This window comes from Pseudomonas sp. Y24-6, from assembly GCF_020295325.1.
GTDB lineage: Bacteria > Pseudomonadota > Gammaproteobacteria > Pseudomonadales > Pseudomonadaceae > Aquipseudomonas > Aquipseudomonas gregormendelii.
This window is the reverse complement of sequence record NZ_JACBXG010000012.1, coordinates 115,343-173,013: the sequence shown is the minus strand read 5'-3', so window position 1 is coordinate 173,013 and position 57,671 is coordinate 115,343. Positions and strand designations below refer to the sequence as shown.

Sequence of the window (57,671 nt, the reverse complement as noted above, 5' to 3'; positions counted from 1 at the left end):
GATCTTGCCAACGGTGGCGTGATCTTCGCGGGCAATGGCGTGGTAGAAATCCATCGCGGTTTTCGGGATGAAGTTGAACACCGCCGAGGAGTAGACCGGCACGCCCAGTGCCTTATAAGCAGCGGCGTACACTTCGGCGGTCGGCAAACCACCCAGGTAGCTGAAGCGATCGCCGAGGCGGCGACGGATCGACACCATCAACTCGATGTCGCCCAGGCCATCCTTGTAGCCGATCAGGTTCGGGCAGCGCTCGGCCAGGCGTTCCAGCAGCGGTGCGGTCAGGCGGCAGACGTTACGGTTGTAAACCACCACGCCGATGTTCACCGATTTGCACACGGCTTCAACATGGGCGGCAACGCCGTCCTGGCTGGCTTCGGTCAGGTAATGCGGCAGCAGCAGCAAGCCTTTGGCGCCCAGGCGCTCGGCTTCTTGAGCGTACTCGATGGCCTGACGGGTCGAACCGCCAACACCCGCCAGAATCGGCACGCTGGTTTCGCAGGTGTCGACGGCAGTCTTGATGATTTCCGAGTATTCGCTGGCCGCCAGGGAGAAGAACTCACCGGTGCCGCCTGCGGCGAACAAGGCCGAGGCGCCATAAGGTGCCAGCCACTCAAGGCGCTTGATGTAACCAGCGCGATTGAAATCGCCCTGGGCATTAAAATCGGTTACCGGAAAAGACAGCAGGCCGGAAGAGAGGATGGACTTCAGTTCTTGTGGATTCATTATTCGAACACCCTGGGTAGCGACGTATTGTTGTTGGAAAACCGTTCAGCCTTCGCCGAGTTGTAGGTCATCGTACAACTTAAAATTTAATCGTCAACTGCATTTCATCGTCAGGAGGGGAATAAGTGAGAAAACCTGCAGCTGGATGGGCGTTGGATAGCTACGGCTGAGAGGTAGGTTGTCCGAGGATGTTACTTCAGAGCCGACGCGGGATGATCGCTGGCCTCATCGCGGGCAGGCCCGGCTCCCACAGGGGTCGTCGACGGACATACAACCGGATTCATTCATGCCCGTTGCAGGAGTGAGGCTACTGGCGATCGCAGTGTTCCTGTCGCGTCGATAGTGGATGTGCCGCCGCCATCGCGGGCAAGCCCGGCTCCCACAGGGAGCGTCGATGGACACAGAACCGGGTTTCACTCATGCCTGTTGCAGGAGTGCGGCTGCTGGCGATCGCAGTGTCCTGTCGCGTCGATAGTGGAGGTGCCGCCGCCATCGCGAGCACGCCCTGCTCCCGTCAGGTTTAGCCCCGCTGCGCCTCTGCCTCTTCATGGGCGTGGCGCAGCCGCTCGCGGCTGTTGGTCAGGTGCAGGCGCATGGCGGCCCGTGCCGCATCGGAATCCTGGCGCGCGATGGCGTCGTAGATCTCTTCGTGCTCACGGCTCAGGCGGCTCATGTAATGCTGCTGGTCGTCGTGAGCCAACCGCGCCGAGTTGAGGCGGGTGCGCGGAATGATGCTGGTGCCCAGGTGCGTCATGATGTCGGTGAAGTAGCGGTTGCCGGTCGACAGGGCGATCTGCAGGTGAAACTGGAAGTCCGAGGCCACGGCGTCACTGGCATGGGCAGCGCTTTCGTTCAGGGCATCAAGCGCGGCGCGCATCAGGGCCAACTGCTCGGCGCTGCGGCGTTGCGCGGCAAGCCCGGCAGACTCTACTTCGAGGCTGATGCGCAACTCCAGGATGGCCAGCACGTCTCGCAGGGTGACCACGGTGGCGGGATCGATGCGAAAGCCACTCGGGCTTGGGGTATCGAGCACAAAAGTACCGATGCCATGGCGGGTTTCCACCTGCCCGGCAGCCTGCAACCGTGAAATGGCTTCGCGCACCACGGTGCGACTGACGCCATGGGCGTCCATGATCGCCGACTCGGTCGGCAACTTGTCACCGCGTTTGAGATGACCGTCGCGGATCTGCTCGGACAGCACCGTCACCAGTTCCTGAGCGAGGCTACGGCGCTTGCGAGGGAGACGTGGTGTGGCGATCGGGTTTTCCATGGTGAACATCGGTCTCGAAAAATTCGGTTGAAACCGCATCATAGCTCAACGCGGTTGTACGATCACCTCTACCCCTTGTAGGAGCGAGCTTGCTCGCGATGGTGGTCAACGATGACACGCGGCAACAGGCTTGCCGTCGCGTCCTCAAGACCATCGCGAGCAAGCTCGCTCCTACAGGGATATCTGCGTCTAGGCGGTGACTGGTTGCTCCACCAGGTGGCCATTGTCGATACGCACATGGCGCGGATGGAAGCGTTTGAGGCTGCTGCGGTGGCCGACGCTGACAATGCTCAAGCCCGGGATCTCGTCGATCAGCGCCTGATACAGCGAGGCTTCATCCTCTTCATCCATCGCCGACGTTGCCTCGTCCATGTACAGCCACTGAGGCGCATAAAGCAGCGCGCGGGCAAACGCCAGGCGTTGCTGTTCACCCGGTGACAACATGCGCTGCCAGTGATTGGGTTCGTCCAGGCGTCCCAACAGGTGCGGCAGGCGACACACTTCCAGCACGTGGGCGTAACGCTCTTGCGGATACGTCTCGGCGACCTGTGGATAACTCAGCGCTTCACGCAAGGTGCCAATCGGCAGGTAGGGTTTTTGCGGCAGGAACAGGTACCGCTCGGCCGGCAGGCGGATGCTGCCATGGCCCCGCGGCCACAAATGCCCCATCGCCCGCAGCAGCGTCGATTTGCCACTGCCGGAGCGGCCGCTGATCATCACTCGGTCACCCTCCTCCACCGTCATGTCGGCGTCGGCCAGCAGGTGGCGACCATCAGCAAGATCCAGCCCCAGGTTGTGTACTTTTAACGCCGAGCCCGAATTCTGCACGTCGATGGCCTGCGGCTTTTGCTCATTCTCGGTCATGGCCTGACGGAAACTGAGCAGGCGATCACAGGTGGCGCGCCAGGCCGCGAGGCTCTGGTACGCACTGATAAACCAGCTGAAACTCTCTTGCACGTTGCCGAACGCCGAGCTGATCTGCATCAGCTCCCCGAGCTCGATCTTGCCCGCGAAGTAGCGCGGTGCCGCGACCATGAAGGGAAAGATGATGGCTGCCTGGCCATAACCGGCCGTGAAGAACGTCAGGCGCTTGGACACCTTCATGATGTCCCAGAAATTGTGCCAGACCAGGCCGAAGCGACTGCTCAAACGACGATTTTCATTGGGCTCGCCGTTATACAGCGCAATGCTTTCGGCATTCTCGCGAATGCGCACCATGGAAAATCGCAGGTCGGCTTCGAAGCGTTGCTGGTTGTTGTTCAGGCCGATCAGGCGACGACCGATCAAATGCGTCAGCCAGCTGCCGATCACGGCATACACCAGTACGCACCAGAACATATAGCCGGGAATGGTAAACCCGTAGACCTCGATACTGCCCGACACACCCCAAAGGATGATCGAGAACGACACCAGGCTGACAATATTGCGCAGCAGGCCAATCCCCAGCTCGAGGGTGTTGGAGGTGAAGCTGTTGAGGTCCTCGGAGATGCGCTGGTCCGGGTTATCGGTGTAGCCGCCTTGCTCAAGGTGGTAGTAATTCTTGTGGCCCAGCCAGCGGGCGAAGTGTTTTTCGGTCAGCCAGGCCCGCCAGCGAATGGTCAGCATCTGCGTCAGGTACAGCCGATAAACCGCGCCGACAATCGCGACGGCCGCGATCGCGCAGAAATACAGGATCAACCGCCAGAATGCCGCCTCATCCTTCTGTTGCAGGGCGTTGTAAAAATCCTTGTACCAGGTGTTGAACCACACCGAAATGCCTACGCTGACCAGCGATAGAACGATCACGGCGATCAGCAGCGTCCAGGCCTTGCCCTTCTCTTCACTGCGCCAGTAAGGCGTGATCATCGCCCAGACTTTGCGAAAAAACTGCCCGCGCACAGCATCATTGACCGCGGAGTACTCAGCGTTCTGATTCATGGAAAAGGCTCATTGGAAAAAAGAACATCACACGAACCGATCATAGATGATCGGCTCGTGTTGCAACGCGGTGTGACAACAATTGTTCAGCACCGGTTCAGCGACGGACAGGGCGCTTCTGCAATTTGCGCTGCAGAGTACGCCGGTGCATGCCCAGGGCGCGGGCAGTGGCGGAGATGTTGCCTTCGTGTTCAGTCAGCACCCGCTGGATGTGTTCCCACTGCAAGCGGTCCACCGACATCGGGTTTTCCGGTACCAGGGTGTCGAGGTCGGCGTGCTCGGACAGCAGTGCGGCGAGGACGTCATCGGCATCGGCCGGTTTGCACAGGTAGTTGCAGGCACCGCGCTTGATCGCCTCGACGGCGGTGGCAATGCTCGAATAACCGGTGAGGATCACCACGCGCATTTCCGGGTCAAGCTCCAGCAGCTTGGGCAACAGCACCAGGCCGGAGTCACCGTCCATTTTCAGGTCCAGCGCGGCGTAATCCGGCAGGTCTGCCTGGGCGATGGTCAGGCCTTCCTCGGCGGACCCGGCGGTGCTGACGCGAAAGCCGCGACGGGCCATGGCGCGGGCCATCACGCGGGTAAAGGTTGCGTCGTCGTCTACCAGCAGCAAATGCGGGAGTTCTTCGCCTTCGCCTTCGACTTGGATATCGTCACTCATGTTCGTCTCCTCGGGCGACACGGGGCAGGCGCAGCTCGGTGAGCGTGCCGCCTTCCTCATGACTATAGAGTTTCACTGAGCCGCCGGCGCGTGTCACGCTGGCCTTGCTCAAAAACAGGCCCAGGCCGAAACCTTTGCCCTTGGTGGTAAAAAACGGTTTGCCAATCTGCTCGGCGATGGCCAGCGGCACACCGGCACCGTGGTCGCGGATGCTGATGGTCAGGTCCTCGGCATTCCAGTCCAGCGTCACCTGCAACCCTTCCGGGCAGGCGTCGGCGGCGTTGTTCAGCAGGTTCAGCAAGGCCTGGGTAAGGTCCGGCGGTGGCGCCATGCGGGGCACGGCGCCCTGGCCGAGCCGCTGGAAGCGATAACTGGCTTCGGGGCGCATCAGGTGCCAGCGATTCAGGGCCTCGTCGAGCCAGTCGGTGACGTCCTGCATCTCCACGGCCAAGCGACGATTGGCTTCGGCGGCGCGCACCAGTTGCTGCAAGGTTTCTTTGCAGAGTTTCACCTGATCCTGCAGCACCTTCAGATCATCCTGCAACATCGGGTCGGGATGATCCTGCTGCATCTCTTTTAGCAGCACGCTCATGGTGGCCAAAGGCGTGCCCAGTTCGTGGGCGGCGCCGGCGGCCTGGGTCGCAACGGCCAGCAGTTGCTGGTCGCGCAGGCCCTCTTCTCGCCGAATGGCGCGCAACTCTTCCTGGCGACGCAGCTCCTCGGCCATGCGCGCGGCGAAGAAGGTGATCACCGCCGCGGCCAGGGCGAAGCTCAGCCACATTCCGTAAACCTGCAGGTTTTCCCGGGCGATGGGGAACGTCTGCAGGGGATAGAACCGCGCCAGCAGCAAGGTGTACATGGTCAATGCGATGCCGGACAGGATCACCGAATAGCGCCAGGGCAACGTCACGGCGGCGATGGTCAGCGGCACCAGGTAATAGGACACGAAGGGGTTGGTCGAACCGCCGGAGAAATACAGCAGCGCACTGTGGATAAACAGGTCGCAGGCCAGCTGCACGGCGTATTCGAGCTCAGTGACCGGCCAGGAGGTGCGCAGGCGAATGGCCGTGAACGCGCACAACAGCATCGAGCAGCCGAGGGTCGCGGCCAGCTGAAACCAGGGCAGCGGCAGCAGGTCGAACCAGTAAGCCAGGCCCACGGAACCAGCTTGGGCGGCAAGTACCAAAGTACGAATGAACGTCAGCCGCCAGAGGTTCTGGCGAGTCGCGGAAGTGATTTGAACGGGGGCGAGCATGAGCTCTCCTGATGAGCGCTCCAGGCGGATCGCCATGAGTATAACCAAGCGCGGGGGCTGGCAGGCAAAAGTGCGGCAAACGGCCACATGGCAGAAAGAACGGTGGCGTCTATTAGACCGCTATCACGAGCAGGCTCGCTCCCACATTAAGATGCAATCTCTGTGGGAGCGAGCCTGCTCGCGATTGACCGCGCAGCGGTCGCCTTCGATCTGTATAGAAGTTGTAACTGTGCGAACCGGATCATTAAAGCTAGAGTCTGATGGTTTCACGCAGGCTCGGACCTTAACCCCTGCGCACCGTCCAAGGAGTTTTCATGCACACTTTCCGCCGCAGCGCCGCCCTTCTTGCCCTTAGTGTTGGCACCGTCGCCAGCCTGCCGGCCCTGGCCGCCGACGAGCTGCATTACAACCAGATCTCCCTGCGCGCCGAAGTCAGCCAGGAAGTGGCCCGCGACCTGATGATCGTGACTCTTTATACAGAAGAGCAGAACACCGACCCGGCCAAACTCGCCGCCGACATCAGCACTACCATGAACAAGTCGCTGGCCCAGGCCAAGCAGGTCAAGGACATCACTCTGCGCCAGGGCAGCCGTAACAGCTATCCGGTCTACGATACCAAGGGCCAGAAAATCACCGGCTGGCGTGAACGCGCCGAGCTGCGCCTGGAAAGTTCCGATTTCGCCGCCCTGTCGAAGCTCACCGGCGAACTGCTCACCGACCTGAAAATGGCCGGCATGGACTTCGCCATCGCCACGCCAACGCGCAAGGCCAGTGAAGACGCGCTGCTCAAGGACGCGGTCAGCGCCTTCAAGGCCCGCGCCCAGCTGGCAACTGACGCCCTGGGCGGAAAAAGCTACAAGATCGTTAACCTGAACCTCAACAGCAACGGTTATCCACAACCGTACATGCGCGGGCCGATGATGATGAAAGCCGCCAGCATGGACGCCGCTCCGGTGACCCCGGAAGTTGAGGCTGGCACCAGCCAGGTCAACATGACGGCAGATGGGTCGATTGAAGTGTTGATGCCTTAAACCGCATTGATTGCCCCTTGTAGGAGCTGCCGCAGGCTGCGATCTTTTGACTTTGCCTTAAAGATCAAAAGATCGCAGCCATCGGCAGCTCCTGCGCTGAATACGTCGATCAGGCCGCATACGTGGAATATGTCGATTACGCCGCGTGCGCGAAATATGCCGCATCCGTGGGATATGCCAGATGCGCCGATGGCGAGGGTATAAATAAGTAACACCGCGCGCCAACCGGGTGCACCTCAGCCTTCGATTGCTCCACGCGGGTGCGCGATATGCACCGAAAAAAACCTGCGCAAACGGTCAAATGCGCGTCAATTTACACATATGCGACATTAAGGTACGTTCGTGCCACTGTTTAATGCTTGTGGCCCCCCTGCATCTTGCATTGGGTATGGCCCCTGCATAAGTATCCGCAGGCACGACTCACGAGGTCGTCCTCTAATTCCAAAAATGACAACAAATCATGAGGCCACCATGCTCAAACACGCGGTCATTCCGTTTTTAGTCGGCGCCAGCTTGTTAGCTGCCGCACCTTTCGCCCAAGCGGCGACTAACCTGGTGTTTTGCTCCGAAGGGAGCCCGGCCGGTTTTGATCCTGGTCAGTACACCACCGGAACCGACTTCGACGCCTCTGCAGAAACCATTTTCAACCGCCTGACCCAGTTCGAGCGCGGCGGCACCGCCGTGATTCCTGGTCTGGCGACCAGCTGGGACATCGCTGACGATGGCCTGACGTACACCTTTCACCTGCGTGAAGGCGTGAAGTTCCACACCACCCCGTACTTCAAGCCCACTCGTGAGTTCAACGCCGACGACGTGCTGTTCACTTTTAATCGCATGATTAACAAGGACGACCCGTTCCGCAAAGCATACCCGACCGAATTCCCGTACTTCACCGACATGGGGATGGACACCAACATCACCAAGATCGATAAAGTCGACGATCACACCGTCAAATTCACCTTGAAAGAAGTCGACGCTGCGTTCATCCAGAACATGGCCATGAGCTTCGCCTCGCTGCAATCCGCCGAGTACGCTGCCCAGCTGCTCAAGGACGGCAAGCCTGCCGACATCAACCAGAAACCGGTCGGCACCGGCCCGTTCGTGTTCAAGAGCTACCAGAAAGACTCCAACATCCGCTACACCGGGAACAAGGACTACTGGAAGCCTGAAGACGTCAAGATCGACAACCTGATCTTCGCCATCACCACTGACCCGTCGGTACGTATCCAGAAGCTGAAGAAGAACGAGTGCCAGGTCACTCTGTTCCCGCGTCCGGCTGACCTCAAGGCGCTGAAGGAAGACAAGGCGCTGAAGATGCCTGACCAGGCTGGTTTCAACCTGGGCTACATCGCCTACAACGTGATGGACAAGGTCAAGGGCAGCAACGAGGCCAACCCGCTGGCTGACCTGCGCGTGCGCCAGGCGCTGGACATGGCGGTCAACAAGCCGCAGATCATCGACTCGGTTTACCAGGGCGCGGGTCAACTGGCCGTCAACGCCATGCCGCCGACCCAATGGTCCTACGACACCACCATCAAGGACGCCAAGTACGACCCTGAGAAAGCCAAGGAGCTGCTCAAGGAAGCCGGCGTCAAGGAAGGTACCGAAATCGTCCTGTGGGCCATGCCGGTACAGCGTCCGTATAACCCGAACGCCAAGCTGATGGCCGAAATGCTCCAGTCCGACTGGAAGAAAATCGGTCTGAACGTGAAGATCACCAGCTACGAGTGGGGCGAGTACATCAAGCGCTCCAAAGGTGGCGAGAACCAGGCGATGATCATTGGCTGGAGCGGTGACAATGGTGATCCGGACAACTGGCTCAACGTGTTGTTTGGTTGCGACTCGCTGAGCGGCAACAACTTCTCGAAATGGTGCGACAAGAAATTCGACGGCCTCGTGAAGGAAGCCAAGCGCACCACCGATCAAGGCAAGCGCACCGAACTGTACAAACAGGCACAACACGTCCTCAAGGACGCTGTTCCAATGACACCTATCGCTCACTCGACGGTGTATCAACCCATGCGCGCCAACGTGCAGGACTTCAAGATCAGCCCATTTGGCTTGAATTCCTTCTACGGCGTCAGCGTCAGCAAATAAGGTTCAACAACGGCGACGTCAATGACGTCGCCGTTGTTGTATCTACCGAGAGAGTAGGAAATAACCTACATCCATGTCCGACGCTGACTCCAGCGCCGGCGCAGGACGCGTCTACTTTTCCTACGAATGTTTAGGACTCTACGCATTTACTGCCGGCCCGATGGCTCATACCGTCGGAGTTCGACCAGCTCATGCGTGGGCTCTCGGTTTTGCTTCACGTAAATGGATTGCGCTCGATAAGACCCCACGTCCCCAGTCGGAACGAGGCTTGTCGAAAATACTCAGAGAACAGAGGGAGCGTCATGCGCCATACCTTGGTTTTATCCGCATTGCTGGGCACCGGCCTGTTGGCCGCCACGTCCATTAGCCAGGCTGCCAGTGACAGCCTGGTGTTCTGCTCCGAAGGCAGCCCCGCTGGCTTCGATACCGCGCAGTACACCACCGCGACCGACAACGACGCCGCCGAACCGCTCTACAACCGCCTGGCAGAGTTCGAAAAAGGCGCGACCAATGTCGTACCTGGCCTGGCCACCCGCTGGGATATTTCCGAAGACGGCCTGAAATACACCTTCCACCTGCGTGAAGGCGTGAAATTTCACACCACCAAGTACTTCACCCCGAGCCGTGATTTCAACGCCGATGACGTGCTGTTCACGTTCAACCGCATGCTCGATCCGCAGCAGCCATTCCGTCAGGCTTATCCAACCGAATTCCCGTATTTCAACGGGATGAGCCTGAACAAGAACATTGCCAAGGTCGAAAAGACCGGGCCTTTGACCGTGGTCATGACGCTTAACAGCGTCGACGCCGCGTTCATCCAGAACATCGCCATGAGCTTCGCCGCCATCCTGTCCGCCGAATACGCCGACCAGCTGCTGACATCCGGCAAACCAAGCGATATCAACCAGAAGCCGATCGGCACCGGGCCGTTCGTATTCAAGAGTTACCAGAAAGATTCCAACATTCGCTACACCGGCAACAAGCAGTACTGGGACCCGAGCCGGGTCAAACTCGACAACCTGATTTTCGCCATCAACACCGACGCCTCGGTGCGGGTCCAGAAGCTCAAGGCCAACGAATGCCAGATCACCCTGCACCCGCGCCCTGCCGACGTCACCGCGCTGAAAAACGACCCGAAACTCAAGCTCATCGAGAAGCCCGGTTTTAACCTCGGCTACATCGCCTACAACGTTCGACACAAGCCATTCGACCAGCTTGAAGTGCGCCAGGCGCTGGACATGGCAGTGAACAAGCAGGGCATTCTCAACGCCGTGTACCAGGGCGCCGGGCAACTGGCGGTCAACGCCATGCCGCCAACCCAGTGGTCCTACGACGAGACTATCAAGGACGCCGCCTACAACCCGGAAAAAGCCCGTGAGTTGCTCAAGGCCGCCGGCGTCAAGGAAGGCACCGAAATCACCCTGTGGGCGATGCCCGTGCAGCGCCCTTACAACCCCAACGCCAAGTTGATGGCCGAGATGCTCCAGGCCGACTGGGCAAAAATCGGCCTCAAGGTGAAGATCGTCAGCTACGAATGGGGCGAGTACATCAAGCGCACCAAGAATGGCGAGCACGACATCAGCCTGATCGGCTGGACCGGTGACAACGGGGACCCGGACAACTGGCTCGGCACGCTCTACAGCTGCGATGCCATCGGTGGCAACAACTACTCCATGTGGTGTGATCCGGCTTACGACAAGCTGATCAAGCAGGCCAAGATCGTCACCGATCGCGACCAGCGCACCGTGCTGTACAAGCAGGCGCAGCAATTGCTCAAGCAGCAAGTGCCGATCACGCCAGTCGCCCACTCGACGGTCAACCAGCCGTTGAGCGCCAAAATCGAAGGGTTCAAGGTCAGCCCTTTCGGTCGCAACGTGTTCTCGGGTGTCAGCATAGAAAAATAACCGATTAGCCGAAAAACGCGGGGGGCGGATTCCGCCCCCAAGCAAGCGTATTGCCGTTATTCGTCGATCTGGCGTAATGCAAACGTTTGCCAAGCGAAAAGAGTTCCAAACCAAATAGCCGGACCACAAAAAAAGGCCGGTATAAAAAAAGAGAAACCAAGGAGCTTTACCCATGAAACTGAGCAGCACCGCGTTGTTGGCCCTGGCCATCAGTAGCATCACCGCCACGGCTTACGCCGAGACTCAGAGCCAGGAATTCACCCCGGTAACGGTCAACACCAAAAGCGCTCAAGCTGAAGCCACAGGCTTCGTCGAAGGCCAGTCCATCAGTGGCACGACCCGTAACTGGTACGCCAATGAACAGCTCAAACGCGGTGGCAAGTTCGCCTACCGCAAAGACGGCGTTTCGACCGAGACTGATCGCCGGATCAACTGGGTGCAAGGCACCATCATCAAGTACAACTCTGGCTTCACCGAAGGCACCGTCGGCTTCAGCACTGAAGTCGCGGCCTACAACGCCATTGCCCTGGAACGTGATCGCGAGAACCTGGCATCCAACAACGGTGGCGCACCGGGTACTCGTCCAGGCGCGGGCAACAACCGCACCCTGACCCGCGAAGGCGGCGAAGCTGAGGGCCAGTGGAGCAAGCTGGGCCTGGCCAACGTCAAGGCGCGCGTCTCCAACACCACCCTGACCGCCGGGCGCATGAACTTCAGCAGCCCGCAGGTCGACGTCATCGGCAACCGTGCCCTGCCTTCGAGCTTCGAAGGGATCGCGATCCACAGCGAAGAACTGAACAACCTGTCCTTCGACCTGGCCACCTTCGATCGCAACTCTCCGCGTACCGAAGAAAGCCTGAGCAAGTTCCGCTCCGAATACGGCGACTCCAGTGCCGAAGCCGATCACGTCAACACCGCCGGCATCACCTACACACCATTCGCCAGCCTGACTACGAGCCTCTGGGGCACCCAGGCCGAAGACCTGTGGAACCAGTACTACTTCGGCGCCAGCCACGTGCTGGGCGACAGCTCGGTACTGAGCCTGACCACTGGTCTGAACTACTACAAGACCGTCGACGAAGGCAAAAAACTGCTGGGCGAAATCGACAACGACACCTACTCCCTGTCGCTCGGTCTGACCCACCAGGCCCACAGCCTGACCTTCTCCTACCAGGAAGTGAACGGTAACGAGTACTTCGATTACCTGCACGAAACCAACGGCATCTACCTGGCCAACTCCCTGCTGTCGGACTTCAACGGCCCGAACGAGAAATCCTTCCAGATCGCCTATGGCCTGAACATGGCTGAATACGGCGTGCCAGGCCTGAAGTTCAACATCTACCAGGCTCGCGGCTGGGGCATCGACGGCACTCACTACAAGGGTGGCGGCTACGACGGCGTGCAGTCCATGGACGGCGAACACCATTACGAGTACGGCATCGGTGCTGCTTACGCAGTACAAAGCGGCCCGCTCAAGGCCACCGCGATTCGCGCGACCTACACCGCGCACCGTGCCAGCGAAAACCAGGCTGATGGCAGCATCAACGAGTTCCGCCTCGTGACCACCATCCCGTTCAACATTCTGTAATGCACCTGCCCTGCGGCTGATTCAACGATGAATCGGCCGTTGGGCTTTTGTCTTTAAACCGATTGCAGAGGGTTCTCGATGAAAATGCTTCCCCTACGTGCGGCCATTGCGGCCGCGTTGCTGAGTGTCGCTGTTGGCGTCTCGGCCAAGCCCCTGGTGGTGTGTACCGAAAACAGTCCGGAAGGCTTCGACACGGCCCTGTACACGACTGCAGTCACCGCCGACGCCGCAGCCGAGACGCTCTTCAACCGGCTGGCGGACTTCAAGCCTGGCACCACCGAAGTGGTTCCGGCACTGGCCGAATCCTGGGACATCAGCGAAGACGGCCTGAGCTACACATTCCATCTGCGCAAAGGCGTCAAGTTTCACACCACCGACTATTTCAAGCCGACCCGCGAAATGAATGCCGACGACGTGCTTTGGAGCTTCCAGCGCCAGCTGGACCCGAATCATCCGTGGCACAAACAATCGAGCGTGGGCTTCCCGTACTTTGAAAGCATGGGCTTCAAGGAACTGCTCAAAAGCGTCGAGAAGATTGACGACAACACCGTCAAGTTCACCCTGACCCGTCGCGAAGCGCCATTCCTGGCCGACATCGCCATGGCGTTCGCCTCGATCTACTCCGCCGAGTACGCCGACCAGCTGCTCAAGGCAAACAAGCTGGGCGACCTCAACAACAAGCCGGTCGGCACCGGCCCGTTTGTGTTCCAGCGTTACAACAAGGACGCCCAGGTTCGCTTCAAGGCCAACCCGGACTATTTCCGCGGCAAGCCACCGGCTGATGCCCTGATCCTGGCCATCGCCACCGACAACAACGTGCGCCTGCAAAAGCTCAAGGCCAACGAGTGCCAGATCGCCCTGTATCCGAAACCGGACGACATCCCGAGCATCAGGAAAGACACCAACCTCAAGGTTGATGAGCTCAACGCGATGACCGTTTCGTACATTGCCATGAACACTTCGCACAAATACATGAGCGATGTGCGGGTGCGCAAAGCCATTGATATCGCTTTCGACAAGGAAGCGGCGGTCAACGCGCTGTTTGGCAAGGGCAATGCCACCGTGGCGGTCAACCCGTACCCGGACACCCTGCTGGGCTACAACCACAGCCTGAAGAACCCGCCGCGTGATCTCGACAAGGCGCGTGCCCTGATCAAGGAAGCAGGCGTGCCTGAAGGCACCGTGTTGACCTTGTTTACCCGCAACGGCGGCGGCGCGACCAACCCCAACCCGATGCTCGCCGCGCAGATGATGCAGGCCGACCTGGCCAAGATCGGCCTCAAGATCGACATCCGTGTCATGGAGTGGGGCGAAATGCTCAAGCGCGCCAAAAACGGCGAGCACGACATGGTGGCCGCCGGATGGGCGGGCGATAACGGCGACCCGGATAACTTCCTGACGCCTATGCTCAGTTGCGAGGCGGCCAAAAACGGCGAAAACTACGCGCGCTGGTGCAACGAGAAGTTTCAGGCCCTGCTCGACGAAGCCCGGGTCAAAGTGAACCCCGATGAACGTGCGGCGCTCTATGAGCAGGCGCAGGCGATCTTTAACCAGGATCAACCCTGGATCGCCCTCGCCCACACCCGTATGTTTACCGCAATGCGCAAGAACGTAGAGGGCTATCACATCAGCCCTCTCACCACTAATAACTTCGCCACTACCCAGGTGAAGTAGATAAGAAAACTCCCGGTGTCCCTGACTCCAGGGACACCAGGCACGCCTAACCGGCTGATGAGGTACACCACAAGATGTTTAGTTTTATTGCCCGCCGATTGGGGTTATTGATCCCCACGTTCTTCGGCATCACCTTGCTGACTTTCGCGTTGATTCGCATGATCCCTGGCGACCCCGTGGAAGTCATGATGGGCGAACGCAGAGTCGACCCGGAAATGCATGCTCAGGCAATGGAACGCCTAGGTCTGAACAAACCCCTGTATGCCCAATACCTGGATTACATTGGCAAACTGGCTCAAGGCGATCTCGGGGAATCGTTGCGCACCCGGGAAAGCGTCTGGACTGAATTCACTTCACTCTTCCCCGCGACCCTGGAACTGTCCATGGCCGCCCTGCTGTTCGCCGGCATCCTGGGCCTGCTGGCCGGGGTGATCGCGGCACTCAAGCGAGGATCCCTGTTCGACCATGGGGTGATGGGCATCTCCCTGGCGGGATATTCGATGCCGATCTTCTGGTGGGGCCTGATCCTGATCATGTTCTTCTCGGTGTCCCTGGGCTGGACCCCGGTGTCCGGACGGATCGACCTGCTCTATGACATCGAGCCGCGTACCGGCTTCATGCTGATCGACACGCTGCTGGCCGATGACGTCGGTGCGTTCCTCGATGCGCTGCACCACCTGATCCTGCCTGCCATCGTGCTCGGCACCATCCCACTGGCGGTCATTGCGCGGATGACCCGTTCCTCGATGCTCGAAGTGCTGCGCGAAGACTACATCCGCACCGCCCGCGCCAAAGGCCTGTCGCCATCGCGCGTGGTATTCGTGCACGGCCTGCGCAATGCACTGATTCCGGTACTGACGGTAGTCGGCCTGCAAGTCGGCACGCTGCTGGCCGGTGCGGTCCTGACCGAAACCATCTTCTCCTGGCCCGGCATCGGCAAATGGCTGATCGAAGCCATTGGCGCGCGGGACTATCCCGTGGTGCAGAACGGCATCCTGTTAATCGCCTGCCTGGTGATTCTGGTCAACTTCGTAGTGGATATCCTCTACGGCTTTGCCAACCCACGCATCCGTCACCAGCGCTGAGATCATGACCATGACCACTCCAGCTTCAACTCCAGCGGTAGCAGTCGATCAAAGCCTGCTGTACCCGTCCCCGTACAAAGAATTCTGGCATGCCTTCTCCAGGAACAAAGGCGCCGTCGCCGGCCTGATGTTCATGTTGCTGGTGATTTTCTGCGCACTGTTCGCCCCCTGGGTGGCACCGCACAACCCGAGCGAGCAGTACCGCGACTTCCTGCTGACCCCGCCAGCCTGGCTGGAAGGTGGGCAGATGCAGTTCCTGCTCGGTACCGATGAACTGGGCCGAGACCTGCTGTCACGGCTGATCCAGGGCTCGCGCCTGTCGCTGCTGATCGGCTTGTCGTCGGTAGTGATGTCGCTGATTCCAGGGATTCTCCTGGGACTGTTCGCCGGGTTTTTCCCGCGCTTGCTTGGCCCGACCATCATGCGCCTGATGGACATCATGCTGGCACTGCCGTCACTGCTGCTGGCCGTGGCGATTGTCGCCATCCTCGGCCCTGGCCTGATCAACACCGTGATCGCCATCGCTGTGGTGTCCCTGCCATCCTACGTGCGTCTGACCCGCGCTGCGGTGATGGGCGAACTGAACCGTGACTACGTGACCGCCGCGCGCCTGGCGGGTGCCGGTCTGCCACGCCTGATGTTCATCACCGTGCTGCCCAACTGCATGGCACCGCTGATCGTGCAGGCGACCTTGAGCTTCTCCTCGGCAATTCTCGATGCCGCGGCACTGGGCTTCCTGGGCCTTGGCGTACAACCGCCAACCCCAGAGTGGGGCACCATGCTGGCTTCGGCTCGCGACTACATCGAACGCGCCTGGTGGGTGGTGAGTCTGCCTGGTTTGACCATTTTGCTCAGCGTGCTGGCAATCAACTTGATGGGCGACGGCCTGCGCGATGCGCTGGACCCGAAACTCAAGAACGCCGCCTGAGGAGATTCAAATGTCATTGTTAGAAATCAAGAATCTCAATGTTCGCTTTGGCGACAAGAATGCCGTGCCAGTGGTCGATGGCCTCGACCTCAAGGTCGACAAGGGCGAAGTCCTGGCCATCGTTGGCGAGTCGGGTTCCGGCAAGTCCGTGACCATGATGGCGTTGATGGGGCTGATCGAGCACCCGGGCATCGTGACCGCCGACGCGCTGAACTTCGACGGCAAGAACATGCTCAAGCTCAGCAATCGTCAGCGTCGGCAAATCGTCGGCAAAGACCTGGCCATGGTGTTCCAGGACCCGATGACCGCGTTGAACCCGAGCTACACCGTCGGTTTCCAGATCGAAGAAGTGCTGCGCCTGCACCTGAAAATGTCCGGCAAGCAGGCGCGCAAACGCGCCATCGAACTGCTGGAAAAAGTTGAAATTCCGGGCGCCGCCAGTCGGATGGATGCCTACCCGCACCAGTTGTCCGGCGGTATGAGCCAGCGTGTCGCGATCGCCATGGCGATTGCCGGCGAGCCGAAGTTGCTGATCGCCGACGAACCGACCACAGCCCTCGACGTGACGATTCAGGCGCAGATCATGGAGTTGCTGCTGGCCCTGCAGAAAGAGCAGAACATGGGCCTGGTGCTGATCACCCACGACCTCGCCGTCGTTGCCGAAACCGCCCAGCGCGTGTGCGTGATGTACGCCGGCCAGGCAGTTGAAGTCGGCCAGGTACCGCAACTGTTCGACATCCCGGCGCACCCGTACAGCGAAGCGCTGCTCAAGGCCATTCCGGAACACAGCCTCGGCGCCTCGCGCCTGTCCACGCTGCCGGGCATCGTTCCCGGTCGTTACGACCGTCCGCAGGGTTGCCTGCTGTCGCCGCGCTGCCCCTATGTGCAAGAAAATTGCCGCACCCAGCGTCCGGCCCTCGACCCGAAAAGCAACAGCCTCGCCCGCTGCTTCTACCCGCTGAATCAGGAGGTGGCGTAATGGCCGTCGTACTTACCGCCCGCGACCTGACCCGTCACTACGAAGTGTCCCGTGGCCTGTTCAAGGGCCATGCGACCGTACGCGCCCTCAACGGCGTGTCGTTCGAACTGGAAGCCGGCAAAACCCTCGCTGTCGTGGGTGAATCGGGTTGCGGCAAATCCACCCTGGCCCGCGCATTGACCCTGATCGAAGAGCCGTCATCCGGCTCCTTGAAAATCGCCGGCCAGGAAGTCGCTGGCGCCGACAAGGCCCAGCGCAAGCAGCTGCGCAAAGACGTGCAGATGGTTTTCCAGAGCCCGTATGCGTCGTTGAACCCGCGGCAGAAAGTCGGCGACCAGCTGGGCGAACCGCTGCTGATCAACACCAACCTGAGCGCCGCTGAACGTCGCGAGAAAGTCCAGGCGATGATGAAGCAGGTGGGCTTGCGCCCTGAGCATTACCAGCGCTACCCGCACATGTTCTCCGGCGGCCAGCGCCAACGGATTGCCCTCGCCCGCGCGATGATGTTGCAGCCGAAAGTGCTGGTCGCGGATGAGCCGACTTCGGCACTGGACGTGTCGATCCAGGCCCAGGTGCTGAACCTGTTCATGGACCTGCAGCAGGAGTTCAACACCGCCTACGTGTTCATCTCCCACAACCTGGCGGTGGTGCAACACGTCGCCGATGACGTAATGGTGATGTACCTCGGCCGCCCGGTGGAAATCGGCCCGAAGAACGACATCTACGAACGCCCGCTGCACCCCTACACCCAGGCGCTGCTGTCGGCCACCCCGACCATTCACCCGGACCCGAACAAGCCGAAAATCAAGATCGTCGGCGAACTGCCCAACCCGCTGAACCCGCCGCCGGGCTGCGCTTTCCACAAGCGCTGCCCGTATGCGACCGAGCGCTGCAGTACCGAAGAGCCGGCGTTGCGTCTGCTCGACAACCGCCAGGTGGCTTGCCACTACGCCGAGCAGTTCCTCGACGGCGTGGCCTGACAGTGGAATAAAAACCTGTGGGAGCGGGCTTGCCCGCGATAGCGTCCCGCCAGTCGACTTTGATGTCACTGAGGTATCGCCATCGCGGGCAAGCCCGCTCCCACAGGATCATGGACTGGCTGTTCAAGACCCCCTTCTACCTCGACTATGTACATGTCGGGGTGAAGGGGTTTTCTTTTGCCCGAAATGACCTCTTACGTCTGGCTATCGCCTTCATCCGGGTCGTCAGAATCCGGCTCGTCAGTAGTGGAATCATCGTCGTCCGCGCTACCGCCCTGCCCCTGGTCACCGGGCTCGGATTCGGACTTGGCGATCATCAGGCCTGAATGCCCGACCTGCCCGCTGGATGCCTGCTCACCGTGATCAGAGCATTCCGCCCGCGCTGCGGACATGCCAACGGACATAATCACCAAAACCTTTAGCAACAGCAAAATGCGTTGAAGAATGCTCATAGCCGAATCCATCCTTTCTGAGATGCAGCATGGGTGCCTGCCGGCGGTAACCCGGTTACCGTGGCGCTGACTGAAATCTAGTGCCGATCGACCGGGTTCTCCAGATAGGACGCCAGCGAACAGAAGTAATTGCCGCTAACGGACAGATTGGTTTGGAATAATTGTTAGGCCAAAAAATCAAAAGATCGCAGCCTTCGGCAGCTCCTACAGGTATACGCCGAAGGCTGCGATCTTTCGGTCTTCGCCAGAAAGCAAAAACCCCGAGGCTTTCGCAACGGGGCTTTTGTGTGACAGCTCAACGCTTAGTGATGCTCACGCGTCGCACGGAATTTCACATCCGGCCAGCGCTCTTCCATCAGGGCCAGGTTGACCCGGGTCGGGGCGAGGTAGGTCAGGTGACCGCCGCCGTCGACCGCGAGGTTTTCCACAGCCTTGACGCGGAATTCCTCCATCTTCTTCTTATCGTCGCAATCGATCCAGCGCGCCGAGTACACGGTGATCGGCTCGTACGAGCACTCGACCTTGTATTCCTCTTTCAAGCGGCTGGCGACCACGTCGAACTGCAGCACACCCACGGCGCCGAGGATAATATCGTTGCTGCGCTCCGGGAAGAACACCTGGGTCGCGCCCTCTTCGGCCAGTTGCTGCAAGCCCTGGCGCAGCTGTTTGGACTTCAGCGGATCGCGCAGGCGCACGCGACGGAACAGCTCCGGGGCGAAGTGCGGGATACCGGTGAAGCCCAGGACCTCGCCTTCGGTGAAGGTGTCGCCGATCTGGATGGTGCCGTGGTTGTGCAGGCCGATGATGTCGCCGGCGAAGGCTTCTTCCAGTTGCTCACGCTCGGAGGAGAAGAACGTCAGCGCGTCGCCGATCCGTACATCCTTGCCGGTGCGCACGTGGCGCATCTTCATGCCCTTTTCGTATTTGCCGGAGCAGATACGCATGAAGGCGATACGGTCGCGGTGTTTGGGGTCCATGTTCGCCTGGATCTTGAACACGAAGCCGGTGAATTTCTCTTCGATCGGTTCCACGGTGCGCTCGTTGGCGACCCGCGCCAGGGGTTTCGGCGCCCAATTGATCACGGCGTCGAGCACGTGATCGACACCGAAGTTGCCCAGGGCAGTACCGAAGAACACAGGGGTCAGCTGGCCGTCGAGGAATTCCTGTTGGTCGAATTCGTGGCAGGCGCCCTGCACCAGCTCCAGCTGGTCGACGAAGCGGTCGTACTCGTCCCCCAGATGCGCGCGGGCTTCGTCCGAGTCGAGCTTCTCGATGATCTTCACATCGGTACGTTCGTGGCCGTGACCGGCGGTGTAGACGATGATGTAGTCGTCGGCCAGGTGATACACACCCTTGAAGTCGCGGTAGCAACCGATCGGCCAGGTGATCGGCGCGGCCTTGATCTTGAGGACCGCTTCGATTTCGTCGAGCAGTTCGATCGGATCGCGGATGTCGCGGTCGAGTTTGTTGATGAAGCTGACAATCGGCGTGTCCCGCAGACGGCAGACGTCCATCAGCGCGATGGTCCGTGGCTCTACACCCTTACCGCCGTCGAGGACCATCAATGCCGAGTCGACCGCCGTCAGGGTACGGTAGGTATCTTCGGAGAAGTCTTCGTGGCCCGGGGTGTCGAGCAGGTTGACCATGTGGTCGCGATACGGGAACTGCATGACCGACGTGGTAATGGAAATACCCCGTTGTTTTTCCATTTCCATCCAGTCGGAGGTGGCATGGCGGTCGGACTTGCGTGACTTCACCGTGCCGGCAACCGCGATCGCCTTGCCCATCAGCAGGAGCTTCTCGGTGATGGTGGTCTTACCGGCATCGGGGTGGGAAATAATGGCGAAAGTGCGGCGTTTCGCGACTTCGGCGGCCTGTTTGGTCATGGGAAATCGCCTGGCAGGTGATTCAAAAAAGGGCGGCGAGTATAGCTTAAAACGCGCCCCACGGACCACCGCTCGTACCCTCCCCCAAACACCTTCGGCAGCTCCGACGGTGGCTATTTGCTGGTAATTATGGAACCTTTTAAAAGGTAGAGACGTCCACTCCCCTGTTACAGCACTCGTGTCAGGGGCTGATAAATCAGCAAGTTAGCCTGACGAGGCTGCGCTTATGGCTCGATGAGCCACACGCATTTCCCCTGTAGGAGCGAGCTTGCTCGCGATGGACGTCAACGATAACGCGTGCTGTCTGGATGTACGCGTCGCTTGAACGTTTTTCGCGAGCGAGCTCGCTCCTACAGGGAAGGCGTGCGGCATGAGCTGCTTCTCGCGAACGTTGCATTGCCCGGCAGCCAGGAATGGCACTGCCACTCGGGACTGCGTTCGCCGACAAAGAAAAAAAGGAGTCCGCCTGTGGCTATTCGCTATGGCAAAGGGCTGATAGGAGGTGCGGTTGTCGTCGCACTCCTGGCCCTGCTGGTCCACTGGATCGGCATCGATACGATCGAACATTACCGCGACGATTTGTTGTTTTACCTGCAAGCCCATTTGATGCTCGTCCTCGCCTCCATGCTGGCCGCCCTTGTTGTGGGCATACCCGCCGGTATCTTCCTCAGTCGCCCGACCATGGTTGGCCGTGCTGAACGCTTCATGCAAATCTTCAACATCGGCAACACCGTGCCGCCCCTGGCCGTACTGGCCATCGCCCTGGGCATCCTTGGCATCGGCAGTGGTCCTGCGATCTTCGCCCTGTTCCTCGCCTCGCTGTTGCCGATCGTGCGCAACACCTATGAAGGCCTGAAAAACGTCCAGGGTTCGCTCAAGGAAGCAGCCGTCGGCATCGGCATGACGCCGACCCAAGTGTTATGGCGGGTCGAACTGCCAAACGCCGTACCGATCATCATCGGTGGTGTGCGTGTGGCCCTGGCGATCAACGTCGGTACGGCACCGCTGGCCTTCCTGATCGGCGCCAACAGCCTGGGCAGCCTGATTTTCCCTGGCATCGCCCTGAACAATCAGCCGCAACTGCTGCTCGGCGCGGCATGTACCGCCTTGCTGGCCTTGCTGCTCGATGGTCTGGTGACACTGGCCAGCCGCCTCTGGCTCGAACGCGGCTTGCGCCCGTCTTAAGCCTCGGCAAAGGAATATTTATGAAAGCTCTCCATCTGAAAGGCATGACCTTGATAATGGGCTGTGTCCTGCTGTTCGCAGGATTGGCTCAAGCCGCTGAAAAACCGGTGATTCGCATCGGCGCCCGGGTGTTCACCGAACAGACCCTGCTCGCGGAAATCACTTCCCAGTACCTGCGCACCAAGGGTTACGACACCCAGGTGACGGGCGGTCTGGGCAGCAACCTCGCTCGCAGCGCTCAGGAAAGCGGCCAACTGGACCTGCTTTGGGAATACACCGGCGTGTCGCTGGTGGCTTACAACCACATCACTGAAAAGCTCGACAGCGCCCAGTCCTACGCCCGGGTGAAAGAACTCGACGCGAAAAAAGGCCTGGTCTGGCTCACCCCGTCGAAGTTCAGCAACACCTACGCCCTGGCACTGCCGGAAACCACCGCCAAGGCTTATCCGCAGATCAACACCATCAGCGAGCTGAACACGGTGATGCAGGCTGAGGCGAAGACCAACCACCTCGTCGCCCTGGACACCGAGTTTGCCAACCGTTCCGACGGCATGGCCGGCATGGTCGAGCTCTACGGCATGAACCTGACCCGGAAAAACACGCGCCAGATGGATGCCGGGCTGGTCTATACCGCCCTGCGTAATGGCCAGGTGTTTGCCGGCCTGGTCTACACCACCGACGGTCGCTTGAACGCCTTCAAACTCAAGCTGCTGGAAGACGACAAGCACTACTTCCCGGACTACACCGCAGCACCGGTGGTACGCCAGGCTTACCTCGACGCTCATCCAAAACTCGCGGAAGAAATCAAACCGCTGGCCGAGCTGTTCGATGACGAGACCATGCGTGCTCTGAATGCGCGGGTCGACGTCGGTCACGAAAGCCCATCATCCGTTGCCGCCGATTTCCTGCGCCAACACCCAATCAACTAAGGAGGAAAAGACATGGAATTTTTGAACGCCTTTTCCCATCTCGACTGGGCCCAGGTGGCGCATCTGACCTGGCAGCACATCACCCTGGTCGGCATTGCCGTGACCCTGGCGATCGTAGCCGGCGTGCCGCTGGGCATCCTGATGACCCGGTTCCCGACGCTGGCCGGGCCGCTACAGGCCAGCGCCACGGTGCTGCTGACGGTGCCGTCGATCGCACTGTTCGGCCTGCTGCTGCCGTTCTACTCGAAATTCGGCCAGGGCCTGGGGCCGATGCCGGCGATCACCGCCGTCTTCCTGTACTCGCTGCTGCCGATCATGCGTAACACCTACCTCGCCCTGACCGGCGTGGAACCTGGCATTCGCGAAGCCGCCCGCGGTATCGGCATGACCTTCGGCCAGCGCCTGCGCATGGTCGAGCTGCCGATTGCAGTGCCGGTGATTCTCGCCGGTGTACGCACCGCCGTGGTCATGAACATCGGTGTCATGACCATCGCCGCCACCATCGGTGCCGGTGGCCTGGGTGTACTCATTCTCGCTTCAATCAGCCGCAGCGATATGTCGATGCTGATCGTCGGCGCCGTGCTGGTCAGTCTCCTGGCCATCTTCGCCGACCTGCTTCTGCAATGGCTGCAACGCACGCTGACTCCAAAAGGACTGCTCAAATGATCGAACTTCAAAACCTCAGCAAGACCTTCCAAAGCAATGGCAAAGATGTGAAAGCCGTGGACTCCGTCAGCCTGACCGTCAATGAAGGCGAAATCTGTGTGTTCCTCGGACCATCGGGCTGCGGCAAAAGCACCACGCTGAAAATGATCAACCGCCTGATCAAGCCGACCTCGGGCAAGATCCTGATCAACGGTGAGGACACCACCGACCTCGACGCCGTGACCCTGCGTCGTAACATCGGCTATGTGATCCAGCAGATCGGTCTGTTCCCGAACATGACCATCGAGGAAAACATCACCATCGTCCCGCGCCTGTTGGGCTGGGACAAACAGAAATGCCACGACCGCGCCCGCGAGTTGATGAGCATGATCAAGCTTGAACCCAAGCAGTATCTCAATCGCTACCCGCGTGAACTGTCGGGCGGCCAGCAGCAGCGGATCGGTGTGATCCGCGCGCTGGCGGCAGATGCGCCATTGCTGTTGATGGACGAACCGTTCGGCGCGGTCGACCCGATCAACCGCGAGATGATCCAGAACGAATTCTTCGAGATGCAACGCGCGCTGAACAAGACCGTGATCATGGTCAGCCACGACATCGACGAAGCGATCAAGCTGGGCGACAAGATTGCGATCTTCCGCGCAGGCAAATTGTTGCAGATCGATCATCCGGACACCTTGCTGGCGCACCCTGCGGATGACTTTGTCAGCAACTTCGTCGGCCAGGACAGCACCCTCAAGCGCCTGTTGCTGGTGAAGGCTGAAGACGCGGCGGACAACGCGCCATCGGTCAGCCCGGAAACCCCGGTGGCCGACGCCCTGGAGCTGATGGACGAACATGACCGCCGTTATGTGGTGGTGACGGATGGTGAGAACAAGGCGCTGGGCTATGTCCGACGTCGTGACCTGCATCGCCAGGCCGGCACGTGCGCGCAATACCTGCGCGAGTTCAACGCCACGGCGGCCTACGACGAGCATTTGCGCATCCTGCTGTCGCGCATGTACGAGTTCAACCGCTCGTGGTTGCCGGTGATGGACGCCGAGCGGGTGTTCCTGGGTGAAGTCACTCAGGAGTCGATTGCCGAGTACCTGAGCTCCGGCAAGTCCCGTGGCGGCAAGACCAGCATTGTTTCGCCAGCCGAGACTGCGGTCGCCTGACAAAAAATAACTGTAGGAGCGAGCTTGCTCGCGATGCACTCAATGGCCCCGCGGAGTATCAGGTTCCCTGCGCTATCGTTGACGTCCATCGCGAGCAAGCTCGCTCCTGCACGTATTGAAATCTCCCTCCTTGGGGAACATCACACTGTCATGCAGGTCGGTTACATCAGTAACTGTCCAGGACCGCACGACGGAAGCGTGCAAAAACGCGACATTTTTTGTTGATCTCGAGCCCCTCACGCCCTAAAGTTCGCGCCGAACGTCCATGCTGGAAACGATCCATCCGGCTCAAGTACTGACGACGAGACAGCAAGGCCAAGGGAAGCACCGCCTCCCGTGGCCTTTTTTGCTTTCGGCGACATGCCTTGGGAAGTAGGCGAACCAAAGTGGGGATACGGAGGACGTTCATTTACACCCATTGACCAAACCAGTTTGCCCTTAGGAGTCTCCAGCATGTCGATCAACGTCGAAGATTATTTCGAGCGCGCCACTTTTGACAAAATGAAGGCGTTCGCCGACAAGCAAGAAACCCCGTTCGTGGTGATCGACACCGCGATGATCAGCCAGGCCTACGATGACCTGCGCGCCGGTTTCGAGTTCGCCAAAGTCTATTACGCGGTAAAAGCCAACCCGGCGGTCGAGATCATCGACCTGTTGAAAGACAAGGGGTCGAGCTTCGACATCGCGTCGATCTACGAGCTGGACAAGGTCATGGACCGCGGCGTCAGCGCCGACCGTATCAGCTACGGCAACACCATCAAGAAATCCAAAGACATCCGTTATTTCTACGACAAGGGCGTGCGCCTGTTCTCCACCGACTCCGAAGCCGACTTGCGCAACATTGCCAAGGCTGCACCGGGCTCGAAAGTCTACGTGCGTATTCTCACCGAAGGCTCGACCACGGCTGACTGGCCTTTGTCGCGCAAATTCGGCTGCCAGACCGACATGGCCATGGACCTTCTGATTCTCGCCCGCGACCTCGGCCTGGTGCCTTACGGCATCTCCTTCCACGTCGGGTCGCAACAGCGCGACATCAGCGTGTGGGACGCGGCGATCGCCAAGGTCAAGGTGATCTTCGAGCGCCTGAAAGAAGAAGACGGCATTGTGCTCAAGCTGATCAACATGGGCGGCGGCTTCCCGGCCAACTACATCACCCGCACCAACAGCCTGGAAACCTACGCCGAGGAAATCATCCGCTTCCTCAAGGAAGACTTCGGTGACGACCTGCCGGAAATCATCCTGGAGCCGGGCCGTTCGCTGATCGCCAACGCTGGCATCCTGGTCAGCGAAGTGGTGCTGGTTGCGCGCAAATCCCGTACCGCCGTCGAGCGTTGGGTGTACACGGATGTGGGCAAGTTCTCCGGCCTGATCGAAACCATGGACGAAGCCATCAAGTTCCCGATCTGGACCGAGAAGAAAGGCGAGATGGAAGAAGTGGTCATCGCCGGCCCCACCTGCGACAGCGCCGACATCATGTACGAGAACTACAAATACGGCCTGCCACTGAACCTGGCGATCGGTGACCGTATGTACTGGCTGTCGACCGGTGCCTACACCACCAGCTACAGCGCCGTAGAGTTCAATGGCTTCCCGCCGCTGAAATCGTATTACGTGTAAGCGGTCGCCGCGCAAAACAAAAAGCCCATGACGCGTCATGGGCTTTTTTGTGCTTTGAAATGCAGTCCCTGTAGGAGCTGCCGCAGGCTGCGATCTTTTGATCTTGTTTTTCAAAGGCCAGATCAACAGATCGCAGCCTGCGGCAGCTCCTACGGCCAATTGCAGTGCAGGTAGCGTTTCGTCATTGCCCGCAATTACAGGGGATCGCGTTCCAATTCGCTTTGGCGCTGGGCGTAGTCGGTTGCCAATGCGCGGATTTGCGGATCGGCGGCGCTCGCCAACGCCTGGCTCGCCACCCGCAGGAAATTCAGGTTCCCGCCCGCCAGTGCCTTGCGTAACCAGTGCAGCGCTTCGGCGACATTGCCTTCATCCGCCAGCACGGCGGCATAACTGAACTGCCCGCGAAAATCGCCGCCAACCGCCGAGCGTCGATACCAGTCACGCGCCGCCTTCGGATCACCCGGGCAGTACTGGCCTTCTTCAAGATAACGCCCCAGCAGGTTCATCGATTTCGCGTGGCCAAGCCCGGCGGCACGGCGGTACAGAGCAAGTGCCTGCCCCTGATCTTCCGTTACCCCACGCCCGGTTGCCAGCAGGTTGGCGTAGTTGTACATCGCCCAATCCAGGCCTGCGTCTGCGGCGATCCGATAATGCCCGGCCGCCACTGCGGCGTCCGCAGCGCACCCCCACCCGTGTTCATGGCAGCGACCCAGCATGTTGCGCGCCATCAGGTGGCCGCGTTTCGCCGCTATCTCGAACCAGCGCAGGGCCAGTGGCAAATCCTGCTCGATACCTTGCCCGTCCAGCAGAATCTGCCCGAGCAGTGCCTGGGCCTCCAGGAGGTTCTCGCGGGCGGCGATCAGGATGGCCTGGGCAGCACGCGCCGGGCTTTCGTCGAGCATGGCCTTGAGCCGTTCACCGTCCAGAACTTCCTCGCGGCGCAATTGAAAAGTCATACCTCGACCCAGCGGCGCAGCAGGTTGTGATAGGTGCCGGTCAGGCGGATCAATGAAGGATGATCGGGCATGTCCTGAGTCAACTGACGGATCGCCCCGTCCATCTCGAACAGCAGCGCGCGCTGGCTGTCCTCGCGCACCAGGCTCTGGGTCCAGAAGAACGAGGCAAAACGTGTCCCGCGGGTAACCGCGTTGACCTTGTGCAGGCTGGTGCCGGGATACAGGACCATGTCACCGGCAGGCAATTTCACCCGCTGGGTGCCGAAGGTGTCCTGGATCTCCAGTTCGCCGCCGTCATAGTCCTCGGGCTCGCTGAAGAACAGGGTGGCCGACAGGTCGGTGCGCACACGCTCGATACTGTTCTGCGGCTGGCGCACTGCGTTGTCGATATGGAAGTCGAAACTGCCGCCCGCCGTGTAACAGTTCAGCAACGGCGGGAAGACCTTGTGCGGCAGGGCTGCGGACATGAACAGCGGATTTTTCCACAGCCGTTCCAGCATCGCTGCGCCGATTTCCTTGGCCAGTGGATGGCCTTCCGGCAGCTGCAAATTATGCTTGGCCTTGGCCGATTGGTAGCCGGCCGTGATTTTGCCATCGGCCCAATCCGCCTGCTCCAGGGCCTCCCGGATACGCTGCACTTCTTCTTTCGCGAACACGCCGGGAATGTGCAGCAACATGGAGGCAATACCTGAAGGCAAAGGGATGGCAATGGTATTGATTCTTATTGACCGTGTAAAACCCTCGCGACGAACGAATCAGCAAAAACCGTAAGGCTAAATTGTAAAGAATGTAAATTCAGTGCGAATAGTAATGTTTCGCAATTGATACGAATACCTGTTTACCCTATATTCCGCGACCTCAAATCCTTGGGGAGGGGAATTTCAATGTCACGCCAACAACTACAATCACCCGTCAGTTCACCGCGTTTGCTCGCGTCTGCAATTGGCGTGGCAATCACTGCCGGCTCCGCAGGCCAAATGGTTTTCGCCGCAGAGAAGACCGACGCCAAGGCGCAGGGCAACACGATCTCCCTGGACGCCACCTCGATCAACGCTGAAGCTCAGGAAGCGACCAGCTACAACGTCGAAAAGGCCTCCTCGCCCAAGTACACCGCGCCACTGGTAGACACGCCGCGCTCTGTCACCGTGATTCCGCAACAGGTACTCAAGGACACTGGCGCCCTGAACATGCAGGATGCGCTGCGTACCGTTCCGGGCATCACGTTCGGTGCCGGTGAAGGTGGCAACCCCCAGGGTGACCGCCCATTCATCCGTGGTTTCGACGCCCAGGGCGATACGTACCTGGACGGCGTGCGCGACACCGGCTCGCAAAGCCGCGAGATCTTCGCGGTAGAGTCGATCGAAGTCAGCAAAGGCCCGAACTCGGCCATTGGCGGCCGTGGCGCTGCCGGTGGCAGCATCAACATGGTGAGCAAGAGGGCCCACCTGGGCGACTCCCTCGACGGTGGATTCACCTGGGGCTCGGACCAGACGCAACGCTACACCTTCGACGGCAACTACCAGTTCACCGACACCGCCGCTGGCCGTCTGAACCTGATGAGCCACGAAAGCAACGTCGCCGGCCGTGACAGCGTCGACTACGACCGCTGGGGCATCGCGCCGTCCGTGGCTTTCGGCCTGGGTACCGACACCCGCGTCAATCTCGATTACTACCATCTGGAAAGCAACGACACGCCAGACTCGGGTATCCCGTACAGCATTCCGGTTGCCGGTTCTGCCGCGCGCACCAAGTCCAACCCGGACACGCCGGATGACGGTGGCGACAGCAGCAACTTCTACGGCCTGGACGGACGCGACTTCCGCAAGGGCCGCACCGACACCGCGACCATCGCCATCGAGCATGACCTGAACGATGCCCTGACCGTGAAGAACACCCTGCGCCACGGCAGCAGCATGCAGGATTACATCCTGACCCAGCCAGACGACTCCAAGGGCAACGTCAACAATGGCAGCGTCTGGCGTCGTGCCAACACCCGTGTCAGCAACACCGACACCACCACCAACCAGACCGATCTGTTTGGTGACGTGTACATCGCCGGCTTCAAGAACAGCTTCGCTACCGGTATCGAGCTAAGCCGCGAGGAAAGCAAAAAGTCTTCGTACTCCGTCAATACCGACACCACTCCGCTAACTCCAATCACCACAGCGACTCCATCAGGCAGCAACTGCACCCAGGCGATGATCGGTGCTCCGAGCGGCTACAACTGCACCTCGCTGTCGAACCCGAACCCGGGCGATCCTTGGAACGGCGCAATCTCGCGTAACTACGCCGGTACCGACACCACCGGCAAAACCTACGCGCTCTACGTGTTCGACACCCTGACGCTGTCCGATCAGTGGCTGGTGAACATGGGCCTGCGTTACGACCACTTCGACACCGACTACAAAACCTACAATGCTGCCGGCACCACCACCGCCAAGGGCGATGATGTCAGCGAGTTCGTTACTGGTCAGTTCGGCGTAGTCTACAAGCCGGCAGAAAACGGGAGCATCTATGTTTCCTACGCAACGTCGGCAACGCCACCGGGCGCTACCCTCGGCGAGGGCCAGGACGGCAACCCGCTGGGTGGCACTCCAGATCGCACCGGCAACCTGCTGAGCAGCGACATGGAGCCGGAAACCACCAAGAACTACGAAATCGGTACCAAGTGGGATCTGCTCAATGATCGCCTGTCCCTGACCGCCGATATCTTCCGCACCGAAAAGGACAATGCTCGTGTTCAGGTGGGCACCACGTCCTATGAAAACGCCGGCAAGACCCGCGTGCAAGGTATCGAACTGTCGGCCAGCGGCAAGATCACTGACAAATGGCAGGTCTTCGCCGGTTACGCCTACATGGACAGCGAGCAGGTCGACGGCGGCCCACTGGGCGCAGCCAACGATGGCAACGAACTGCCTAACACGCCGAAAAACAGCGCCAGCCTCTGGACGACCTACCAGGTCACGCCGAAGCTGACCGTCGGTGGCGGCGCGTTCTACGTCGATGACGTGTTCGGCAGCGTGGCCAACACCACCATGGTTGATGACTATGTTCGCTACGACGCAATGGTTGCCTACAAGCTGACCAAAAACGTGGACCTGCAGCTGAACGTGCAGAACCTGACCGACGAAACCTACTACGACAAAGCCTTCTCGACCCACTTCGCCAACCAGGCGGCGGGCCGTACGGCATTGTTGAGCACCAACTTCCACTTCTGATAAAGGGTGAACTCCACCCATTGTAGGAGCGAGCTCGCTCGCGATGGACGTCAACGATGACGCAGGCAGCCTGATACCCCGTGCTGTTCTCGAGTTTTTCGCGAGCAAGCTCGCTCCTACAGTGAGTAGCGGGCGATTCTGTAGGAGCGAGCTCGCTCGTGATGGTCGTCAACGATGACGCAGGCAGCCTGATACCCCGTGCTGTTCTCGAGTTTTTCGCGAGCAAGCTCGCTCCTACAGTGAGTAGCGGGCGATTCTGTAGGAGCGAGCTCGCTCGTGATGGTCGTCAACGATGACGCAGGCAGCCTGATACCCCGTGCTGTTCTCGAGTTTTTCGCGAGCAAGCTCGCTCCTACAGTGAGTAGCGGGCGATTCTGTAGGAGCGAGCTCGCTCGTGATGGTCGTCAACGATGACGCAGGCAGCCTGATACCCCGTGCTGTTCTCGAGTTTTTCGCGAGCAAGCTCGCTCCTACAGTGAGTAGCGGGCGATTCTGTAGGAGCGAGCTCGCTCGTGATGGTCGTCAACGATGACGCAGGCAGCCTGATACCCCGTGCTGTTCTCGAGTTTTTCGCGAGCAAGCTCGCTCCTACAGTGAGTAGCGGGCGATTCTGTAGGAGCGAGCTCGCTCGTGATGGTCGTCAACGATGACGCAGGCAGCCTGATACCCCGTGCTGTTCTCGAGTTTTTCGCGAGCAAGCTCGCTCCTACAGTGAGTAGCGGGCGATTCTGTAGGAGCGAGCTCGCTCGTGATGGTCGTCAACGATGTCGCAGGCAGCCTGATACCCCGTGCTGTTCTCGAGTTTTTCGCGAGCAAGCTCGCTCCTACAGTGAGTAGCGGGCGCTTCTGTAGGAGCGAGCTCGCTCGCGATGGTCGTCAACGATGACGCGGGCAGCCAGAGACCCCGCGTTGCTCTCGAGTTTTCGCGAGCAAGCTTGCTCCTACAGGTAGCGCCGAGCGTTACCGCCTGGCCCCGTTCATCCAGATGAACGGGGCTTTTGTGCGTAATAGACCAGGCATCCCGTCAACCCACGGCATAATGCGCGCCGTGATGATTATTTTCGAACGAACAAGGCGAGCGACGTGTTGAAGAAAACCCTGTTCCAGCTGCACTGGTTTTTCGGCATCAGTGCCGGGCTGGTCCTGGCCCTGATGGGCATCACCGGGGCGACCGTGTCGTTCCAGGATGAAATCCTCAGTGCGCTGAACCCATCGGTGTTGCAGGTCCAGAAGCAGGTCGCCGGCGTCCTGCCGCCTGCCGAACTGGTGGAACGCATCGAAGCGGCCTCCGGCAAGAAAGTCTCGATGCTCAGCGTCGAAACCGACAGCGGCGCAGCGGCCAAGGTGTTCTTCACCCCCAAGCCCGGCGAACGCCGCGGCGAGATGCGCTACTTCGACCCCTACACCGCCGAGTTCATGGGCGATGCCGCCGGCCAGGGCTTTTTCGGCCTGATGCTGCAACTGCACCGCTTCCTCGCCATGGGCGATACCGGCCGGCAGATCACCGGGGCATGCACGCTGATCCTGGTGTTCTTCTGCCTGTCCGGCCTGTACCTGCGCTGGCCCCGCCAGTGGAAAAGCTGGCGCGCCTGGCTGACCCTGGACTGGAAGAAAAAAGGCCGCAGCTTCAACTGGGACCTGCATTCGGTCGCGGGCACCTGGTGCCTGCTGTTCTACCTCCTGGCGGCACTCACCGGCCTGTCCTGGTCTTACGAGTGGTACAACAAGGGCCTGACCCGCTTGCTGTCCGACTCACCGCAAAATGAGCGGGTGCGCGGCGGACGCGGGCCTGCCCCCAGCGGTCCGGCGCCGACAGCCGACTACGCGGCCATGTGGAGCAGTATCTACAGCGCTGCGGGTCCCGCACTGAGCGCCTACAACATTCGCATGCCGCCTGTGGCCGGCCAGCCGGCGACCGTGTTCTATCTGCTGAACACCTCACCCCACGACCGCGCCCTGAACCAGATCACCCTCGATCCCGCCACCGGCATCGTCAAGCGGCATGACCGCTACAGCGACAAGAGCCTCAAGGCGCAGTTGCTGACCAGCATTTACGCCCTGCATGTCGGCAGTTACTTCGGGATTGTCGGGCGGGTGATCCTGACCATCAGTGCCCTGACCATGCCGTTGTTCTTCATCACCGGCTGGTTGCTGTACCTCGACCGTCGACGCAAGAAAAAGCACATCAGAGACGCTCGCAACGGTCTTGCCCAACCGTCGGCCGACGCCCCGTCCTGGTTGATCGGGTTCGCCAGCCAGAGCGGCTTTGCCGAACAGTTGGCCTGGCAGACCGCCGGGCAATTGCAGGCCGCCGGCTTGCCGGTGAAAGTGCAGCCACTGGCCAGTGTCAGCGAGCAGGACCTGCAGGATTCGAGCAACGCGCTGTTCGTGGTCAGTACCTTTGGCGACGGCGAAGCGCCGGACAGCGCCCGGGGTTTCGAGCGCAAGGTGCTGGGTCGCGCCATGAGCCTGGACAGCCTGAACTATGCGGTGCTGGGCCTCGGTGATCGGCAGTATCAACACTTTTGCGGATTCGCCCGACGCTTGCACACCTGGCTGGGCGAGCATGGCGGCAAGACGCTGTTCGCCCCGGTGGAAGTCGACAGCGGCGACCCCTACGCCTTGCGTCACTGGCAGCAGCAACTCGGCCAGCTGACCGGACAGGCGCCCCTGGACACCTGGCAAGCACCCAGCTACGACAACTGGACGCTGACCCGTCGCGAACTGATGAACCCGGACAGCAGCGGTTCGCCGGTCTACCTGCTGGGCCTGACTGCCCCCACTGCCAGCGGCTGGCTCGCCGGTGACCTGGTGGAGGTACTGCCGCGTAATTGCCCGTGGGCGATCGAGCACTTCCTCGATGGCCTGGGGATAGACGGGCGAGCCACCGTGACCCTCGATGGCCTGGCACAAACCCTGGAGCAGGCCCTGGCCAGTCGCCAACTGCCGCAGAACCGCGCGCACCTGGTCGGCCTGCATGCCCAGTCGCTGGTGGATGCACTGGTGCCGCTGGCCATGCGCGAGTACTCCATCGCCTCGATCGCCGCCGACGGCATCCTGGAACTGATCGTGCGTCAGGAAGTGCACCCGGACGGTAGCCTGGGCGTCGGCTCCGGCTGGTTGACCGAGCACGCACCGGTAGGTGGCAGCATCAGCCTGCGGGTTCGGCGCAACAGCAGTTTCCACCTGCCAACCGAGCCGGTACCGATGATTTTGCTGGGCAACGGCACCGGCCTGGCCGGGCTGCGCAGCTTGCTCAAGGCGCGGATCGCCGATGGCCAGCAGCGGCATTGGCTGCTGTTCGGCGAGCGCAATCGCGAGCACGATTTCCTTTGTCGCGATGAGCTTCAGGAATGGCTGGTTTCGGGCGATCTGGAGCGTCTGGACCTGGCGTTCTCGCGAGACCAGGCGCAGAAGATTTATGTGCAGGACCGGCTGCGCGAGTCGGCCGATCTACTCAAGCAATGGCTCGCCGAAGGCGCAGTGATCTACATCTGCGGCAGCCTGCAGGGCATGGCCTCAGGGGTGGATCACGTACTCAACGAAGTGCTCGGAATTGAACAAGTCGACAAGCTGATCGAGCAAGGCCGCTACAGACGCGACGTTTACTGATACCCAAAATCCCGGGATATGCCGGCGGGTGCGCCGCCGACATCCTGTAGGAGCGAGCTTGCTCGCGATGGTCGTCAACGATGACGAGGGCTGCATGACACCCCGCGCTGTCTTCGCGTTTTTCGCGAGCAAGCTCGCTCCTACAGGTGGGTATCAGGCCTTGGCGGGCTCGAGTGCCAGTTCGACGGCTTCCGGGCGCTTGAGCAGCGCATAGGCCACCGCTGTCACCAGGCTCCCTGCAACGATCGCCAGCAGATAGAGCAAGGCATGGTTGATCGCATTCGGAATGGCCAGCACAAACAACCCGCCGTGCGGTGCCATGAGCTTGCAGCCGAAGTACATCGACAATGCACCCGTCAGCGCCCCACCGGCGATGCTCGCCGGGATCACCCGCAACGGATCCTTGGCAGCGAAGGGAATCGCGCCTTCGGAAATGAAGCACAGCCCCAACACAAAAGCAGCCTTACCCGCCTCGCGCTCTGACTGGGCGAACTTGCGCCGGGCGATGAAGGTGGCGATGCCCAACCCGATCGGCGGCACCATCCCGGCGGCCATGGTCGCGGCCATCGGTGCATAACTCTGCGATGCCAGCAGCCCTACCGAGAACGCGTAGGCGGCCTTGTTGATCGGCCCGCCAAGGTCGACGCACATCATGCCGCCGAGCAACACGCCCAGCAGGATCGCGTTGGTGGTGCCCATGCTGTCGAGGAAGTGAGTGAGCCCTTCCAGCATCCCTGCTACGGGTTTGCCAACCACATAGATCATCACCAGGCCGGTGAACAAACTGGCGAGCAACGGGATGATCAAGATCGGTTTCAGCGCTTCGAGGCTCTGCGGCAATCGCGCATAACGATTGATCGCCTTGGCGGCATAACCGGCGATGAAACCGGCAATGATCCCGCCGATGAAGCCCGCGCCAAGAGTGCTCGCCAGCATACCGCCGATCATCCCCGGCGCGAGGCCCGGGCGGTCGGCGATCGAGTAGGCGATGTAACCCGCCAGCAACGGCACCATCAGTTTGAATGCGGTATCGCCACCGATCTGCATCAGCGCGGCAGCCAGGGTGCCCTCCTCTTTGAACGCGGTGATGCCGAACACAAACGACAAAGCGATCATCAAGCCGCCTGCCACCACCATCGGCAGCATGAACGACACGCCGGTCAGCAAGTGCTTATAGACGCCCGTCTTCTCCTGCTTGGCGGGGCCTTGGGTTCCACTCGCTGCAGTTTCCTGCGAGCCCTCGGCCAGCGCTTTGTTGAGGGTGGCCTCGGCTTGCTTGAGGGCGATACCCGTGCCGCAGCGGTAGATTTTTTTCCCGGCAAAACGCTCGGTCGCCACTTCGATGTCACAGGCCAACAGCACCACATCGGCCTGGGCAATGGCCTCGGCGCTCAGCGGATTGCGCGCGCCGACCGACCCCTGGGTTTCGACTTGCAGGTCGTAGCCCAGGCGCTTGGCCGCTTGCTGCAGGGCTTCGGCGGCCATGAACGTATGGGCGACACCGGTCGGGCAGGCGGTAATCGCCACCAGTCTCGGCGCGGCCTGGCCGGTGGGCAGTGCCTGGGCAACGGCTTCGGGGGCCACGTAAATCTGCGCCTCATCGGCGCCCTTGCGCAGCACCGCCTCCACGTCCTGCAGGGCCTGGGCCGGAGTGCTCTGGAACACGCGCTTGCCGACGAATCTCGACATGTCCACAGGCGCACTGGTCACCAGCAATACCCACTCGGCCGCCTCCAGGGTGGCGGCCGACAATTGCCGCTCAGGGTGCGCCGCATCGGTGACTTCGACGCTGGTGCTCCAGCCCTGGCGCTGCGCTGCAGCATCCAGCAAACGGGCGCACAGCACACTGGTGACCATGCCGTTCGGGCAGGCCGTAACAATGGCTAACTTCATGACAATCCCTCTTATTGTTCTGTCAGGGGGCGTACACGCACACCCTGTTCGAGCTGCGCCAATTGCGCGGTGTCGCCAATGCCGAAGCCAATCTGGGTCACGGCCATCGCGGCAATCGCCGTGGCGGTGCGCAGGGTCTGTTCAGGCGTGTCTGCGCTGAGCAAACCGTGGAGCATGCCGGCAAGCAACGAATCACCTGCGCCCACCGTGCTGGCGACGCTGACCTTGGGCGGCGTGGCGTGCATCGCCGAGCCAACGCTGAACCAGTTCACACCTTGCGCGCCATCGGAGATCACTACGTGCTCGATACCTTGCGCGTGCAGGCGACCCGCTACTGCAGTTTGCGCAGCCACCGACACCATTTCGCTATCGAATACCTCGGCCAGTTCTTCGGCGTTGGGCTTGATCAGCCAGGGTCCGGCCTTGAGCGCTGCGCGCAGGGCTTCGCCGCTGGTGTCGAGGGCCACCTTCAGGCCGAGATTCTTCAGACGCTCGATCAGTGCCTGCAACCATGCCGGGCTGACACCCTGGGGCAAGCTGCCGGCGACGACGACCGCGTCATGATCGGGCGCGATTTCATCCAGGCGGTCAAGCAACGCCTGCTGCGCCGCGACGCTGACCAGCGGTCCCGGACCGTTGACGTCGGTGATGCGCCCATCGCTCTCGGCGAGTTTGAGGTTGCTGCGGGTTTCACCCGGAACACGAATGAACTCATCGACAAAGCCACGCTTGGCGAACAGCGTCTCGAATGCCTGGGGATTGTCTGCGCCGAGAAACCCGCTGACCGTCAATTGATGCCCGAGGTCTGCCAGTACCTGCGCCACGTTCACGCCCTTGCCGGCCGCGTGGGTGTGCATCTCGTCACTGCGATTGACCTGGCCGGGTTCAAGGCGGGGCAACTGGACAGTGAGGTCCAGTGCCGGGTTGAGAGTCAGGGTCAGGATCTTGGCCATTACAGGGCCTCCACTAGTGCGCGTACTTCATTCGCGCTGCCGACGGCCAGGGCCTGGCGGGCAACGGTTTGGGCCTGGGTGAGGCTGAGCTCGCGGATGCGCGCCTTGACCTCGGCGATGCTGCGACCAGAGACGCTCAACTCATCCACGCCGAGGCCGACCAGGACTGGCACCGCCAGTGGATCGGCAGCCAGCTCGCCGCACACACCGACCCATTTGCCATGGGCGTGGGCGGCTCGCACGGTGATGTCGATCAGTTGCAGCACCGCCGGGTGCAAGCCGTCCGCCTGCGCCGACAGGGTCGGATGGCCACGGTCGATGGCCAGGGTGTACTGGGTCAGGTCATTGGTGCCGACGCTGAAGAAGTCGACTTCCTTTGCCAGCACCGGCGCCAGCAAGGCCGCCGACGGCACTTCGATCATGATCCCCAGTTGCAGGTCCGCCACAGGGATTTCCAGCCGCAGGCGCTCGGTCATGTCCCGGGCCTGGCGCCATTCGTCGACGCTGCCGACCATGGGAAACATGATGCGCAATGGCCGGTTGTCCGCGGCCCGCAGCAAGGCCCGCAATTGCGCTTCCATGACCTTGGGACGTTGCAGGGTCAGGCGAATGCCCCGCACTCCAAGGAAAGGGTTTTCTTCCTTGGCGATCGGCCAATACGGCAAGGGTTTGTCACCGCCGACATCGAGGGTGCGTACCACCAGCGGGCGACCGGCGAGGCCATCGAGCACGCGGCGGTATTCCAGCTCTTGCGTGGCCTCGTCCGGCAGTTGCGGATGAGCCATGAAGATCAGTTCGGTACGCAGCAGGCCAATACCTTCGGCGCCCTGCTCCACCGCACTGGTGACCCCCGCACTTTCGCCAATGTTGGCAAACACTTCCACGGCGTGGCCGTCGCTGGTCAGCGCCGGTTGGTGCCGCTGCTCGGCGGCGGCCTTGAGCCGCTGGTCGCGGGTATCACGTTCTTCGGTGGCGCGTTGCAAGGTGGCGGCGTCGGCGTCCACGTGCAGGCGACCGCGCTGGCCATCCAGCAGCAATGGCGTACCTGGGGCCAGCAGCAACACGGCCGCGCCCGCACCGACCAGGGCCGGAATGCCCAGGGCCCGGGCGACGATTGCACTGTGTGCCGTAGCGCCGCCGCGTGCAGTGAGGATGCCGGCAACGCGCGCCGGGTCGAGACGTGCCACATCGGAAGGACCGACTTCGTCCATCACCAAAATGTAGGGTTGATCCGGCTCGCTCGGCGTCTCGATGCCACAGAGTTGCGCCAGCACCCGGCGCCCGATGTCCCGCAGATCGGCTGCGCGTTCGGCGAGCAATGCATCCTGCAAGGCTTCCTGTTGCCGGGCCGCCGCTTCGATCACCGCCATCCACGCAGCTTCCGCGCTTTCGCCCTGCTTGAGTCGGGTGTCGACTTCGTCGGTGAGTTCCGGGTCGTCGAGCATCTCCTGGTGGGTGATGAAAATCTCGCGGATGGCCTTGGCCTTGCTGCGTTCGATCAACCCTTGAATATCTTGCCGCACCTGGGTCAACGCCAGTTTGAGACGCTCGCGCTCGATAGCGGCCGACTCTCCCCGCAGCGGGTATTCGATGGCTTGCAGCACCTGGATATGCGCCGGGCCGATGGCGATCCCGGGAGCGGCGGCGATCGCCTGGATCAGGCTGCCGGAGGCTGGTGCCAGAAGCACCTCGGCGATGTCGGTGAGCACTTCTCGCTGCTGGCTCACGGCAGGCAATGGCTCGACTTCCTCGCCAAGGCCCTCTTCGATGGCAGCCAGCAAAGCCGGCAACGCGTCAGCGGCAATTCCCGGCTCGGCGACAAATTCCAGCACCTGACCACGGCGCGCGCCAAGGCTCAGCAGCTTGCTCAAACTCTTCACCGACACCGCGCTGTCCTGGCCATCGACGATGCGAACCCGGATCTCGCCGTCGAAACCCTTGGCCAGTTGAGCGAGAATCTTCGCCGGGCGTGCGTGCAAACCATGGGCATTGGCCAGGGCGATCCGTGCGCTTGGCCAGTCGGCAGGCAATTCACCGCCCAGCACCTCGAGGACTTTGCGGCTGCTCGTGGCACGGCCCAGTTCATGGCCACGCCCTTCGATCAACAATGCGCACAGACGCTCGAGCAGGGCCTGATGCGCCTCGCCGAGGCTGGCCAGACAGAACAGGCCACTCAGCGGCTGGCCGAGGTAACGCATCGGCTTGTCCGGCGTGACGAAGGCCAGGCCAGGACGCTTGACTGTCTGTTCGCTGTGCAGCCACCACAAACCGTCTCCCAGCGGCAGCGCTTCAACCTGCTGCAATACCGCAGCGAAACCATTACTCACACAATCCGCCTGGCGCAGTAGACGCGCACCGCGCCACACCAGCTCTTCGAAGTCGTCGGCGGACACACCCAGGCCAATCATCTGGGCATCCAGCGCCAGTTCCTGCGGTGCGCCCTGCAGGAGCTTGAGCAAGGCTTCGGCGCTGCTGGCGCGACGCAGGGCCTGGCCCAGGTCAGTCTCGCCCAGGGCGCGGGTCAGCAGTTGCAGCAGGCGCAGGTGTTCATCGGATTTGGCCGCGATACCGATCGCCAGGTAGACAATCTGCCCGTCGCCCCAGTCCACCCCTTCGGGGAACTGCATCAGGCGCACGCCGGTGGAAAACACCTGGTCGCGGGTATCCGGGGTACCGTGGGGGATGGCAATACCTTGACCGAGAAAAGTCGAGCCCTGGGCTTCCCGGGCTTGCAAGCCGGCAAGATACCCCTCGGCGACCAGTCCATCGGCAACCAGGTGCTGGGCCAGTAAATGCAACGCTGCGGACTTATCCACGGCCGATTGGCCCATGGATATCTGCTCAATAGTGAGCTCGAGCATGCTTTCTCCTTTTTGGCGCCGACAAGGTGCCAGGTATTGTTTTGGATAGTTCAGCTTAGGCGCTTGTTCAGCAAATTTGGCAGTTTCACGGCAGAACTGGCCAAGGCGCCTTAAACGTAGAAAATACGCCTGCTGAAACGTTTAATCTAGAAAGATTGGCACGTTACTCGATAATGTCCCATCCTTGAAGTCCAGATTGTCGGATGCGCTGCGACAATGGTCGCCTGCCTGAATCGGGTAGGATTGGCGAAAATGTCGGGCAAGCTCGAAAAAACAAGGAAAACCCGAGTTGAAACTCAGTGATATCGCCCAGTTGGCTGGGGTCTCCGTGACTACCGCCAGTTACGTCATCAATGGCAAGGCTGAACAGCAGCGCATCAGCAGCGCCACGGTCGAGCGCGTGCGCGCGGTAGTCGAACAGCATGGCTTCACCCCCAATCCACAAGCGGCAGGTTTGCGCAGTCGGCACACCCGCACGCTGGGGTTCATTCTGCCGGATCTGGAAAACCCCAGTTACGCGCGAATCGCCAAATTGCTCGAACAAGGCGCACGGGCCCGTGGCTATCAGCTGCTGATCGCCAGTTCGGACGACGCACCCGAGAGCGAGCGGCAACTGTTGCAGCTGTTTCGCGCCCGGCGCTGCGATGCGCTGATCGTCGCCAGTTGCCTGCCCAGTGGCGACGACAGTTATCGCCAGCTGCAAGCCAAGGGTATTCCGATCATCGCGATCGACCGGGTCATGGAACCCGAGCATTTCTGTTCGGTGATCAGTGACGACCGCGAAGCCAGTCTGCAATTGACCCGCAGTCTGTTGCAGCCCTTGCCCGCGCAGATTGCCCTGATCGGCGCGCGCCCTGAACTGAGCATCAGCCAGGAGCGTGCTGCAGGCTTCAAGCAAGCGTTGGCCGGGTTTGATGGCGAGGTGCTGATAGAGCACGGCGAATCCTTCAGCCGCGAATGTGGCAAGCAGTTGATGGAGCAAATGCTGCAACGCCTGGGGCACCTGCCCGACGCGCTCGTTACCACCTCCTATGTGTTGTTGCAGGGCGTGTTCGATGCCTTGCACGATTTCCCGCTGAAATCCCGGCCGTTGCGCCTTGGCACATTTGGCGACACCCAGTTGCTGGATTTCCTGCCACTGCCGGTGAATGCCATGGCCCAGCAACATCAGCTGATCGCCGACAAGGCCCTGCAACTGGCATTGGCAGCCATCGAGCAGTCGGACTATCAACCTGGCGTGCAAGCCATCGCCCGGACCTTCAAGCAGCGTATTCGCCAGGACTGAATCGTGGAGCTGATCGATACCCACACCCACCTGGATTTTGCCGATTTCGACGCCGATCGCACGGCGCTGCTGGCTGAAAGCCGCGCACTGGGTGTGCGGCGGATGGTGGTGCTGGGGGTTTACCAGGATAACTGGCAGCGGGTGTGGGACCTGGTGCAAAGCGATCCCGGCTTGTATGCGGCGTTCGGCTTGCACCCGGTTTATCTGGACCAGCACCAGCCTGAGGATCTACCCGAGCTGGGCGCCTGGCTCGAGCGCCTGGCCGGCCATCGACAGGTGTGCGCAGTGGGCGAGATCGGGCTGGATTACTTCATAGAAACCCTGGACCGCGAGCGCCAGCAGGCGTTGTTCGAAGCGCAATTAAAACTGGCCGCGGATTTCAACTTGCCGGCGCTGATCCATGTGCGTCGCAGCCATGCGGCCGTCATCGCCACGCTCAAACGCCTGCGCCTGAAACGCGCGGGTATCATCCACGCGTTTGCCGGCAGCAAGGAAGAGGCTCGCGAGTACATCAAGCTGGGGTTCAAGCTCGGCCTGGGCGGCGCCGCGACCTGGCCCCAGGCCCTGCGCATGCACCGGGTGCTGGCCGAGTTGCCCCTGGACGCCGTGGTGCTGGAAACCGACTCGCCGGACATGGCACCGGCGATGTACCCCGGCGAGCGCAACAGCCCGGCGCATTTGCCGGCTATTTGTGTGGCATTGGCGGCGATCATGGGCGTCAGTGCCGAGCAGTTGGCGGCTGCCAGCACTGCCAATGCGTGCGCAGTGTTCGATTGGACTATTCCAACTCAGAGCGGCCTGTAGGAGCAAAGCGTGCTCGCGATTGCTGCATGACAGTCGACATAGGTGCTGCATGTCAGTCCGTCATCGCGAGCAAGCTTTGCTCCCACAGAGGTTGGCTCATACAAAAGTTTGCTTCCACAAAGCCTTGCTTGCGCTGAGTTTGCATCTGCAGGGCCAGCCGGGGAGTCAGACCCGGAATGCGCTGATCAGCTCCTTCAACTCCACCACCTGGGCCGACAGTGCCCTGCTCGCGTCTTCGGTCTGGTGCGCCCCTTCGGCCGTCCTTTCGCCCGCACGGTTGATCTCGACGATGTTTTGGTCGATGTCGTGCGCCACGGCCGTCTGCTGCTCGACGGCAGCCGCGATCTGCTGGTTCTGGTCGACGATCATGCCGACTGCGCCGAGGATGTTTTCCAGCGCCTGCTGGACTTTCTCCGACTGCCCCACGGTACCGCTGGCCATCTGATGACTGCTGCCCATGGCCTTCACCGCTGCACCCACGCCACTGTGCAACTTGCTGATCATTTGCTCGATTTCTTCAGTCGATTGCTGGGTGCGCTTGGCCAGGGTCCTGACCTCATCGGCCACTACCGCAAATCCACGCCCCTGCTCACCCGCCCGCGCGGCCTCGATGGCCGCGTTGAGCGCCAGCAGGTTGGTTTGCTCGGCAATGCTCTTGATCACTTCGAGCACGCGGCTGATGGCCTGGCTGTCGGTGGCCAGTTGATTGATCACCAGCACCGACTGGTCGATTTCCCCGGCCAGAGCGGCAATGCTGCCCTGTTGCGATTGCACGAGGCCGCGCCCGCTAAGCGTCTCGTCATTGACGCTGTGGGCGCTACTGACCGCTGCGGCGGCACTGCGCGCCACTTCCAGGGAAGTCGCCGACATCTGGTTCATGGCGGTCGCCACCTGCTCGATCTGCAGGCGCTGCCCTGCCACGGCCTGGTTACTGCGGGCGGAGACGTTTTCCACCTGGCCGGCCTGGCGCTCGACTTCACCCACGGTGTGCCCCACGCGCTCGATCAAGTCGTGGATTTTCTTCACGGTGCCGTTGAACACCTCGCCCAACTCACCCAGTTCATCGCGGCTATTGGCGTTGAAGGTTACTGTCATGTCGCCGGCCGCGACCTTGTCCATCATCGCGCCCAGGTTCTTCAGGGTGGTGCGGGTGGACGCGTAGAAGCCGCCATACAGATAGAAAATCAGGATGAACACCACCGATAACGCCACAGCCTGCAGCACCATGTGCGTGCGGTTCTGCTCAAGGCGTTGCTGCAGCTGGGTCCCGAGGAATTTCAGGGTGGCTTCATTGAGCTGGTAGGTCTGGTCCATCAGGCCCGTGACCTGGTCGTAGAAACCCTGCCAAGGCGCGTCCAACGTGTCAGCCATGACCACCTGCTCTTCAAACAGCTCGATGGCTTTTTTCAGGGTCGACTGGCTGATGTCGGCTTGAGCCGTCAGGCTTTCCCTGGCCGCTTTGCTTGAACCGAGTGCGTCCTGCAGCTTCAGCCCGTACTCGCCCTGGAGTTTTTCGATTTGCGCCAACAGCTCGTCGAAGCGAGTGCTCGACGCCGAATTGAGAAAGCCCTGCCCCAGGGAAAACGCACCCATGGCCCGCCCTTCACCCAGCAACTGGGTGACCGCAGGCGTAACGGTGGTAATGAGTTCGGTCAGTTGCCGCATGTCGCTTTGCGTATCGCGGCTCAGGCCGGCCTGACTGGCAATGATCTGGCTGAAAATCTGCGCGCTGCCCAGCAGCTTGCCGATCATGCCACTTTTACTCTGCACGGAGCTCTCGGCCTGCTGGGCCTTGAAGGCGGCGATCATTTCATCGCGCTTGGCCTCGAACATCGCAATCTGTTCCGGGTCCGACGCCATGGCGCTCAACCCCTGCAGGCGTGCCAACAGGCTTTGTTCCAACGCGCTGATTGTCGACTCGACGTTGCCGGCCTTGCCCGACTGCCCCAAGGTGACGTTGATCTGCACCAGGTTGTTGAGCGTTTCCAGATCCCGGCGCAGCGCCAGACTGCTGCCCAGCAGGTCGATGCTTTGCAGTTCGACCCGAGTGCCCTGGAATTCGCGATAGGAATCGCGCACCAGATAAAAATTGGTCACCAGCATCGGTATGAGGAACAGCACGCTGATCAGGCTGAACTTCATGCCAAAGCTCAGGCGATTCATTAGCGCGACGGCGGGATAGAGCAAGCTCTTCACTGTGAAGTCTCCCTTGGATTTCTTATTGTTATTGGCAGGCGCACAGAGACGGCAGATAGCCACTATTGAGCGCTGTCTCTGTATAGCTTAAATCGGCGGGAGTTTTTGTAACTTAAGGTTAACGACGAAGATCGTGTGCATCGATCTTCGTCGTTCAGGTGGCAGGATTCAGGGAAGGACTGTCCACAGGGCGAAACCGGCGTACCAGAGCACGGCTGCGCGCAGCAGCAGCTCCCAGATCCGGTCGAGGCTGTTGATGCCGTCCGGGCCGACCACCGGTGCCGGGATCTCGCCGGCCACCAGGCCAACTTTTTCGATCAGCTGGGCCGCGCTGATGTCCCAGTTCAGCAGTTCGTGGAGCATGACACGGCTGACCGCAACAAAGTTGCCGACCAATGCAAAGCTCGCCGCCAACAGGCGTACCGGTATCCAGTCGAAGGCATGGCGCAATTGCGCGGCACGCTCGGCGACGGCGGGGTTCCGGGAGTGGACTTCGGCCAGTGCCAGCAGGCGATAGCTCAGTGCCGCGACCGGACCCAGCAGGAAGTACCAGAAGATCACCGCGAAGAAACTCTGGTAGGCCTCCCACAGCAAGTGAGCCTGGACGCGTTCGAGCAACTGTTCGCCACTGTCTGCGCAGATAGCCAGATCACGGTTCGCCACATGCCCGGCCGCTTGCAAGTCTTCCCGGCGCCAGGCGTCGCGGAAAGGGCCGAGGCCGGCGAGCAGATCGCCGCGGCCCAGGCTGTAGATCACCACCAGCAAATGCACAGGCAAGGCCAACAAGCCGTAGGCCACCGGATCGAGGACGACCAATAGCAGGCCCAGCAGCGCAACCGGCAGCAACACCAGAATCACCAGCACCAGCCATGGGTGGCTCGCCAGGCGGGGGCTGGCTTCAAGCTTGTGCAGTTCGCGCAACCATCCGCCGTCGCGCTGGACCCGATGACGCAGGGCCGAGAACTTCTCGATCCAGACCGCCAACAGCAACACCAGAAAACTCATTGTTGTTCCTCTTTTGCCAGGGCTGCGCGATAGCGTGCCCAGTCGAACGCTGGCCCCGGATCGGTCTTGCGACCGGGTGCGATGTCACTATGACCGCAAATACGCTGTGGCGTGATGGCCGGGAAAGCCCTCTGCAATTGTCGGGTCAGCCGCGTCAGCGCCTCGTATTGAGCATCGGTGAAAGGTTGATCATCGGTGCCTTCAAGCTCAATGCCCACGGAAAAATCGTTACAAGTTTCCCGCCCTTCGAAAACCGAGACCCCCGCGTGCCAGGCACGCTCAAGGCAAGAGACAAATTGAGTCAGGGTGCCGTCTCGTTCAATCAGAAAGTGCGCGGACACCCGCAGATCGGCAATTCCGGCAAAATACGGATGCTCCGTGACATCCAGGCGATTCTGGAAAAACGCCTGCACCTTGCCGGTGGCGAATTGCGCTGGCGGCAGGCTGATGTTGTGGATCACCAGCAGGGAAATTTCATCCGTAGGGCGCGCATTGAAGTTGGGCGAAGGGCAGACCTGGGCACCTTCACACCAACCACTCGCGGGGTCCAACTGCATACCGGCTCCTTCAGGGTCGACTGTATTGGCCCCCAGTATGCCGCGATAGACCCTCCGTGCGCGATCACTTGCCACGATTGATCTCCCGGGCCAGGCGACCAAATGCAGGTTTCACCACCGCGCAGGGCTTCTGATGCCTTGGGTTGCCGCGTGCCATGGCCCTATAATCGGAGCACTTTGTTTGTGGAGCCCTTTATGCCGAATCTACGTCTCGCCGATTTGACTGCCGAAATCGAAGCCAACGTGCGCCGTGCGTTGCTTGAAGATATCGGCAGCGGCGACATCACCGCACAGTTGATCCCGGCAGAACGCCTGGCCAAAGCCACCATCATTACCCGTGACGCCGCCGTCATCGCCGGTACCGCCTGGGTCGATGCCGTGTTCCGGCAGCTGGACCCGCGAGTGGCCGTGCACTGGCAGGTGAGTGACGGCGACCGGGTGCAACCCAATCAGGCGCTGTTTCACCTTGAAGGCCCGGCGCGGTCTCTGCTGACGGGTGAGCGCTGCGCACTGAATTTCCTGCAACTGCTGTCGGGCGTTGCCACTCGCGCCCGGTACCTGGCGGATTTCGTTGCAAACACTGAGGTCAAGCTGCTCGACACCCGTAAAACCCTCCCCGGCCTGCGCCTGGCGCAAAAGTACGCGGTCACCTGCGGCGGTTGCCACAACCACCGCATTGGCCTGTATGACGCGTTCCTGATCAAGGAAAACCACATCGCGGCCTGCGGCGGCATTCCGCAAGCCATCAACGCCGCGCACAAGATTGCCCCGGGCAAGCCGGTGGAGATCGAGGTGGAGAGCCTGGGTGAGCTCAAGGAAGCGCTGGCAGCGGGTGCCGACATCATCATGCTCGACGAGCTGAGCCTGGATGACATGCGCGAAGCAGTGCGCCTGAACGGTGGCAAGGCGAAGCTGGAGGCCAGCGGCGGGGTCAACGAAAGCACGCTGCTACCGATTGCTGAAACCGGTGTGGACTATATTTCGATCGGTGCGATGACCAAGGATGTGAAGGCGGTAGATCTGTCGATGCGCTTGAGTATCTAAGGCAACACCCCATCACAGATGGGAGCGGCGGTGCGACCGCCGCTCCCACACGTATTACACCACCAGATTATTCATCTCGCAGTATTCATCCCACTCCACACCCAGGACTTCGGCCGCTTCCTTGTGCAAAACCAGGCGCGCGGCTTCGAACTCTTCCGGTGTCGAGGTGTACTTGAGCGTCAGCTCCCAGGGTTGCAGGCCCTGGGATTCTGCCTCGTCCTCGAATGCCCACTGGATCTGGTCTTTCTGATCGTCAGCGGGCAGGTCCTTGATCTCGTCAGCCAGTTGGGGGGACTCAAGCAAGTACTTCTTCAGCGCTTCTTCGTGACGAGCTTCCTGGGACAATTCTTTAACGGTCATGGCGTTCTCTTTGATCGGGGGAATGGAAGATGGATCTGGATCATCAAGGATCTCTCTGACGCAAATAAACCGATTGAAGCCGGGTTTGTCTGGCCTTCAGAACCATTCGTGGATCATCTGAAAACAACGTGTCGCTGGTGCCCGAGACAGGAATCGAACCTGCGACCTTCGCGTTACGAGTGCGCTGCTCTACCGGCTGAGCTACACGGGCGGTGGGCTAAACCTAGCACTGACTATAGAGTCAGGCAACTTCATACGCCCTAATAACAAAAGATCGCAGCCTGCGGCAGCTCCTACATTGAAACCGAGTAGGAGCTGCCGCAGGCTGCGATCTTTTGATCTTTCTGTACAGAGCAAAAAAATGCCCCGCAGCGTTCACTGCGGGGCATTTTTTACAACGTCGAAGCTTTCAAGCGAAGGGGGTAATTAAACGCCCGAAGCCTTGGCAGCTGCTACGTCTTTGATGGAGAGCTTGATACGGCCGCGGTTGTCCACGTCCAGTACCAGCACTTCCACTTCCTGGCCTTCTTTGAGAATGTCGGTCACTTTCTCAACGCGAGCGTCGCTCAGCATCGAGATGTGAACCAGACCGTCCTTGCCAGGCAGGATGTTGACGAATGCGCCGAAGTCGACGATGCGCTCAACCTTACCCACGTAGATCTTGCCGATTTCAGCTTCAGCGGTGATGCCCAGAACGCGCTGACGTGCCGCTTCAGCCGCTTCCTTGGTTTCGCCGAAGATCTTGATCGAGCCGTCGTCTTCGATGTCGATCGAAGCCTTGGTCTCTTCACAGATCGCACGAATGGTCGCGCCGCCTTTACCGATGACATCACGGATTTTGTCGGTGTCGATTTTCATCGCGATCATGGTCGGCGCGTTTTCCGACAGTTCGGTACGCGACTGGCCAATGATCTGGTTCATCTGGCCGAGGATGTTCAGGCGCGCTTCCAGGGCTTGGCCCAGGGCGATTTCCATGATCTCTTCGGTGATGCCCTTGATCTTGATGTCCATCTGCAGCGCGGTAACACCTTTGGCGGTACCGGCTACCTTGAAGTCCATGTCGCCCAGGTGGTCTTCGTCACCCAGGATGTCGGTCAGGATGGCGAACTTCTCGCCTTCTTTAACCAGGCCCATGGCGATACCGGCAACCGGTGCCTTCATTGGCACGCCAGCGTCCATCAGGGCCAGGGAAGCGCCGCAGACCGAAGCCATCGAGCTCGAACCGTTGGATTCGGTGATTTCCGATACAACGCGGATGGTGTACGGGAACACGTCGGCGGCTGGCAGCATGGCCTGAACCGAACGGCGGGCCAGACGGCCGTGACCGATTTCGCGACGACCAGCGCCACCCATGCGACCACACTCACCTACCGAGAACGGCGGGAAGTTGTAGTGCAGCATGAACGGGTCTTTTTTCTCGCCTTCCAGGGTGTCCAGCAGCTGCGCGTCACGGGCGGTGCCCAGGGTTGCAACAACCAGGGCCTGGGTTTCACCACGGGTGAACAAGGCCGAACCGTGGGTCTTTGGCAGAACACCGACTTCGATGTTCAGAGGACGTACGGTCTTGGTGTCGCGACCATCGATACGTGGCTTGCCGTTCACGATGTTTTCGCGAACGGTGCGGTATTCGATTTCGCCGAAAGCAGCTTTCACTTCGCTGGAAGAAGGCTGGCCTTCTTCACCGGACAACTTGGCAACCACCTGGTCTTTCAACTCACCCAGGCGAGCGTAACGGTCGGCCTTGATGGTGATGGTGTAAGCCTGGGAGATCGCGTCGCCGAACTCGGCACGGATAGCGCCCAGCAGAGCGGTAGCTTCTGGCTGTGGAGCCCAGGCCCAGGTTGGCTTGGCCGCTTCGGCAGCCAGTTCTTTAACGGCGTTGATCACAACCTGGAACTCGTCGTGAGCAAACAGTACAGCGCCCAGCATCTGGTCTTCGGTCAGCTCTTTGGCTTCCGATTCAACCATCAGTACGGCTTCCGAGGTACCGGCAACGACCATGTCCAGGCTCGAAGCTTTCTGTTGCTCGTAAGTCGGGTTCAGCAGGTAGCCGGTGCTTTCGTGGAACGCAACACGGGCAGCGCCGATCGGGCCATCGAAAGGAATGCCGGAGATGGCCAGGGCAGCCGAGGTACCGATCATCGCAGCGATGTCCGGATCGGTCTTCTTGCTGGTGGAGACGACGGTGCAGACAACCTGCACTTCGTTCATGAAGCCTTCTGGGAACAGCGGACGGATCGGACGGTCGATCAGTCGGGAAGTCAGGGTTTCTTTCTCGGAAGGACGGCCTTCGCGCTTGAAGAAACCGCCAGGGATCTTACCGGCAGCGTAAGTCTTTTCCTGGTAGTGAACAGAAAGAGGGAAGAAGCCTTTGCTCGGGTCAGCGGTCTTGGCGCCAACAACGGTCACCAATACGGTAACGTCGTCGTCAACGGTAACCAGCACTGCGCCGGAGGCTTGACGGGCGATACGGCCTGTCTCGAGGGTAACGGTCGACTGACCGAACTGGAATTTTTTGATAACCGGGTTCACGGTGTCCTACCTTCTTTGTGGCTCTTGGGGAACTTGTCTTCTTGCGAAATTCTTGGGCAATGTCGGGAATCGGCCCAACGCCTGTCCAGGGTAAAACGTGTATCCAGATAAAACTTGAGGCTGGGAGCCTGCCATGCGCCAGCGGGAAACCCGCTGACGCACAGCAAACAACCAACCTCATAGCGCAATCGCTTATTAGCGACGCAGACCCAGGCGACCGATCAGAGCGCTGTAACGGCTCACGTCTTTGCCTTTCAGGTAGTCCAGCAGCTTACGACGCTGGTTTACCATGCGGATCAGACCACGACGGGAGTGGTGATCTTTACCGTTGGCCTTGAAGTGACCTTGCAGTTTGTTGATGTTGTGGGTCAGCAGTGCAACTTGCACTTCTGGAGAACCAGTATCACCAACAGCTTGCTGGTAGTCGGCAACGATTTGAGCTTTTTCTTGAACGTCGAGAGCCATGAGGCAATCCTTTTATCAGGAAACTGTTTCAGAAAAACAGTCTCAATAGGCCAGGGACAAATCCCTGTATCTAAAAATGAGTAGTGACCGTGCCTATTAACAGCCACCCTCGTCCGGTCATTCTGACCGAATCAGTCGACGCGGCGCGATGCGCCCGTCTTCGCTCACTTCACCGATTCCGATGAAGCGACCATTGTGATCCTGTACCCGTACCATGCCGAACTTCGGCGCGTCCGGGGCTCGTACCGGCTGGCCGTTAAGCCAGTAGAACGAGCTGTGCTCCGAAAACTGCAGCAGTGGCCAATCCAGCAGGCCGCTGTCCGATGGCATCAGGAAGCGATCGACCGCTTCGTTACCGCCCTCGGCATGTACCGCTTCCAGCTCTTCAAGCGTGACAGTCTGCGCCAGCGTGAAAGGCCCGGCCTGGGTACGTCGCAATTCTGCAACGTAAGCGCCACAACCGAGTTGCTCACCGATATCCTCCACGAGGGTACGAATATAGGTGCCTTTGCTGCAATCCACCGCCAGCCGCGCAGTATCGCCTTCGAAGGCCAGCAATTCCAAGCGCGCAATAGTAACAGAACGCGGTTCACGCTCCACTACTTCGCCTGCACGAGCCAGCTTGTACAGCGGCTGCCCGTCACGCTTGAGCGCCGAGTACATAGGCGGTATCTGACTGATTTGCCCACGGAATTTTGGCAAAGCCGCTTCGATATCGACGCGACCAACGGTCACCGGGCGCTCCTGCAAAACCTCACCTTCGGCATCCGCCGTGGTGGTGGTCTTGCCCAGCTGCGCCAGGGTTTCATAGGCCTTGTCGGAATCGAGCAGGTATTGCGAAAACTTGGTCGCCTCCCCGAAGCACAACGGCAATACACCGGTGGCCAGCGGATCGAGGCTGCCGGTGTGACCGGCCTTCTCGGCGTTCAGCAACCAGCGAACCTTCTGCAACGCCGCGTTGGAGGTGAACCCCAGCGGTTTGTCGAGCAGGATGATGCCGCTGACGTTACGACGGATACGTTTGACCTGAGCCACCGATTACTCCTTGGCGTCTTCGGGTTCAGCCGCTACCGGGCGCTGACTGTCTTCAGCCACCGCACGTTCGATCAGGGCCGACAGGTGCGCGCCACGCACGACACTTTCGTCGTAGTGGAAGTGCAGCTGCGGAACGCTGCGCAATTTCATCTCACGGGCCAGCTGCATGCGCAGGAAACCTGCGGCGGAGTTGAGCACCTTGATGCTTTGCGCGATGTCTTCGGCGTTGTCCTGGCCCATCACGGTGATGAAGATCTTGGCGTGACCGACGTCACGGCTGACTTCAACAGCAGTAATGGTGACCAGGCCGACGCGCGGGTCTTTGACTTCACGACGGATCAGCTGTGCCAGCTCACGCTGCATCTGATCGCCGATACGTTGGGTACGGCTGTATTCTTTTGCCATGTCTTGTTACCTGTTGCTGCCCCACGGTGAAACCCGTGTGGTCTGAAAGCGGCAAACGCCCGGCCTGACAGAAGCCAGACCGGGCGTTGCGTTTAGAGTCCTGACACCTGGCCGCGCATCTGCATGCGGCGGCCTGGCGTGGCCCTTGAAGTGCGCGAGTTAGAGGCTGCGAGCAACCTGAACCTTCTCGAAGACTTCGATCTTGTCACCGACCTTGACGTCGTTGTAGCTCTTCACGCCGATACCGCATTCCATGCCGGCACGTACTTCGGCAGCGTCATCCTTGAAGCGGCGCAGGGATTCCAGCTCGCCTTCGAAGATAACGATGTCTTCACGCAGTACACGGATTGGACGGTTACGGTGAACGACACCTTCGAGCACCATGCAACCGGCGATCGCGCCAAACTTCGGCGAGCGGAACACGTCACGCACTTCAGCGATACCCAGGATGTTCTCGCGAACATCGCTGCCCAGCATACCGGTGAGGGCTTTCTTGACGTCTTCGATGATGTCGTAGATCACGTTGTAGTAACGCATATCCAGACCTTCCTGCTCGACGATCTTGCGAGCGCCAGCATCGGCACGCACGTTGAAGCCGAACAGTACAGCGTTGGAGGCCAGTGCCAGGTTGGCGTCGGACTCGGTGATACCACCGACACCGCCACCGACAACACGCACTTGCACTTCGTCGTTACCCAGGCCGTTCAAGGCGCCGTTCAACGCTTCCAGCGAACCACGGACGTCAGATTTGAGGACGATGTTAAGCGTCTTCTTCTCTGCCTGGCCCATGTTCTCGAAGATGTTTTCCAGCTTGCCGGCGTGAGCGCGAGCCAGTTTGACTTCGCGGAACTTGCCTTGACGGAACAGAGCCACTTCACGGGCTTTCTTCTCGTCCGACAGCACGCTCATCTCGTCGCCAGCGTCCGGGGTACCGTCCAGGCCGAGGATCTCGACAGGGATGGAAGGACCGGCTTCCTTGATTGGCTTGCCGTTCTCGTCGAGCATGGCACGTACACGGCCATAGTTCGAACCGACCAGTACCATGTCGCCTTGGCGCAGGGTACCGTCTTGAACCAGAACGGTTGCAACCGGGCCACGACCTTTGTCGAGACGCGATTCAACCACGACGCCACGGCCAGGAGCCGAAGGAGTCGCTTTCAATTCAAGAACTTCAGCTTGCAGCAGGACAGCTTCGAGCAACTCGTCCACGCCGGTACCGACTTTCGCCGAAACCGATACGAACGGGGTGTCGCCGCCCCACTCTTCCGAAGTCACGCCGTGAACCGACAGTTCGCTACGGATGCGATCGAGATCAGCGCCCGGCTTGTCGATCTTGTTCACTGCAACCACCAGTGGAACACCGGCAGCCTTGGCGTGCTGGACAGCTTCAATGGTCTGCGGCATCACGCCGTCGTCCGCTGCAACTACCAGGATCACGATGTCAGTCGCCTTGGCACCACGAGCACGCATGGCGGTAAACGCGGCGTGACCCGGGGTGTCGAGGAAGGTGACCATGCCGCGTTCGGTTTCAACGTGGTACGCACCGATGTGCTGGGTGATACCGCCGGCTTCGCCAGCAGCTACCTTGGCACGACGGATGTAGTCGAGCAGGGAAGTCTTACCATGGTCAACGTGGCCCATTACGGTCACAACTGGCGCACGGGAGAACGTCTCACCTTCAAACTTCAGGGACTCGGCCAGGGAATCTTCCAGGGCGGTGTCGCTGACCAGGGTCACTTTGTGGCCCAGTTCTTCGGCTACCAGCTGAGCAGTTTCCTGATCCAGCACCTGGTTGATGGTCGCTGGAGTACCCAGTTTGAACATGAACTTGATGATTTCAGCAGCCTTGACCGACATCTGATTGGCGAGATCGCCAACAGTGATGGTCTCGCCGATCTGCACATCACGCACGACAGGGCCGGTTGGGCTCTGGAAACCGTGGGCGTTGCGTTTTTTCAGCTTGGCCTTGCCGCGACCACCACGACGGAAGCCATCGCTTTCTTCGTCGGTAGTACGTGGAGCAACCCGTGGAGCAGGCGCTTTCTCTTTGACCGAGGCACGATGCGGAGCGTTCTTGCGCTCGCCATCGCCACCACCGCTGCGACGATTGTTATCGTCTGCACGTGGTTTGTCCGGACGGCGCTGTTCGTTCTGCTTGTTACGAACGTCTGCAGACGGTGCTGGAGCAGCAGCCACAACCGGAGCGCTTTCACGCACAGGTTCGGCGGCCGCAGCAGGAGCCGCGACTGCGTCGTTGGTAGCGGTTTGCGCAGTAGCAGGCTGGCGACGCGCTTCTTCTTCGGCGCGACGCTTGGTTTCTTCTTCAGCCTTCTGACGAGCAGCATTATCTACTGCGCGACGTTCATCCAGTTCGCGTTTGCGCTCGGCTTCGATTTCTTCCGGGCTGCGCTGTACGAAAACTTTCTTCTTGCGTACTTCAACGCTGATGCTTTTGCTGCCAGCAACACGCAGGGTGCTGGTGGTTTTACGCTGCAGCGTGATCTTACGTGGTTCTTCCACTTTCGCCTTGTGGCTGCTTTTCAAGTGAGTCAGCAAAGATTGCTTCTCACTGTCAGTCACATGTTCTTCGGCGGCGGTGTGCGGCAGACCTGCCTCACGCATCTGCTGCAACAGGCGCTCTACCGGTGTTTTGACCTCATCGGCCAGTTGTTTCACCGTGACTTGCGTCATGCACTTCTCTCCTCAGGCCGCGCCTAATTACTCGAACCAATGGGCTCGGGCGGCCATGATCAACTTGCCGGCACGATCATCGTCAATGCCGTCGATGTCGAGCAGATCGTCAATAGACTGCTCGGCCAGGTCTTCGCGGGTAATTACGCCGCGCACCGCCAGTTCCATCGCCAAATCCTTGTCCATACCCTCAAGCGAGAGCAGGTCTTCGGCCGGATGGGCGTCTGCCAGCTTTTCCTCAGTAGCGATGGCTTTGGTCAACAAACGATCCTTGGCACGAGCGCGAAGCTCGTTGACGGTTTCTTCGTCAAAGCCATCGATGTTGAGCATTTCCTCCACCGGTACGTAGGCAATCTCTTCCAGGCTGGTGAAGCCTTCATCTACCAGCACCTGTGCCAGGTCTTCGTCGACTTCCAGCTCGTCGATGAAGTTGCGCAGGATGTCGCCGGTTTCTGCTTGCTGCTTAGCCTGGATGTCCGATTCGGTCATCACGTTCAGGGTCCAGCCAGTCAACTGGCTGGCCAGACGCACGTTCTGACCTCCGCGACCGATGGCCTGAGCCAGATTGTCTGCGCCAACGGCGATGTCCATTGCATGGGCATCCTCGTCAACGATAATTGCCGCAACCTCAGCCGGGGACATGGCGTTGATCACGAACTGAGCCGGGTTGTCGTCCCACAGGACGATGTCCACACGCTCGCCGCCCAACTCGCCCGACACTGCCTGGACGCGCGAACCGCGCATACCAATGCAAGCGCCCTGCGGGTCGATGCGTTTGTCCTTGGAGCGGACCGCGATCTTGGCACGCGAACCCGGGTCACGGGATGCAGCCATTACTTCGATCAGGCCTTCAGCGATTTCCGGCACTTCGATGCGGAACAACTCGATCAGCATTTCCGGCGCGGTACGCGACAGGATCAGCTGCGGGCCACGGTTCTCGGTGCGGATTTCCTTGAGCAGCGCACGCAGTCGCACGCCAACCCGGAAAGTTTCGCGGGAGATGATGTCTTCACGAGCCAGCAACGCTTCTGCGTTGTTGCCCAGGTCGACGATCACGTTGTCGCGGGTCACTTTCTTCACGGTGCCGGAGATGATTTCTCCCAGGCGCTCGCGATAAGCATCAACGACCTGAGCGCGCTCGGCTTCGCGAACTTTCTGCACAATGACCTGCTTGGCGGTCTGTGCAGCGATACGGCCGAACTCGATGGACTCGATCTTTTCTTCGACTACGTCACCGACCTGAGCACCAGGATGCGTTTCAGCAACCTTGCTCGGCCAGGTTTCGATAGCCGGATCGTCCAGGTCCGCTTCTTCGACGACCGTCCAGCGACGGAAAGTCTCATAGGCACCGGTGTGGCGATTGATTTCCACACGCAGATCGACTTCGTCCTCGAAACGCTTCTTGGTAGCAGTGGCCAGAGCCAGCTCCAGCGCTTCAAAAATTACGTTTGCCGGTACGCCCTTTTCATTGGATACCGACTCAACAACCAGCAGTACTTCTTTGCTCATCGTACGCCTCGCCTTTCGCAAGCCATTGGATCCGCGGGATCCGCGTCTCAGTCAAAACTGGGAATAATGTTGGCCTTGTCGATCATATCGATCGGCAACAGGAACTCATGGTCTTCTACCTGCACCACGACGTCCTGCTCTTCTACACCGCGCAGAAGGCCCTGAAAGTTGCGTCGTCCTTCAAAAGGCGAGCGCAGCTTGATCTTCACTTGTTCACCGGCAAATTTTGCAAACTGCTCAATAGTGAACAGCGGGCGTTCCATGCCAGGCGAGGAAACTTCGAGGGTGTATTCAACGGCGATTGGATCTTCAACGTCCAGGACACCACTGATCTGACGGCTGACAATGGCACAGTCGTCCACCAGCACACCGCCCTCTTTATCGATATAAACGCGCAACATTGAGTGGCGACCTTGAGCCGAAAACTCAATACCCCAGCATTCATAGCCTAGGGCCACGACCACCGGGGCCAGCAAGGCCTGCAACTCTTCTAGCTTGCTCGACACCTGAACCCCCTCGTGCATGTATGTGCATGCTGTGCAAAATAAAAAAATGGGCGAAACGCCCATCCTTGAAACGCCGTCGAACAGCGGCGTTGAAAGTGTCCAGCTAACAAAAAGCCCCTTAAAAGGGGCTCTTTAAACTGGTTGCGGGGGCCGGATTTGAACCGACGACCTTCGGGTTATGAGCCCGACGAGCTACCAGACTGCTCCACCCCGCGACAAAGCTGGGGCGGAAGTATACGACCGATCCCTTCCAGGGTCAATGTAACCTTCCACCTACAAGAAAGCCCGCAACAGCGGGCTCTCCTGATAATTGGTACCGAGAAGGGGACTCGAACCCCTACACCCTATGGGCACAACCACCTCAAGGTTGCGTGTCTACCAATTCCACCACCTCGGCAATACTACGTTTGAAACCCTTCTTACTTCTGCTCTTGAGCTGGAGGCACGTCAGTCGCTGGAGTAGCCGACTTTTGCTCTTGAAGCACCGGTACATCATCAGAAGCCGGTTGTTGCTTTGGTACTTCCAACACTGCTGGATTTGGCAAACCTACTTGAGTCAGCTGATGAGCTTTCTCTTTAGCAAAGTAACCTAACCCTAAGCTGGTTATGAAGAAACCTGCGGCAAGTATAGCAGTAAACTTACTAAGAAAGGTAGAGGAACCTTGGCTTCCGAACACAGTATTTGAAGCACCTGCTCCGAAAGACGCACCAGCATCCGCACCTTTACCCTGCTGCAGCAAAACCAGAGCAACTACGCCCAATGCACCCAGCAGATGAAAAACGACTACGACTGTTTCCAGCATTTTTTCAGTTTCCCGCGGCGCGAATGATCGCACCGAACTCATCTGCATTCAGGGAAGCTCCACCAATGAGCCCCCCATCGATATCCGGCATGCCGAACAGTTCGACCGCATTGGCCGCCTTCACGCTGCCGCCGTATAGAAGCCGCACACCTTGTGCGACCTCAGAATTTTCTGCCGCCAACTGGGCGCGGATGGCTGCATGCACATCCTGCGCCTGTTGCGGCGAAGCCGTTAGCCCGGTGCCAATGGCCCAGACCGGCTCGTAAGCAATGACTGCCTGGGCAAAGACACCAACACCCAGCTCCTCGATGATGCAGCCCAGCTGACGCCCGACCACTTCAAGAGTTTTTCCGGCTTCGCGCTGCTCGAGGGTTTCCCCTACACACAACACCGGAATCAAGCCACATGCCTGTGCCGCTGCGAACTTGCGGATCAGTGTTCCGTCCTGCTCGCCCATGATCTGGCGGCGTTCGGAGTGTCCAACAAGAACCAGGGTACAACCTGCATCCACCAACTGACTCGGCGCGATCTCACCGGTCAACGCACCTTGCTGGGCTTGCACCGCAGCATTCTGTGCACCGACCTGGATCGGCTGGCCTTTCAAGCCATCAATCACTTGATTGATATGCAGGCAAGGCGGGAATACCGCTACATCAACACCGCTTGGCAAGGCCAGTTGACCCAGGCCGTTGATCAGCTCAGCGACGCTGGCGCGGGTACCGTGCATCTTCCAGTTACCAGCTACCATAGGGCGACGCATGCTGTACCTCGTCGGTCAAAGTGGGCGCAGATGTTACCCAACACAATCAAGGCTGGCAAGCCGAATTCAGGCAGAAACTTCAGTAACCAGCTTTGCCAGCTCTTCGGCGTAGCCGCGAACCTGTGTTTCGTCCTCGCCTTCGACCATGACACGCACCAGCGGCTCGGTACCGGACTTGCGCAACAGCACGCGTCCACGACCCGCCATGGCGTCAGTAACGCGCTGGCTGGCCTCCTT

Annotated in this window: 45 protein-coding genes, 3 tRNA genes and 1 pseudogene (2 of these 49 running past the window's edge); 20 read left to right on the top strand and 29 right to left on the bottom strand. The window is 60.2% G+C overall.

Features of this window, described 5'->3' with window-relative positions:
* From kdgD to HYI44_RS22150, 5 genes are all read right to left on the bottom strand, one after another.
* A protein-coding gene (gene kdgD, locus HYI44_RS22170; RefSeq protein ID WP_045061482.1) for a 5-dehydro-4-deoxyglucarate dehydratase crosses the window boundary here: on the bottom strand, nt 1-723 show its 5' portion. 189 nt of this gene lie to the left of the window's left edge; the window shows 723 of its 912 coding nt (coding positions 1-723); the start codon lies at nt 721-723; its stop codon lies off the left edge, out of view.
* A 520-nt stretch (nt 724-1,243) separates the two neighbouring features.
* Nucleotides 1,244-1,993 carry a FadR/GntR family transcriptional regulator gene (locus tag HYI44_RS22165; RefSeq protein WP_205940042.1) on the bottom strand — a complete coding sequence of 250 codons (750 nt, stop codon included), beginning with the start codon at nt 1,991-1,993 and terminating at the stop codon, nt 1,244-1,246.
* A 189-nt stretch (nt 1,994-2,182) separates the two neighbouring features.
* Nucleotides 2,183-3,910 carry an ABC transporter ATP-binding protein/permease gene (locus HYI44_RS22160; protein WP_122837493.1) on the bottom strand — a complete coding sequence of 576 codons (1,728 nt, stop codon included), beginning with the start codon at nt 3,908-3,910 and terminating at the stop codon, nt 2,183-2,185.
* Nucleotides 3,911-4,007: 97 nt separating this feature from the next.
* Complete coding sequence (locus tag HYI44_RS22155) at nt 4,008-4,574, bottom strand: response regulator transcription factor (protein ID WP_045061485.1); 567 nt, start codon at nt 4,572-4,574, stop codon at nt 4,008-4,010.
* Entirely contained in the window at nt 4,567-5,829 is a 1,263-nt protein-coding gene (locus HYI44_RS22150) for an ATP-binding protein (protein ID WP_045061486.1), read from the bottom strand. The genes HYI44_RS22155 and HYI44_RS22150 overlap by 8 nt, the downstream gene beginning before the upstream one ends.
* 314 nt (nt 5,830-6,143) lie before the next feature.
* On the opposite strand from HYI44_RS22150, the gene HYI44_RS22145 reads away from it, so the two are divergent.
* The 9 genes from HYI44_RS22145 (at nt 6,144) to HYI44_RS22105 (ending at nt 18,095) form a co-directional block, all read left to right on the top strand.
* Entirely contained in the window at nt 6,144-6,860 is a 717-nt protein-coding gene (locus HYI44_RS22145; RefSeq protein ID WP_225570541.1) for an SIMPL domain-containing protein, read from the top strand.
* Nucleotides 6,861-7,331: 471 nt separating this feature from the next.
* Nucleotides 7,332-8,957, top strand: coding sequence for an ABC transporter substrate-binding protein (locus HYI44_RS22140; protein WP_122837491.1), 1,626 nt, complete (start codon nt 7,332-7,334; stop codon nt 8,955-8,957).
* Nucleotides 8,958-9,259: 302 nt separating this feature from the next.
* Nucleotides 9,260-10,861, top strand: a complete 1,602-nt coding sequence (locus tag HYI44_RS22135; RefSeq protein WP_122837490.1) for an ABC transporter substrate-binding protein — start codon at nt 9,260-9,262, stop codon at nt 10,859-10,861.
* A 172-nt stretch (nt 10,862-11,033) separates the two neighbouring features.
* Entirely contained in the window at nt 11,034-12,449 is a 1,416-nt protein-coding gene (locus HYI44_RS22130) for an OprD family porin (protein ID WP_122837489.1), read from the top strand.
* 78 nt (nt 12,450-12,527) lie between these two features.
* Nucleotides 12,528-14,123: an ABC transporter substrate-binding protein gene (locus HYI44_RS22125; RefSeq protein WP_225570540.1), complete on the top strand. Its 1,596-nt coding sequence runs from the start codon at nt 12,528-12,530 to the stop codon at nt 14,121-14,123.
* Between the two features lie 74 nt (nt 14,124-14,197).
* Nucleotides 14,198-15,208 carry an ABC transporter permease subunit gene (locus tag HYI44_RS22120; protein WP_122837487.1) on the top strand — a complete coding sequence of 337 codons (1,011 nt, stop codon included), beginning with the start codon at nt 14,198-14,200 and terminating at the stop codon, nt 15,206-15,208.
* A gap of 10 nt (nt 15,209-15,218) precedes the next feature.
* Complete coding sequence (locus HYI44_RS22115; protein WP_122838602.1) at nt 15,219-16,136, top strand: ABC transporter permease subunit; 918 nt, start codon at nt 15,219-15,221, stop codon at nt 16,134-16,136.
* A 10-nt stretch (nt 16,137-16,146) separates the two neighbouring features.
* Nucleotides 16,147-17,115, top strand: a complete 969-nt coding sequence (locus tag HYI44_RS22110) for an ABC transporter ATP-binding protein (protein WP_122837486.1) — start codon at nt 16,147-16,149, stop codon at nt 17,113-17,115.
* Nucleotides 17,115-18,095, top strand: a complete 981-nt coding sequence (locus HYI44_RS22105) for a peptide ABC transporter ATP-binding protein (RefSeq protein WP_045061495.1) — start codon at nt 17,115-17,117, stop codon at nt 18,093-18,095. The genes HYI44_RS22110 and HYI44_RS22105 overlap by 1 nt, the downstream gene beginning before the upstream one ends.
* A gap of 194 nt (nt 18,096-18,289) precedes the next feature.
* Here the strand turns inward: HYI44_RS22105 and HYI44_RS22100 are convergent, their stop codons facing one another.
* A complete protein-coding gene (locus HYI44_RS22100) occupies nt 18,290-18,547 on the bottom strand; it encodes a hypothetical protein (protein ID WP_225570539.1) in 258 nt (85 codons plus the stop codon).
* A 302-nt stretch (nt 18,548-18,849) separates the two neighbouring features.
* Nucleotides 18,850-20,433, bottom strand: a complete 1,584-nt coding sequence (locus tag HYI44_RS22095; protein WP_225570538.1) for a peptide chain release factor 3 — start codon at nt 20,431-20,433, stop codon at nt 18,850-18,852.
* A gap of 468 nt (nt 20,434-20,901) precedes the next feature.
* Here HYI44_RS22095 and HYI44_RS22090 point away from each other — a divergent pair, with 468 nt between their 5' ends.
* From HYI44_RS22090 to HYI44_RS22070, 5 genes are all read left to right on the top strand, one after another.
* On the top strand, nt 20,902-21,618 hold the full coding sequence (locus HYI44_RS22090) for an ABC transporter permease (protein WP_122837484.1): 717 nt from the start codon (nt 20,902-20,904) through the stop codon (nt 21,616-21,618).
* Between the two features lie 20 nt (nt 21,619-21,638).
* Nucleotides 21,639-22,547 (top strand): glycine betaine ABC transporter substrate-binding protein, encoded by a 909-nt coding sequence (locus HYI44_RS22085; RefSeq protein WP_412548504.1) that lies wholly within the window; start codon nt 21,639-21,641, stop codon nt 22,545-22,547.
* Between the two features lie 12 nt (nt 22,548-22,559).
* A complete protein-coding gene (locus HYI44_RS22080) occupies nt 22,560-23,213 on the top strand; it encodes an ABC transporter permease (RefSeq protein ID WP_045060019.1) in 654 nt (217 codons plus the stop codon).
* Nucleotides 23,210-24,367: a betaine/proline/choline family ABC transporter ATP-binding protein gene (locus tag HYI44_RS22075; protein ID WP_122837483.1), complete on the top strand. Its 1,158-nt coding sequence runs from the start codon at nt 23,210-23,212 to the stop codon at nt 24,365-24,367. The genes HYI44_RS22080 and HYI44_RS22075 overlap by 4 nt, the downstream gene beginning before the upstream one ends.
* 453 nt (nt 24,368-24,820) lie before the next feature.
* Nucleotides 24,821-25,984 carry a type III PLP-dependent enzyme gene (locus HYI44_RS22070; RefSeq protein WP_045060021.1) on the top strand — a complete coding sequence of 388 codons (1,164 nt, stop codon included), beginning with the start codon at nt 24,821-24,823 and terminating at the stop codon, nt 25,982-25,984.
* 194 nt (nt 25,985-26,178) lie between these two features.
* On the opposite strand, the gene HYI44_RS22065 is transcribed toward HYI44_RS22070, so the two are convergent.
* Together HYI44_RS22065 and HYI44_RS22060 are read right to left on the bottom strand one after the other, a co-directional pair.
* Nucleotides 26,179-26,940 carry a tetratricopeptide repeat protein gene (locus HYI44_RS22065; RefSeq protein WP_225570537.1) on the bottom strand — a complete coding sequence of 254 codons (762 nt, stop codon included), beginning with the start codon at nt 26,938-26,940 and terminating at the stop codon, nt 26,179-26,181.
* Nucleotides 26,937-27,617 carry a Fe2+-dependent dioxygenase gene (locus HYI44_RS22060; protein WP_045060023.1) on the bottom strand — a complete coding sequence of 227 codons (681 nt, stop codon included), beginning with the start codon at nt 27,615-27,617 and terminating at the stop codon, nt 26,937-26,939. Before HYI44_RS22060 ends, HYI44_RS22065 begins: the two co-directional genes overlap by 4 nt.
* 207 nt (nt 27,618-27,824) lie before the next feature.
* On the opposite strand from HYI44_RS22060, the gene HYI44_RS22055 reads away from it, so the two are divergent.
* The 3 genes and pseudogenes from HYI44_RS22055 (at nt 27,825) to HYI44_RS22050 (ending at nt 33,770) form a co-directional block, all read left to right on the top strand.
* The gene (locus HYI44_RS22055) at nt 27,825-30,158 is read left to right on the top strand and encodes a TonB-dependent receptor (protein WP_225570536.1); all 2,334 of its coding nucleotides are present in this window, start codon (nt 27,825-27,827) and stop codon (nt 30,156-30,158) included.
* A gap of 633 nt (nt 30,159-30,791) precedes the next feature.
* Nucleotides 30,792-30,872: pseudogene (locus HYI44_RS29420) on the top strand (outer membrane lipoprotein carrier protein LolA); the annotation flags it as partial.
* Between the two features lie 369 nt (nt 30,873-31,241).
* Nucleotides 31,242-33,770: a PepSY domain-containing protein gene (locus HYI44_RS22050; RefSeq protein ID WP_225570535.1), complete on the top strand. Its 2,529-nt coding sequence runs from the start codon at nt 31,242-31,244 to the stop codon at nt 33,768-33,770.
* 153 nt (nt 33,771-33,923) lie between these two features.
* Here the strand turns inward: HYI44_RS22050 and HYI44_RS22045 are convergent, their stop codons facing one another.
* Genes HYI44_RS22045 through ptsP form a run of 3 tightly spaced genes read right to left on the bottom strand, consistent with a single transcriptional unit; the run spans nt 33,924 to nt 39,477 of the window.
* Complete coding sequence (locus HYI44_RS22045) at nt 33,924-35,663, bottom strand: PTS fructose-like transporter subunit IIB (RefSeq protein WP_225570534.1); 1,740 nt, start codon at nt 35,661-35,663, stop codon at nt 33,924-33,926.
* A gap of 11 nt (nt 35,664-35,674) precedes the next feature.
* Nucleotides 35,675-36,616 carry a 1-phosphofructokinase gene (pfkB, locus tag HYI44_RS22040; RefSeq protein WP_225570533.1) on the bottom strand — a complete coding sequence of 314 codons (942 nt, stop codon included), beginning with the start codon at nt 36,614-36,616 and terminating at the stop codon, nt 35,675-35,677.
* The gene (ptsP, locus tag HYI44_RS22035) at nt 36,616-39,477 is read right to left on the bottom strand and encodes a phosphoenolpyruvate--protein phosphotransferase (protein WP_122837476.1); all 2,862 of its coding nucleotides are present in this window, start codon (nt 39,475-39,477) and stop codon (nt 36,616-36,618) included. Before ptsP ends, pfkB begins: the two co-directional genes overlap by 1 nt.
* A gap of 289 nt (nt 39,478-39,766) precedes the next feature.
* Between ptsP and cra the strand changes: the two genes are divergently transcribed.
* Both cra and HYI44_RS22025 read left to right on the top strand, forming a co-directional pair.
* Nucleotides 39,767-40,762, top strand: a complete 996-nt coding sequence (gene cra, locus HYI44_RS22030; RefSeq protein WP_122837475.1) for a catabolite repressor/activator — start codon at nt 39,767-39,769, stop codon at nt 40,760-40,762.
* A 3-nt stretch (nt 40,763-40,765) separates the two neighbouring features.
* Nucleotides 40,766-41,566 carry a TatD family hydrolase gene (locus HYI44_RS22025; RefSeq protein ID WP_225570532.1) on the top strand — a complete coding sequence of 267 codons (801 nt, stop codon included), beginning with the start codon at nt 40,766-40,768 and terminating at the stop codon, nt 41,564-41,566.
* A 165-nt stretch (nt 41,567-41,731) separates the two neighbouring features.
* Here the strand turns inward: HYI44_RS22025 and HYI44_RS29685 are convergent, their stop codons facing one another.
* The 3 genes from HYI44_RS29685 to ampD all read right to left on the bottom strand — a co-directional run bounded on the left by HYI44_RS29685 (nt 41,732) and on the right by ampD (nt 45,324).
* Nucleotides 41,732-42,436, bottom strand: coding sequence for a methyl-accepting chemotaxis protein (locus HYI44_RS29685; protein ID WP_412548506.1), 705 nt, complete (start codon nt 42,434-42,436; stop codon nt 41,732-41,734).
* 1,494 nt (nt 42,437-43,930) lie between these two features.
* Nucleotides 43,931-44,767 (bottom strand): regulatory signaling modulator protein AmpE, encoded by an 837-nt coding sequence (gene ampE, locus HYI44_RS22015; RefSeq protein ID WP_122837472.1) that lies wholly within the window; start codon nt 44,765-44,767, stop codon nt 43,931-43,933.
* Nucleotides 44,764-45,324 (bottom strand): 1,6-anhydro-N-acetylmuramyl-L-alanine amidase AmpD, encoded by a 561-nt coding sequence (gene ampD, locus HYI44_RS22010; RefSeq protein ID WP_225570530.1) that lies wholly within the window; start codon nt 45,322-45,324, stop codon nt 44,764-44,766. Before ampD ends, ampE begins: the two co-directional genes overlap by 4 nt.
* A gap of 195 nt (nt 45,325-45,519) precedes the next feature.
* Here ampD and nadC point away from each other — a divergent pair, with 195 nt between their 5' ends.
* Nucleotides 45,520-46,368 carry a carboxylating nicotinate-nucleotide diphosphorylase gene (nadC, locus tag HYI44_RS22005; protein WP_122837470.1) on the top strand — a complete coding sequence of 283 codons (849 nt, stop codon included), beginning with the start codon at nt 45,520-45,522 and terminating at the stop codon, nt 46,366-46,368.
* A gap of 54 nt (nt 46,369-46,422) precedes the next feature.
* Here the strand turns inward: nadC and HYI44_RS22000 are convergent, their stop codons facing one another.
* From HYI44_RS22000 to glmM, 14 genes are all read right to left on the bottom strand, one after another.
* Nucleotides 46,423-46,728 carry a DUF6388 family protein gene (locus HYI44_RS22000; protein WP_122837469.1) on the bottom strand — a complete coding sequence of 102 codons (306 nt, stop codon included), beginning with the start codon at nt 46,726-46,728 and terminating at the stop codon, nt 46,423-46,425.
* A gap of 135 nt (nt 46,729-46,863) precedes the next feature.
* Nucleotides 46,864-46,939 (bottom strand) — tRNA-Thr (locus HYI44_RS21995).
* 215 nt (nt 46,940-47,154) lie between these two features.
* Complete coding sequence (pnp, locus tag HYI44_RS21990) at nt 47,155-49,260, bottom strand: polyribonucleotide nucleotidyltransferase (RefSeq protein WP_045060037.1); 2,106 nt, start codon at nt 49,258-49,260, stop codon at nt 47,155-47,157.
* A gap of 195 nt (nt 49,261-49,455) precedes the next feature.
* Nucleotides 49,456-49,725, bottom strand: coding sequence for a 30S ribosomal protein S15 (rpsO, locus tag HYI44_RS21985; protein WP_028623136.1), 270 nt, complete (start codon nt 49,723-49,725; stop codon nt 49,456-49,458).
* Nucleotides 49,726-49,842: 117 nt separating this feature from the next.
* Nucleotides 49,843-50,760 carry a tRNA pseudouridine(55) synthase TruB gene (gene truB / locus HYI44_RS21980; protein ID WP_045060038.1) on the bottom strand — a complete coding sequence of 306 codons (918 nt, stop codon included), beginning with the start codon at nt 50,758-50,760 and terminating at the stop codon, nt 49,843-49,845.
* 3 nt (nt 50,761-50,763) lie between these two features.
* Nucleotides 50,764-51,165 carry a 30S ribosome-binding factor RbfA gene (gene rbfA / locus HYI44_RS21975; RefSeq protein ID WP_045060039.1) on the bottom strand — a complete coding sequence of 134 codons (402 nt, stop codon included), beginning with the start codon at nt 51,163-51,165 and terminating at the stop codon, nt 50,764-50,766.
* 159 nt (nt 51,166-51,324) lie between these two features.
* Complete coding sequence (infB, locus tag HYI44_RS21970) at nt 51,325-53,856, bottom strand: translation initiation factor IF-2 (RefSeq protein WP_122837467.1); 2,532 nt, start codon at nt 53,854-53,856, stop codon at nt 51,325-51,327.
* A gap of 27 nt (nt 53,857-53,883) precedes the next feature.
* A complete protein-coding gene (gene nusA / locus HYI44_RS21965; RefSeq protein WP_045060041.1) occupies nt 53,884-55,365 on the bottom strand; it encodes a transcription termination factor NusA in 1,482 nt (493 codons plus the stop codon).
* A gap of 47 nt (nt 55,366-55,412) precedes the next feature.
* Nucleotides 55,413-55,871 (bottom strand): ribosome maturation factor RimP, encoded by a 459-nt coding sequence (gene rimP, locus HYI44_RS21960; RefSeq protein ID WP_010463487.1) that lies wholly within the window; start codon nt 55,869-55,871, stop codon nt 55,413-55,415.
* A gap of 138 nt (nt 55,872-56,009) precedes the next feature.
* Nucleotides 56,010-56,086, bottom strand: a tRNA-Met gene (locus tag HYI44_RS21955).
* 96 nt (nt 56,087-56,182) lie between these two features.
* Nucleotides 56,183-56,268, bottom strand: a tRNA-Leu gene (locus HYI44_RS21950).
* Between the two features lie 22 nt (nt 56,269-56,290).
* Nucleotides 56,291-56,674, bottom strand: coding sequence for a preprotein translocase subunit SecG (secG, locus tag HYI44_RS21945; RefSeq protein ID WP_017336473.1), 384 nt, complete (start codon nt 56,672-56,674; stop codon nt 56,291-56,293).
* A gap of 4 nt (nt 56,675-56,678) precedes the next feature.
* Complete coding sequence (gene tpiA, locus HYI44_RS21940) at nt 56,679-57,434, bottom strand: triose-phosphate isomerase (RefSeq protein WP_122837466.1); 756 nt, start codon at nt 57,432-57,434, stop codon at nt 56,679-56,681.
* Between the two features lie 66 nt (nt 57,435-57,500).
* Nucleotides 57,501-57,671, bottom strand: partial view of a phosphoglucosamine mutase gene (gene glmM / locus HYI44_RS21935; protein WP_122837465.1) — the 3' end only. 1,167 nt of this gene lie beyond the right edge of the window; only the last 171 of its 1,338 coding nucleotides appear in the window; the start codon falls outside the window, past its right edge — the gene reads right to left on this strand; the stop codon is at nt 57,501-57,503.

Coding starts and splice junctions, on each gene's coding strand:
- HYI44_RS22165 (WP_205940042.1), bottom strand. CDS start 1,993: ATGGAAAACCCGATCGCCACACCACGTCTCCCTCGCAAGCGCCGTAGC.
- HYI44_RS22160 (WP_122837493.1), bottom strand. CDS start 3,910: ATGAATCAGAACGCTGAGTACTCCGCGGTCAATGATGCTGTGCGCGGG.
- HYI44_RS22155 (WP_045061485.1), bottom strand. CDS start 4,574: ATGAGTGACGATATCCAAGTCGAAGGCGAAGGCGAAGAACTCCCGCAT.
- HYI44_RS22150 (WP_045061486.1), bottom strand. CDS start 5,829: ATGCTCGCCCCCGTTCAAATCACTTCCGCGACTCGCCAGAACCTCTGG.
- HYI44_RS22145 (WP_225570541.1), top strand. CDS start 6,144: ATGCACACTTTCCGCCGCAGCGCCGCCCTTCTTGCCCTTAGTGTTGGC.
- HYI44_RS22140 (WP_122837491.1), top strand. CDS start 7,332: ATGCTCAAACACGCGGTCATTCCGTTTTTAGTCGGCGCCAGCTTGTTA.
- HYI44_RS22135 (WP_122837490.1), top strand. CDS start 9,260: ATGCGCCATACCTTGGTTTTATCCGCATTGCTGGGCACCGGCCTGTTG.
- HYI44_RS22130 (WP_122837489.1), top strand. CDS start 11,034: ATGAAACTGAGCAGCACCGCGTTGTTGGCCCTGGCCATCAGTAGCATC.
- HYI44_RS22125 (WP_225570540.1), top strand. CDS start 12,528: ATGAAAATGCTTCCCCTACGTGCGGCCATTGCGGCCGCGTTGCTGAGT.
- HYI44_RS22120 (WP_122837487.1), top strand. CDS start 14,198: ATGTTTAGTTTTATTGCCCGCCGATTGGGGTTATTGATCCCCACGTTC.
- HYI44_RS22115 (WP_122838602.1), top strand. CDS start 15,219: ATGACCACTCCAGCTTCAACTCCAGCGGTAGCAGTCGATCAAAGCCTG.
- HYI44_RS22110 (WP_122837486.1), top strand. CDS start 16,147: ATGTCATTGTTAGAAATCAAGAATCTCAATGTTCGCTTTGGCGACAAG.
- HYI44_RS22105 (WP_045061495.1), top strand. CDS start 17,115: ATGGCCGTCGTACTTACCGCCCGCGACCTGACCCGTCACTACGAAGTG.
- HYI44_RS22100 (WP_225570539.1), bottom strand. CDS start 18,547: ATGAGCATTCTTCAACGCATTTTGCTGTTGCTAAAGGTTTTGGTGATT.
- HYI44_RS22095 (WP_225570538.1), bottom strand. CDS start 20,433: ATGACCAAACAGGCCGCCGAAGTCGCGAAACGCCGCACTTTCGCCATT.
- HYI44_RS22085 (WP_412548504.1), top strand. CDS start 21,639: ATGAAAGCTCTCCATCTGAAAGGCATGACCTTGATAATGGGCTGTGTC.
- HYI44_RS22080 (WP_045060019.1), top strand. CDS start 22,560: ATGGAATTTTTGAACGCCTTTTCCCATCTCGACTGGGCCCAGGTGGCG.
- HYI44_RS22075 (WP_122837483.1), top strand. CDS start 23,210: ATGATCGAACTTCAAAACCTCAGCAAGACCTTCCAAAGCAATGGCAAA.
- HYI44_RS22070 (WP_045060021.1), top strand. CDS start 24,821: ATGTCGATCAACGTCGAAGATTATTTCGAGCGCGCCACTTTTGACAAA.
- HYI44_RS22065 (WP_225570537.1), bottom strand. CDS start 26,940: ATGACTTTTCAATTGCGCCGCGAGGAAGTTCTGGACGGTGAACGGCTC.
- HYI44_RS22060 (WP_045060023.1), bottom strand. CDS start 27,617: ATGTTGCTGCACATTCCCGGCGTGTTCGCGAAAGAAGAAGTGCAGCGT.
- HYI44_RS22055 (WP_225570536.1), top strand. CDS start 27,825: ATGTCACGCCAACAACTACAATCACCCGTCAGTTCACCGCGTTTGCTC.
- HYI44_RS22045 (WP_225570534.1), bottom strand. CDS start 35,663: ATGAAGTTAGCCATTGTTACGGCCTGCCCGAACGGCATGGTCACCAGT.
- pfkB (WP_225570533.1), bottom strand. CDS start 36,616: ATGGCCAAGATCCTGACCCTGACTCTCAACCCGGCACTGGACCTCACT.
- ptsP (WP_122837476.1), bottom strand. CDS start 39,477: ATGCTCGAGCTCACTATTGAGCAGATATCCATGGGCCAATCGGCCGTG.
- HYI44_RS29685 (WP_412548506.1), bottom strand. CDS start 42,436: ATGTCGGCGACTTCCCTGGAAGTGGCGCGCAGTGCCGCCGCAGCGGTC.
- ampE (WP_122837472.1), bottom strand. CDS start 44,767: ATGAGTTTTCTGGTGTTGCTGTTGGCGGTCTGGATCGAGAAGTTCTCG.
- ampD (WP_225570530.1), bottom strand. CDS start 45,324: ATGCAGTTGGACCCCGCGAGTGGTTGGTGTGAAGGTGCCCAGGTCTGC.
- nadC (WP_122837470.1), top strand. CDS start 45,520: ATGCCGAATCTACGTCTCGCCGATTTGACTGCCGAAATCGAAGCCAAC.
- HYI44_RS22000 (WP_122837469.1), bottom strand. CDS start 46,728: ATGACCGTTAAAGAATTGTCCCAGGAAGCTCGTCACGAAGAAGCGCTG.
- rpsO (WP_028623136.1), bottom strand. CDS start 49,725: ATGGCTCTCGACGTTCAAGAAAAAGCTCAAATCGTTGCCGACTACCAG.
- rbfA (WP_045060039.1), bottom strand. CDS start 51,165: ATGGCAAAAGAATACAGCCGTACCCAACGTATCGGCGATCAGATGCAG.
- infB (WP_122837467.1), bottom strand. CDS start 53,856: ATGACGCAAGTCACGGTGAAACAACTGGCCGATGAGGTCAAAACACCG.
- nusA (WP_045060041.1), bottom strand. CDS start 55,365: ATGAGCAAAGAAGTACTGCTGGTTGTTGAGTCGGTATCCAATGAAAAG.
- secG (WP_017336473.1), bottom strand. CDS start 56,674: ATGCTGGAAACAGTCGTAGTCGTTTTTCATCTGCTGGGTGCATTGGGC.
- tpiA (WP_122837466.1), bottom strand. CDS start 57,434: ATGCGTCGCCCTATGGTAGCTGGTAACTGGAAGATGCACGGTACCCGC.